The sequence below is a fragment of the Reyranella sp. genome (assembly GCF_052439685.1).
Classification (GTDB): domain Bacteria; phylum Pseudomonadota; class Alphaproteobacteria; order Reyranellales; family Reyranellaceae; genus Reyranella.
The window spans coordinates 109,042-151,980 of record NZ_JBQVQG010000012.1 but is presented as its reverse complement, the minus strand read 5'-3'; the positions used below and the strand labels follow the sequence as shown (position 1 = coordinate 151,980).

39 protein-coding genes (1 of these 39 only partly in view) are annotated in these 42,939 nt (G+C 66.7%); 29 read left to right on the top strand and 10 right to left on the bottom strand.

Annotated features, from left to right (window positions below; all coding sequences use genetic code 11):
* Positions 1-125 precede the first annotated feature (125 nt).
* Together ACT6UX_RS17160 and nikR are read left to right on the top strand one after the other, a co-directional pair.
* On the top strand, positions 126-1,517 hold the full coding sequence (locus tag ACT6UX_RS17160) for a PepSY-associated TM helix domain-containing protein (RefSeq protein WP_444776360.1): 1,392 nt from the start codon (positions 126-128) through the stop codon (positions 1,515-1,517).
* A gap of 45 nt (positions 1,518-1,562) precedes the next feature.
* Positions 1,563-2,039: a nickel-responsive transcriptional regulator NikR gene (gene nikR / locus ACT6UX_RS17155; protein WP_444776359.1), complete on the top strand. Its 477-nt coding sequence runs from the start codon at positions 1,563-1,565 to the stop codon at positions 2,037-2,039.
* Positions 2,040-2,047: 8 nt separating this feature from the next.
* Here nikR and ACT6UX_RS17150 read toward each other — a convergent pair whose 3' ends face one another.
* Positions 2,048-3,463, bottom strand: coding sequence for a short-chain fatty acyl-CoA regulator family protein (locus ACT6UX_RS17150; RefSeq protein WP_444776358.1), 1,416 nt, complete (start codon positions 3,461-3,463; stop codon positions 2,048-2,050).
* Positions 3,464-3,604: 141 nt separating this feature from the next.
* On the opposite strand from ACT6UX_RS17150, the gene ACT6UX_RS17145 reads away from it, so the two are divergent.
* Genes ACT6UX_RS17145 through folB form a run of 6 tightly spaced genes read left to right on the top strand, consistent with a single transcriptional unit; the run spans position 3,605 to position 10,432 of the window.
* A complete protein-coding gene (locus ACT6UX_RS17145; RefSeq protein WP_444776357.1) occupies positions 3,605-4,033 on the top strand; it encodes an acyl-CoA thioesterase in 429 nt (142 codons plus the stop codon).
* Positions 4,030-5,550: an MmgE/PrpD family protein gene (locus ACT6UX_RS17140; RefSeq protein ID WP_444776356.1), complete on the top strand. Its 1,521-nt coding sequence runs from the start codon at positions 4,030-4,032 to the stop codon at positions 5,548-5,550. Before ACT6UX_RS17145 ends, ACT6UX_RS17140 begins: the two co-directional genes overlap by 4 nt.
* Before the next feature lie 11 nt (positions 5,551-5,561).
* Positions 5,562-6,740, top strand: a complete 1,179-nt coding sequence (prpC, locus tag ACT6UX_RS17135) for a bifunctional 2-methylcitrate synthase/citrate synthase (protein WP_444776355.1) — start codon at positions 5,562-5,564, stop codon at positions 6,738-6,740.
* Positions 6,741-6,745: 5 nt separating this feature from the next.
* Positions 6,746-7,684: a methylisocitrate lyase gene (prpB, locus tag ACT6UX_RS17130; protein WP_444776354.1), complete on the top strand. Its 939-nt coding sequence runs from the start codon at positions 6,746-6,748 to the stop codon at positions 7,682-7,684.
* Between the two features lie 34 nt (positions 7,685-7,718).
* Positions 7,719-10,046 carry a 5-methyltetrahydropteroyltriglutamate--homocysteine S-methyltransferase gene (gene metE, locus ACT6UX_RS17125; RefSeq protein ID WP_444776353.1) on the top strand — a complete coding sequence of 776 codons (2,328 nt, stop codon included), beginning with the start codon at positions 7,719-7,721 and terminating at the stop codon, positions 10,044-10,046.
* Positions 10,047-10,051: 5 nt separating this feature from the next.
* Positions 10,052-10,432 (top strand): dihydroneopterin aldolase, encoded by a 381-nt coding sequence (gene folB, locus ACT6UX_RS17120; RefSeq protein ID WP_444776352.1) that lies wholly within the window; start codon positions 10,052-10,054, stop codon positions 10,430-10,432.
* Between the two features lie 107 nt (positions 10,433-10,539).
* On the opposite strand, the gene ACT6UX_RS17115 is transcribed toward folB, so the two are convergent.
* Positions 10,540-12,519, bottom strand: a complete 1,980-nt coding sequence (locus tag ACT6UX_RS17115; protein ID WP_444776351.1) for a methylmalonyl-CoA mutase family protein — start codon at positions 12,517-12,519, stop codon at positions 10,540-10,542.
* 104 nt (positions 12,520-12,623) lie between these two features.
* Between ACT6UX_RS17115 and ACT6UX_RS17110 the strand changes: the two genes are divergently transcribed.
* From ACT6UX_RS17110 to ACT6UX_RS17100, 3 genes are read left to right on the top strand one after another with little or no spacing between them, the layout of a single operon-like run.
* Positions 12,624-13,838 (top strand): YjgN family protein, encoded by a 1,215-nt coding sequence (locus ACT6UX_RS17110; protein ID WP_444776350.1) that lies wholly within the window; start codon positions 12,624-12,626, stop codon positions 13,836-13,838.
* 2 nt (positions 13,839-13,840) lie between these two features.
* Positions 13,841-14,902, top strand: a complete 1,062-nt coding sequence (locus ACT6UX_RS17105) for a M48 family metallopeptidase (RefSeq protein ID WP_444776349.1) — start codon at positions 13,841-13,843, stop codon at positions 14,900-14,902.
* Positions 14,903-14,916: 14 nt separating this feature from the next.
* Complete coding sequence (locus ACT6UX_RS17100) at positions 14,917-15,774, top strand: ATP-grasp domain-containing protein (RefSeq protein WP_444776348.1); 858 nt, start codon at positions 14,917-14,919, stop codon at positions 15,772-15,774.
* A 7-nt stretch (positions 15,775-15,781) separates the two neighbouring features.
* On the opposite strand, the gene ACT6UX_RS17095 is transcribed toward ACT6UX_RS17100, so the two are convergent.
* Positions 15,782-16,468, bottom strand: coding sequence for a vWA domain-containing protein (locus tag ACT6UX_RS17095; protein WP_444776347.1), 687 nt, complete (start codon positions 16,466-16,468; stop codon positions 15,782-15,784).
* Entirely contained in the window at positions 16,465-17,604 is a 1,140-nt protein-coding gene (locus ACT6UX_RS17090) for a hypothetical protein (RefSeq protein ID WP_444776346.1), read from the bottom strand. Before ACT6UX_RS17090 ends, ACT6UX_RS17095 begins: the two co-directional genes overlap by 4 nt.
* A 288-nt stretch (positions 17,605-17,892) precedes the next feature.
* Between ACT6UX_RS17090 and ACT6UX_RS17085 the strand changes: the two genes are divergently transcribed.
* The 3 genes from ACT6UX_RS17085 to ACT6UX_RS17075 all read left to right on the top strand — a co-directional run bounded on the left by ACT6UX_RS17085 (position 17,893) and on the right by ACT6UX_RS17075 (position 20,087).
* Positions 17,893-19,263 (top strand): M23 family metallopeptidase, encoded by a 1,371-nt coding sequence (locus ACT6UX_RS17085; protein WP_444776345.1) that lies wholly within the window; start codon positions 17,893-17,895, stop codon positions 19,261-19,263.
* 9 nt (positions 19,264-19,272) lie between these two features.
* On the top strand, positions 19,273-19,779 hold the full coding sequence (locus ACT6UX_RS17080; RefSeq protein ID WP_444776344.1) for a hypothetical protein: 507 nt from the start codon (positions 19,273-19,275) through the stop codon (positions 19,777-19,779).
* A gap of 158 nt (positions 19,780-19,937) precedes the next feature.
* Positions 19,938-20,087 (top strand): hypothetical protein, encoded by a 150-nt coding sequence (locus tag ACT6UX_RS17075; protein WP_444776343.1) that lies wholly within the window; start codon positions 19,938-19,940, stop codon positions 20,085-20,087.
* 12 nt (positions 20,088-20,099) lie between these two features.
* Here the strand turns inward: ACT6UX_RS17075 and ACT6UX_RS17070 are convergent, their stop codons facing one another.
* The 5 genes from ACT6UX_RS17070 to ACT6UX_RS17050 all read right to left on the bottom strand — a co-directional run bounded on the left by ACT6UX_RS17070 (position 20,100) and on the right by ACT6UX_RS17050 (position 25,241).
* Positions 20,100-21,407 carry a TRAP transporter large permease gene (locus tag ACT6UX_RS17070; RefSeq protein WP_444776342.1) on the bottom strand — a complete coding sequence of 436 codons (1,308 nt, stop codon included), beginning with the start codon at positions 21,405-21,407 and terminating at the stop codon, positions 20,100-20,102.
* Complete coding sequence (locus ACT6UX_RS17065) at positions 21,404-21,979, bottom strand: TRAP transporter small permease (protein ID WP_444776341.1); 576 nt, start codon at positions 21,977-21,979, stop codon at positions 21,404-21,406. Before ACT6UX_RS17065 ends, ACT6UX_RS17070 begins: the two co-directional genes overlap by 4 nt.
* A gap of 59 nt (positions 21,980-22,038) precedes the next feature.
* Complete coding sequence (locus ACT6UX_RS17060) at positions 22,039-23,046, bottom strand: TRAP transporter substrate-binding protein (protein WP_444776340.1); 1,008 nt, start codon at positions 23,044-23,046, stop codon at positions 22,039-22,041.
* 75 nt (positions 23,047-23,121) lie between these two features.
* A complete protein-coding gene (locus ACT6UX_RS17055; RefSeq protein ID WP_444776339.1) occupies positions 23,122-24,714 on the bottom strand; it encodes an ABC-F family ATP-binding cassette domain-containing protein in 1,593 nt (530 codons plus the stop codon).
* Between the two features lie 167 nt (positions 24,715-24,881).
* A complete protein-coding gene (locus ACT6UX_RS17050) occupies positions 24,882-25,241 on the bottom strand; it encodes a hypothetical protein (RefSeq protein ID WP_444776338.1) in 360 nt (119 codons plus the stop codon).
* Between the two features lie 62 nt (positions 25,242-25,303).
* Between ACT6UX_RS17050 and ACT6UX_RS17045 the strand changes: the two genes are divergently transcribed.
* Complete coding sequence (locus tag ACT6UX_RS17045) at positions 25,304-25,504, top strand: hypothetical protein (protein WP_444776337.1); 201 nt, start codon at positions 25,304-25,306, stop codon at positions 25,502-25,504.
* Here the strand turns inward: ACT6UX_RS17045 and ACT6UX_RS17040 are convergent.
* The gene (locus ACT6UX_RS17040; protein WP_444776336.1) at positions 25,494-26,612 is read right to left on the bottom strand and encodes a mandelate racemase/muconate lactonizing enzyme family protein; all 1,119 of its coding nucleotides are present in this window, start codon (positions 26,610-26,612) and stop codon (positions 25,494-25,496) included. The genes ACT6UX_RS17045 and ACT6UX_RS17040 overlap by 11 nt on opposite strands.
* A gap of 147 nt (positions 26,613-26,759) precedes the next feature.
* Here ACT6UX_RS17040 and cimA point away from each other — a divergent pair, with 147 nt between their 5' ends.
* From cimA to ACT6UX_RS16970, 14 genes are all read left to right on the top strand, one after another.
* Entirely contained in the window at positions 26,760-28,367 is a 1,608-nt protein-coding gene (gene cimA, locus ACT6UX_RS17035; protein ID WP_444776335.1) for a citramalate synthase, read from the top strand.
* A gap of 82 nt (positions 28,368-28,449) precedes the next feature.
* On the top strand, positions 28,450-29,595 hold the full coding sequence (locus tag ACT6UX_RS17030; RefSeq protein WP_444776334.1) for an HlyD family secretion protein: 1,146 nt from the start codon (positions 28,450-28,452) through the stop codon (positions 29,593-29,595).
* 3 nt (positions 29,596-29,598) lie between these two features.
* Positions 29,599-31,107 carry a DHA2 family efflux MFS transporter permease subunit gene (locus tag ACT6UX_RS17025; protein ID WP_444776333.1) on the top strand — a complete coding sequence of 503 codons (1,509 nt, stop codon included), beginning with the start codon at positions 29,599-29,601 and terminating at the stop codon, positions 31,105-31,107.
* Positions 31,108-31,124: 17 nt separating this feature from the next.
* Positions 31,125-31,889 carry an RNA methyltransferase gene (locus tag ACT6UX_RS17020; RefSeq protein WP_444776332.1) on the top strand — a complete coding sequence of 255 codons (765 nt, stop codon included), beginning with the start codon at positions 31,125-31,127 and terminating at the stop codon, positions 31,887-31,889.
* Between the two features lie 2 nt (positions 31,890-31,891).
* Positions 31,892-32,314 carry an OsmC family protein gene (locus ACT6UX_RS17015; protein ID WP_444776331.1) on the top strand — a complete coding sequence of 141 codons (423 nt, stop codon included), beginning with the start codon at positions 31,892-31,894 and terminating at the stop codon, positions 32,312-32,314.
* Between the two features lie 211 nt (positions 32,315-32,525).
* The gene (rpsD, locus tag ACT6UX_RS17010; protein ID WP_298317368.1) at positions 32,526-33,140 is read left to right on the top strand and encodes a 30S ribosomal protein S4; all 615 of its coding nucleotides are present in this window, start codon (positions 32,526-32,528) and stop codon (positions 33,138-33,140) included.
* A gap of 147 nt (positions 33,141-33,287) precedes the next feature.
* A complete protein-coding gene (locus ACT6UX_RS17005; protein ID WP_444776330.1) occupies positions 33,288-34,529 on the top strand; it encodes an efflux RND transporter periplasmic adaptor subunit in 1,242 nt (413 codons plus the stop codon).
* 22 nt (positions 34,530-34,551) lie between these two features.
* On the top strand, positions 34,552-37,677 hold the full coding sequence (locus ACT6UX_RS17000; RefSeq protein WP_444776329.1) for an efflux RND transporter permease subunit: 3,126 nt from the start codon (positions 34,552-34,554) through the stop codon (positions 37,675-37,677).
* Positions 37,678-37,701: 24 nt separating this feature from the next.
* Positions 37,702-38,883, top strand: coding sequence for an amidase (locus ACT6UX_RS16995; RefSeq protein WP_444776328.1), 1,182 nt, complete (start codon positions 37,702-37,704; stop codon positions 38,881-38,883).
* Between the two features lie 45 nt (positions 38,884-38,928).
* Positions 38,929-39,453, top strand: a complete 525-nt coding sequence (locus ACT6UX_RS16990; protein ID WP_444776365.1) for a sugar O-acetyltransferase — start codon at positions 38,929-38,931, stop codon at positions 39,451-39,453.
* A gap of 2 nt (positions 39,454-39,455) precedes the next feature.
* Positions 39,456-39,860 carry an AtzH-like domain-containing protein gene (locus ACT6UX_RS16985; RefSeq protein ID WP_444776327.1) on the top strand — a complete coding sequence of 135 codons (405 nt, stop codon included), beginning with the start codon at positions 39,456-39,458 and terminating at the stop codon, positions 39,858-39,860.
* A gap of 23 nt (positions 39,861-39,883) precedes the next feature.
* Positions 39,884-40,924: an amidohydrolase family protein gene (locus ACT6UX_RS16980; RefSeq protein WP_444776326.1), complete on the top strand. Its 1,041-nt coding sequence runs from the start codon at positions 39,884-39,886 to the stop codon at positions 40,922-40,924.
* A 157-nt stretch (positions 40,925-41,081) separates the two neighbouring features.
* Positions 41,082-42,647 carry an ABC transporter substrate-binding protein gene (locus ACT6UX_RS16975; protein ID WP_444776325.1) on the top strand — a complete coding sequence of 522 codons (1,566 nt, stop codon included), beginning with the start codon at positions 41,082-41,084 and terminating at the stop codon, positions 42,645-42,647.
* A gap of 245 nt (positions 42,648-42,892) precedes the next feature.
* On the top strand, positions 42,893-42,939 hold the start of the coding sequence (locus tag ACT6UX_RS16970) for a 2OG-Fe(II) oxygenase (RefSeq protein ID WP_444776324.1). The gene runs 565 nt beyond the window's last position; only the first 47 of its 612 coding nucleotides appear in the window; its start codon is at positions 42,893-42,895; the stop codon falls past the right edge of the window.

Here is a 42,939-nt window from a genome sequence, read left to right as displayed (position 1 = left end):
GTCTCCGAGACCCTGGCCGACGCCTCCAAAGGCGGCCTCTCCAAGATCGCCTTCGTCAGCGAACCGGCGCGCTGAAGTGTCGTCGCGACCGTGTGTTTCATCCCGCATTTCCCGAGTGAGGACTCATGTCTGACTATGTTGCGGGCGGCACGAAGCACGTCGCTTCCGCCGGTCCCTCGGCGGAACAGCCTGCCGGTCGCCTGTACGCGCGGCTCTGGCGCTGGCACCTGCTCGCGGCACTCCTCGTGATCCCGTTCGTGCTCTGGCAAAGCACGACAGGGACCATCTATCTCTGGGCCGAATGGTGGATGGACCAGGCTCATCCCGAACTGCGCTTCGTCCAGCCCGGCCCGACGCCAGTGCCGCCCAGCCTACAGCTCGCCGCAGCCCTCGAGGCCGCGCCCAAGGAATTTTCGGCCAAGGTGAGCGGTGGACATGGCCATGGCGGCGGCAGTGCCGCTCACGACCATGGCGCGATGGCAGAGCAGGGCGGCCCGCCGGTGCAGGAGATCATCCTGTCCGATGATCCGCGCCGCAGCACACAGGTCATGATGCTGAACGAGAGCGGACTGCCCTATCCGATCTTCGTCAACCCCTATAGTGGACGCGTGCTGGGCTCCCTGACCGGAAGCCAGTGGTTGCCCGGCCTGACCCGCGCCCTGCATGGCGGCTGGCCGCTCGGCAAGCCCGGGAGCTGGCTCCTCGAACTGGCCGATGGCTGGGCCATCTTCATGATCCTGTCCGGCCTCTATCTCTGGTGGCCGCGCCAGCGGGGCTTCCGCGCCGCCCTGTGGCCGCGCTTCGACCGGGGTGCGCGCATGGCAGTGCGCGACCTGCACGCCATCGTCGCCGTTCTCTTCTCCGCGGTTTTCCTGTTCTTCCTGATCAGCGCCCTGCCGTGGACCGCCTTCTGGGGCGGAGAAGTCCTGTCGCGAGTGCAGACGGCGCTCAATCAGAAGGGCACCGCGGGCTTCTCGCCGGGTGGCGCCTCGGCGCGGCAGATGGAGGCAGCCCAGAAGCCGATCGACGATCTCGTCGCCGAGGCACGGGCCCGCGGCATCACCCAGGCGCTCAGCGTGCGCCTCGCGCCGTGGCCGGGCGCGCCCCTGTATGTCAGCAACCGCAACGGTCCGCCCTCCGCCGACCGGGTGATTCTCGGCAACCCGAAGACGGGCGAGGTCACTCGCGACGCGCTGCGCACCGACCAGCCGGTGATCCCGCGCATGGTCGGATTCGGCATCCATGTGCACCAGGGTGACTTCGGCCTGTGGAATCTCTGGATGAACACGGCCTTCGCCCTGTCGCTCGTCTGGCTCACCGTCTCCGGCGTCGCCTCGTGGTGGATGCGCCGGCCGCGGGGCAGCCTGGGCGTCCCGCGCAAGATCGAACTGCGCTGGCCGCGGGCGCTGATCGCCACCGCGGTCGCGATGTGCCTCCTGCTGCCGATCTTCGGCGCCTCGGTCCTCCTGCTGCTCGGCCTCGAACGTCTGTTGGTGCATCGCGGGAAGCCCGCCTGATATCATCCCCTCCGGCGCGATCGTCGTGCAGCGGAGGAGTGTGAGATGCAGCGGGTCACCCTGTCGGTCGACGACGATCTCCTGGCGACGCTCGATCGCCATATGAAGAAGCACCGCTATGCCAGCCGCTCCGAGGCATTGCGCGACATCCTGCGCGAGGCGGCGGCGCGCGAGGCGCTCGATGCCGGTCCCGCCGGCAAGGAGGAGGGCTTCTGCATCGCGACGCTCGCTTATGTCTACGACCACGAGACGCGCGATCTGGGGCGGCGCCTGACCCAGGCCCAGCATAAGCATCACGACCTTCAGGTCGCGACGCTGCACGTGCACCTGGATCACGATTCCTGTCTCGAAGTGTCGGTACTGCGCGGCCCGGTCAAGGCGGTGCGGGCGATCGCCGACGAGACGGTGAGCCAGCGCGGCGTGCGCCACGGCCAGCTCCATCTCGTCCCGGCCGAACTCGACAACAAGCGCCACAGCCATGGCGGCCGGGGCGGCGGCGGCCACGACCACATTCACGCGTAGGGTTGGCGTCACGCCGTTGGATAGGGCGCGAAGCGGCTGCGGTTCTCGTCGATCGTCAGTGCCCGGCCGATCGGCGGGAAGGCGCGTTGTGGGCAGGCCGGGCGTTCGCAGACGCGGCAGCCGGCGCCGATCGGCGTCGCGCCGGTGGCATCGGTGAGGTCGAGCCCCTTGGAATAGATCAGCCGCGAGGCGTGACGCAGGTCGCAACCCAGGCCGATGGAGAAGGTCTTGTCGGGTGCGCCGTACTCGCCGTGGCCGCGCTGGACGGTGCGGGCGATCCACAGATAGGTGCGGCCGTCGGGCATCTGTGCGAGCTGCGTCAGGATGCGGCCGGGATGGGCGAAGGCCTCGTGCACGTTCCACAGCGGGCATGAGCCGCCGACGCGCGAGAAATGAAAGTCGGTGGCCGACTGGCGCTTGGAGATGTTTCCCGCCCGGTCGACGCGCACGAAGAAGAACGGCACACCGCGCGCCGAGGGCCGCTGCAACGTGCTGAGCCGGTGACAGATCGTCTCGTAGCCGACGCCGAACCAGCGGCCCAGCCGCTCGATGTCGTAGCGCACGGTCTCCGCCGCCTGCAGGAACGCGCCGTAGGGCAGGAGCAGCGCGCCGGCGAAATAGTTGGCGAGCCCGATGCGGGCGAGGGCGCGCGCTTCACCGCCGTCGAAGCCGGCCTCGTCGACAAGCTGGCGCAGCAGTCCGTCGACCTCGAGGAAAGCGAGTTGCGTTGCCATCTGGAAGGCATGCTGGCCCGGCCGCAGATGCGGCGACAGATGCAGGACGCGCGCCGCCGTGTCGTAGCGGCGCTGTATCCCGGAAGGTTCGTCGCCGGCATCGCGCGCGATCCGCACGCCGTAGCGGCGAGACATGTAGTCGATCAGCCCGGCGTTGAGGTTACCCACGGAAAGGCCGGCCGCTTCATAGAGACGCTCGGCCGCGTCGTCGAGTTCGGCGACGTGATTGTGCCGGGCATAGAAGAAGTCGCGGACCTGTTCGAAGGGCATCGGCGTCAACTGTGAGTCCGGCCGCTCGTCACCGAGGCGCGCGGCCATGGCATCGGCGCGCTCGACTTCTTCGCGATAGCGACGGTGGAGATTGACGAGGGCGCGCCCCACCGCGGGCATGCCGGCGGCCAATTCGCGGATTTCCGCGAGCGGCACGGCCTCGCCCGGTCGCGCCTCCGAGAGCGCATCGCGGAGGTCCGAGATCAATCGCGCCTCGTCATTATCGGAGAAGAGCTGCACGTCGATGCCGAACACGGCGTTGATCTTCAGCAGCACCGGGACGGTCAACGGCCGCTGGTTCTTCTCGAGCTGGCTAAGATAGCTGTTCGACAGGCCGAGCGCGTCAGCGAGCGCAGCCTGCGTCATGCGGCGCTCCTCGCGCAACGCCCGCAGCCGGACCCCCATGAACGTCTTGCGCATCGCAGCCCCGTCTCATTTGCAAGTTTTGCAAAGTGGTCCTCGGGCATCCGCAAAACATCGCAAATTCAGCAGTATCAGCAGGACGCCGGCTTGCAGATATTGCGGATGACAAGCGCGATTACAAGCCCGGAGCACACGCCCATGGAGGGCGCCATTTCGAACCAGCCCCCACCTGAAGAGACCCGCTTCCTGGAAATGGTCTTTCCCGAGCAGTCCAACCACTACGGCACGTTGTTCGGTGGCACGGCGCTCTCGCTCATGGGCAAGGCGGCGTTCGTTGCCGCCAGCCGCCGCGCGCGACGCGCCGTCGTCATGGCCTCGTCGGAGAAGGTCGACTTCCACCTGCCGGTGAAAGTCGGCCAGGTCGTCGAGCTCCACGCGCAGGTCGTCCGCATTGGGCGGACGTCGATGACGGTCATCGTCGAGATGGTCGCCGAGACCCTGCTGAGCGGCCAGCGCGCGCTGGCCATGCGCGGCAGCTTCGAGATGGTCACCGTCGACGCCACCGGACGTCCCGCGGAAATGGCTGCCGTGACCATCTCCCCTTCGACAGAGGAACCCGTTTCGTGAAGCTCCACAGCGTCCGCACCTACAAGTCCGCCGAAACCCTGCCGCGCGAACGGCAGCTCGCCTGGAAGATCGCCGAGGTCGCAGTCGATCCGGTGCCGGTCGTGGATGAGGTGGTCGAGATGATCGGCAGCCGCATCATCGACAATGCCGCGGTCGCCGCGGCCTCGCTCAACCGCACGCCGATCGTGAGCGCACGGGCGCAGGCCAGGGCGCATCCCGGCAAGCCGGGCGCCGCCCTGTTCGGCGTGTCGAGCTTCCCGTCTCGCCGCGTGTCGCCGGAGTGGGCGGCCTGGGCCAACGGTGTCGCGGTGCGTGAACTCGACTATCACGACACGTTCCTGGCCGCGGACTATTCGCACCCCGGTGACAACATCCCGCCAGTGCTCGCCGTAGCCCAGCATTGCGGCCTCGACGGTGCGGCCCTGGTGCGTGGCCTGGCCGCCGCCTACGAGATCCAGGTCGACCTCGTGAAGGGCATCTGCCTGCACGAGCACAAGATCGATCACATCGCCCATCTCGGACCTTCGGCCGCCGCCGGCATCGGCACCGCGCTCGGCTTGCCGGTGGAGATCGTCTACCAGGCGGTGCAGCAGGCGTTGCATGTGACGACGACGACGCGTCAGTCGCGCAAGGGCGAGATTTCGAGCTGGAAGGCCTACGCACCGGCCTTCGCGGGCAAGATGGCAGTCGAAGCCGTGGATCGTGCGATGCGCGGCGAGGGGGCGCCGTCGCCCGCCTACGAGGGCGAGGACGGGTTCATCGCCTGGCTGCTGGGCGGTCCCAAGGCTGAATACCATGTGCCGCTGCCGGAGAAGGGCGAGGCCAAGCGTGCCATCCTCGACACCTACACCAAGGAACATTCCGCCGAGTATCAGAGCCAGGCCCTGATCGATCTGGCGCGGCGCATGGGACCGAAGATCGGCGATCTCTCGAAGATAAAGAGCATCGTCATTCGCACCAGCCATCACACACATTACGTGATCGGTACCGGCGCCAACGATCCGCAGAAGATGGATCCGACGGCCAGCCGCGAAACCCTCGATCACTCGATCATGTACATCTTCGCCGTCGCCTTGCAGGACGGCGGCTGGCACCACGAGCGTTCCTACGCGCCCGAGCGTGCGGCGCGGCCCGACACGGTGGCACTGTGGCGCAAGATCAGCACGATCGAGGGTCCCGAATGGACCGAGCGCTATCACTCGACCGATCCGGCCCGGAAGGCGTTCGGCGGCCATGTGATGGTGACGCTCGACGATGGTCGCGTGATCGCCGACGAGATCGCGGTCGCCGATGCCCATCCGCTGGGCGCCCGTCCGTGGCGGCGACCCGACTATGTCGCGAAGTTCCGCACCTTGGCCGAGGGAATCGTGGCCGAGGCCGAGCAGAAGCGCTTCCTTCAGATGGTCGAGCGGCTGCCCGAACTGAAAGCCGACGAACTCTGCCAGCTCAACTTCGTCGTCAGCCCCGACCATCTCCAGGTCCCGACCGCACGCGGTCTCTTCGAAGCCAGCGAATAAAGGAGGCCACTATGTCCAACCCGACTCCGGCCAAGCCGGCCCCCAAGAAATCCGTCGCCCTGTCCGGCGTCGAGGCCGGTTCGACCGCGCTTTGCACCGTCGGCCGCAGCGGCAACGACCTGCACTATCGCGGCTATGACATTCTCGACATCGCCGAGCGCTGCACCTTCGAGGAGATCGCGCATCTGCTGGTGCATGGCACCCTGCCGACCGAGGTCCAGCTCGCTTCTTACAAGGCCAAGCTGCGGTCGCTGCGTGGCCTGCCGGCAGCGGTGAAGCGCACGCTCGAGGCGATTCCGGCGGCGGCGCATCCGATGGACGTGCTGCGCTCGGGCGTGTCGGCGCTGGGCTGCGTGCTGCCCGAGGCGGCCGACCACAATCATCCCGGAGCCCGCGACATCGCCGACCGCTTGATGGCCTCGCTGGGGTCGATGCTTCTCTACTGGCATCACTACGCCCACAACGGCCGCAGCATAGACGTCGAGACCGACGACGACGGCATTGCCGCGCACTTCCTGCACCTGCTTCATGGTCAGGTCCCGAGTGCGAGCCATGTCCGGGCCATGGACACGTCGCTGATCCTCTACGCCGAGCACGAGTTCAACGCCTCGACCTTCACCGCGCGCTCGATCGCCGGTACCGGCGCCGATGTCTATTCGGCGGTGACGGGCGCGATCGGCGCGCTGCGCGGACCCAAGCATGGCGGCGCCAACGAGGTCGCCTTCGAGATCCAGCAGCGCTACGAGGATCCCGACGCGGCGGAGGCGGATATCCGCGGGCGTGTGGCGGCGAGGGAAGTCGTGATCGGCTTCGGCCACCCCGTCTACACGATCGCCGATCCGCGCAACGAAGTGATCAAGCGAGTCGCCCGCCAGCTCGGCGACGAGGCCGGCACCAGCCGCATGTTCGACATCGCCGACCGCATCGAGGCGGTGATGGGCGAGACCAAGAAGATGTTCGCCAACCTCGACTGGTTCAGCGCCGTCTCCTATCACCTTATGGGCGTGCCGACGGCGATGTTCACGCCGCTGTTCGTGATCGCCCGGACCTCGGGCTGGTGCGCGCATATCATCGAGCAGCGCATCGACAACAAGATCATCCGCCCGGCGGCGCACTATACGGGACCGGAGAACCGCACCTTCGTGCCGCTGGTCCAGCGCGGCAAGCAGACGCCGGCGCGCGCGGCCTGAACGCCATGCCCTATCTCGTCGCCAGGGACCTGCCATCCGAACCCGCCGGCACGCGCTTCCGGACCTTGCTGCAGCGGCCGGAAATCCTGCAGATGCCCGGAGCCCATAACGGCATGGCCGCGCTGCAGGCGAAGGCCGCCGGATTCGAGGCGCTCTATCTCTCGGGGGCGGCCATGACCGCGTCGATGGGCCTGCCGGATCTCGGCATCATCACGGTCGAGGACGTCTGCTTCTTCATCCGCCAGGTCGCGCGGTCGAGCGGGCTGCCGGTGCTGGTCGACGGCGACACGGGTTACGGCGAGGCCCTGAACGTCATGCACATGGTGCGGGCGTTCGAGGAGGCCGGCGCCGCGGCGGTGCATATCGAGGACCAGTTGCTGCCCAAGAAGTGCGGGCACCTGAACGACAAGAAGCTTGCCAGCGCGCACGACATGGCGGCCAAGGTCGCGGCGGCGGCGAAGGCCCGACGGCACCTCCAGGTGATCGCGCGTACCGACGCCTATGCCAGCGAAGGCATGGACGGCGCCGTCGCGCGGGCGAAGCTCTACGTCCAGGCCGGCGCCGACGCGATCTTCCCCGAGGCGCTGACCACGGCGGAGATGTTCCGCGACTTCGCCAGGGCCCTGCCGGGCGTGAAGCTGCTGGCCAACATGACGGAGTTCGGCCGCACGCCGTTCTTCACGGCGAGCGAGTTCGAGGCGATGGGCTACGCCATGGTGATTTGGCCGGTCTCGTCGCTGCGCGTCGCCAACAAGGCGCAGGAGCGGCTGTACACGGCCATCCGGCGCGACGGCGGCACCCAGGCGGCGCTGGCCGACATGCAGACCCGCGCCGAGCTCTACGCCGCCATCGATCTCGCCGGTTACGAGGCGCTCGACGCCTCGATCGTCCAGACCGTCCTTCCTTCCGCGCATGGCCGCAACGCGCTCGATGCGAGCTGCTGAAGCGCGCCTGTCCACCTTCCAAAGGAGTACCCGAATGTCCGTTCTCGTCAGCACGCTTGGATTCCCGCGCATCGGTCCTCGCCGCGAACTGAAGCAGGCGCTGGAAAGCCATTGGTCCGGCAAGACGACAGCGGCGGCGTTGCTGGAGAGCGCCGCTTCGCTGCGGGCCGCTTCCTGGGCGCGGCAGAAGGCGGCCGGCGTCGATCACATCCCGAGCAACGACTTTTCCCTCTACGACCACGTGCTCGACACCAGCGTGATGGTCGGCGCCATTCCCGCAATCTACGGCTGGAAAGGCGGCCCCGTGCCGCTCGAGACCTATTTCGCCATGGCGCGCGGCAGCCGGGGCGAGGTCGATGGCGCCTGTGATGCTCACGGTAATCGATCGGCGCACGGCCTGCCCGCGATGGAAATGACCAAGTGGTTCGACACGAACTACCACTACATGGTGCCCGAATTCGGTCGCGGCCAGACTTTCAGCCTGGGATCGACCAAGCCGGTCGACGAATTCCTCGAGGCGAAGCGGCTCGGTATCCATACGCGTCCGGTGTTGGTCGGTCCCGTTACCTACCTGCTGCTGGGCAAGAGCAAGGACCCGTCCTTTCATCCGCTAGCACTGCTGCGTAACCTTCTGCCGGTCTATGTCGACGTGCTGCGGAGGCTCCAGAGCGCCGGCGCCGACTGGGTGCAGATGGACGAACCCGCGCTCGTGCTCGACATCGACGACGCCACGCGGGGCGCTTTGCAGACGGCCTACGCGACCCTCGCCTCCGAAGTGCCCGGTCTGAAGCTGATGCTCGCGACCTATTTCGGCGCGCTGGGTGACAATCTGGACATCGCGGTGAAGCTGCCGGTCGCGGGTCTGCATATCGACCTCGTGCGCGCTCCCGGCCAGCTTGCCCCCGTGCTCGATGCCGCACCGAAGGACCTCGTCCTGTCGCTCGGGCTGATCGACGGGCGCAACGTGTGGCGCGCCGATCTCGAACCGCTGCTCGCCCGGAGCGAAGCGGCGATCCGGCGGAGAGGCGCCGACGGGATCATCCTCGCGCCGTCCTGCTCGCTGCTGCATGTGCCCGTCGACCTCGCGCAGGAAGAGGGCATGGACGACGATCTCAGGACCTGGCTGGCCTTCGCGGCCCAGAAAGTCGGCGAACTCGCGACCCTCGGCCGCGCGCTCAACGAGGGCCGAGATGCCGTCCAGGACGCGCTGGTCGCGTCGAGCTGGGCCGCCGGGGCGCGCCGCGTTTCCACGAAGATCCACGATCCGGCGGTGCGAATGCGCCTGGCGGCGGTTACGCCGGCCATGGCCTGCCGGCAAGGCTCGTTCGAGGAGCGCCGCGTGCTGCAGCGCCAGCAGCTCGGCCTGCCGGCCTTTCCCACCACCACGATCGGCTCCTTTCCGCAGACCGAGGGGGTGCGCAAGGCGCGCGCGGCTCATGCCAAGGGCGGGCTCAGCGACAGCGAATACAAGGCCTACCTGCAACGAGAGACCGAGACCGCCGTGCGCTGGCAGGAGGAGATCGGTATCGACGTGCTGGTCCATGGCGAATTCGAGCGCAACGACATGGTGCAGTATTTCGGCGAACAGCTCGCCGGCTACGCCTTCACCCGGCACGGCTGGGTGCAGAGCTACGGCTCGCGCTATGTCCGGCCGCCGATCATCTTCGGCGACGTTTCGCGCCCGCGGCCGATGACGGTCGAGTGGTCGAGCTATGCCCAGTCGCTGACGCAGAAGCCGATGAAGGGCATGCTCACCGGGCCGGTGACGATGCTGCAATGGTCGTTCGTGCGCGACGACATCCCACGATCGGAGACCTGCCGGCAGATCGCGCTGGCGTTGCGCGACGAAGTCGTCGATCTCGAAGCCGCTGGCATCGGCGTCATCCAGATCGATGAGCCGGCGATCCGCGAGGGCTTGCCGCTGCGCAAGACCGAGTGGAAAGCCTATCTCGACTGGGCGGTCGAATGCTTCCGCCTCTCCGCGTCGGGGGTCGTCGACCGGACGCAGATCCACACGCACATGTGCTACTCGGAGTTCAACGACATCATCGACTCGATCGGCGCCATGGATGCCGACGTCATCTCGATCGAAACGGCGCGCTCGAAGATGGAACTGCTCGAAGCCTTCACGACCTATCGCTATCCCAACGAGATCGGACCGGGCGTGTACGACATCCATGCGCCGCGCCTGCCGCCGGTCGAGGAGATGGCGGAGCTGCTCGTGAAGGCGAAGGAGCGGCTGTCGCCCGACCAGATCTGGGTCAATCCCGATTGCGGCCTGAAGACCCGCCGCTGGGAAGAAGTGAAGCCAGCGTTGGTCAACATGGTCGAGGCCGCGAAGAAGCTGCGCGCGACGGCCTGAGGCTCATGTCGCTCTCCGGCGACTGCATATTCCTTCGGGGCGTCGAACTCACCGCCTGCCATGGCGTCCTGCCGGAGGAAAGGACGCGGCCGCAGCGTTTCGTGATCGACGCCGAGGTCTGGCCGGAGACCGATGACTACGCCCGTGGCGACGATTACCGGCGGGCCGTCTGCTACGGCGCGATCCTCGACACGATCGTCGAGGTCGCCGGCGGACCGCACAAGAGCTTGATCGAGGCGCTGGCGCTCGTCCTCATCGACGAGCTGCTGCTGCGCTTTCGGCCAATCGACGCGGTCCGGATCACGGTCCACAAGCCCGAAGCGCCGCTGCAAGGAAAGTTCACCGATGTCGGCGTGATCCTGACGCGGCGGCGAGGTCGTGCCTAACTCCCTCACCCAACCTCTCCTCCTAGCGGGGTAGAGAAGTCTGATTTTCATGTTCCTCGCCCCCGCCAGGAGGAGAGGCTAGGAGAGGGCGCGGCGCGGGGCGGGCGCTAAGCCGCTTCCTTCCACGCCTTGTCGACCACGCCCACCACGTCGCGCATGATCTGCGTGAGGTCGAAGTCCTTGGGCGTGTACACGCGCGATACGCCGGCGGCGATCAACGCCTCGGCGTCGGCAGGCGGGATGATGCCGCCGACGACGACCGGGACGTCGCCGATGCCGGCCTCGCGCAGACCCTTCAGCACGTCGCCGACCAGCGAGACGTGGCCGCCCGACAGGATCGACAGGCCGACGACATGCACGCTCTCCTCGAGCGCCGCATTGACGATGCGCTCCGGCGTGAGGCGGATGCCCTCGTAGACGACTTCCATGCCGCAGTCGCGGGCGCGCACGGCGATCTGCTCGGCGCCATTGGAATGACCGTCGAGGCCGGGCTTGCCGACCAGCATCTTGATGCGGCGGCCGAGGCGGTGCGACACCGCATCCACTTCGCGACGCGTCGCTTCGAGACGTCCGTCGGTGACGCCTGCCGCGCGCGCCACGCCGGTGGGGGCGCGATATTCGCCGAACACGCCGCGCAGTGCCTCGGTCCATTCGCCGGTCGTGACGCCGGCCTTGGCGCAGTCGATCGATGCCGGCATGACGTTGCGGTCTTCCCTGGTCGCAGCCACGAGCTCGGCCAGCGCGGCCTTCACCGCCGCACCGTCACGCGTCGCCCGCCAGGCGTTCAGCCGCTCGATCTGTCCGCGCTCGACCGAATCGTCGACCGTCATGATCGATTCCTGGCCGCCGCCGAGCGGCGACGGCGCGCCCTCGGTGTAGGCGTTGACGCCGACCACGGTCTGCTCGCCCGATTCGATGGCGGCGAGCCGCTTCAGGTTGGATTCGACCAGGCGCTGCTTCATGTAGGCAGCCTCGATGGCCGCGACCGCGCCGCCCATGTCGGCGATGCGGCCCATCTCGGCCAAGGCCTCCTGCTTCAGCGCCTCGACCCGGGCCGCGATCTCCTTGCTGCCATCGAAGATGTCGCCGTATTCGAGCAGGTCGGTCTCGAAGGCCACGATCTGCTGCAGGCGCAGCGACCATTGCTGGTCCCACGGCCGCGGCAGGCCGAGCGCCTCGTTCCAGGCGGGGAGCTGCACCGAGCGGGCCCGGGCGTTCTTGCTCATGACCACGGCCAGCATCTCGAGCAGGATGCGATAGACGTTGTTCTCGGGCTGCTGCTCGGTCAGGCCGAGCGAATTCACCTGCACGCCGTAGCGGAACAGGCGCTGCTTGGAATCGGCGATGCCATAGCGGTTGAGCGTGATGTCTTCCCACATCTCCGCGAACGCCCGCATCTTGCACATCTCGGTGATGAAGCGGATGCCGGCATTCACGAAGAACGAGATGCGGCCCACCACCTTGGGGAAGTCGGCATCCGGCACCTGGCCTCGCGCCTTCACCGCGTCGAGCACGGCGATGGCGTTCACCAGCGCGAAGGCGAGTTCCTGGACCGGCGTCGCCCCGGCCTCCTGCAGGTGATAGCTGCAGACGTTCATCGGGTTCCACTTGGGAACCTCGCGATAGGTGAAGCCGATCGTGTCGGCCGTCAGTCTCAGCGACGGCTCGGGCGGGAAGATGTAGGTCCCGCGCGAGAGATATTCCTTGATGATGTCGTTCTGCGTCGTGCCCTGCAGCTTCGACCGCTCCACGCCCTGCGCCTCGGCGGTCGCGATGTAGAGGGAGAGCAGCCAGGCGGCCGGCGCGTTGATCGTCATCGACGTGTTCATCCGGTCGAGCGGGATGCCGTCGAACAGGGTGCGCATGTCACCGAGATGCGAAATCGGCACGCCGACCTTGCCGACCTCGCCCTTGGCCAGCACATGGTCGCTGTCGTAGCCGGTCTGCGTCGGCAGATCGAAGGCGACGCTGAGGCCGGTCTGGCCGCGCGCGAGGTTGGTGCGGTAGAGCTCGTTCGACTTCTCGGCGGTGGAATGACCGGCGTAGGTGCGAATGAGCCAGGGCTTGTCGCGGTTCGGGATTGTCATTTGTGGCGGTTCGCAGTGCTGTTGACGTAAACTTGGGTACACCAGATCATGCTGCGTCGCAGCATCGAAGATTTTGCATCGCGGCGGAAGGGGAAACAGGGGACTTGAGCGACGCGTCTTTCCCCTGGGTTCAGGCGGCCGGTTCAACGCCGGCCGGAACAGCCAGCCAACCCGCTGCCCCCGGCACGCCTTGGAGTCCCGACCTCAGCCCGAGCCAGCCGGTCTATGACGGCACGCTGGGCGAGCTCTACGCCATCTACCTGCGCCATCTCGCGATGATGCTGGTGACCCTGGGCTGGTCGCGCTTCTGGGGCCGCACCCGCATCCGGCGCTATGTCTGGAACCATCTCTCGGTGCTGGGCGACCGGTTCGAGTATCGCGGCCGCGGCCGGGAGCTGCTGATCGGCTTCCTGCTGGCGCTGCTGGTGGTCGCCGCCTGGTCCGGCCTCATGTACCTGGTGTGGCTGTACGTCTTCCACGAGAAACCGTTCGCCACCTTCGGCCTGTTCGACCTGTTCTCGCTGTCGGTCGTGCTGATCGGTTTTCCGCTGGCCTATGTTGGTCACTATGCCGGCCTGCGCTACAAGCTCTCGCGCACCCGCTGGCGCGGCATCCGCTGCGGCATGGCGGGTTCGGCCTGGGCCTACGGCGCCACCGCGACCTTCCTGCAGTTCGCGAACGCCATGACCGGCTATCTGCTGACGCCGGTCGTATCGGTGAACCTCGCACGCCCGCGCATCGTCAATACGCGGGTCGGCACCCAGGGGTTCACCTTCGCGGGCCGCGCGGGCGACATCTATGGCCGCTATCTCGGCTACTACTTCCTGAACATCGTGGCCTGGATCGTCGCGGGTATCGCCACCTTCATGGCCATCGGCGGCACGTTGCAGGGTCTGGGCGTCTCCTCCGAAGACTTCCTGAAACTGTTCGCCCATCCCAGCCTGCACACCGTCGTCGTGCTGCTCCTCGTCGCCTTCGCCGCCTATATCCTGTTCGGCCTGCTCATCCTGCCGCTGCGCTGCTGGTGGCAGGCCTATCTGCTGCGCTACCTCGTGACCCACAGCCGAGCCGACAACGTGCTGTTCGCCACCGCCATCTCGACCTGGCAGATGTGGGGGTTCCTGGTGCTGAACTACCTGATCGTGCTGCTGACCCTGGGCCTCGGCTGGCCGTGGGTGATGCATCGCACGATGAAGCTGATTGCGGGCCAGCTCTGGATCTATGGCGCGCCCCAGGGCAGCGCGATCCGGCAGCCGGCCGATCGCGGCCCGGGCTACGGCGAGGGCCTGCTCGACATGTTCGACGTGAGCGGGGTCTGACGATGGCCGCGCGCTATTACGACGGCGTCACCGCCGACGTGCAGGAAGTGACCCTGAAGGTCACCAGCCACGAGCTGCTCATCAACCGGTCGGAGGACTCCGGCGTCGTGGCGCGCTGGCCGGTCGCCGACCTGGTGGTGCTGGGCGATTCGCACCACGAGGCCGTGCCGCCGCTGGCGCTGCGCGGCAGCGAGGCGCGGCTGGTCGTCGAGGACCCGGCGTGGCGGGCGCAGCTCGTGTCGCTGGTGCCGGCACTCAAGCCGCTCGCACTCGAACCGGTGAAGGTCGCGCCGCGTCTCGGCGCCTATTCTCTGGCGATCGTCGCGCTGGTCGGTCTGTTCTGGAGCGCGGTCGAGTACGGCACCGAGTACGCCGTGCCGCTGCTGCCCTACACCTTGCAGGCCAAACTGGGCGAGACAGTGCTCGACGAGCTGCTGACCGACAAGGAGACCTGCCAGGGCCGAACTGGGCTGGCGGCGATCAACCGGTTGGCCAACGATCTCGCCCGCGAGGCCGGCTACAGGCACGAGGTCACGGTGCACATCGTCGAGGGCGGGCCGGTCAATGCCTTCACCTTGCCGGGCTCGATCCTCGTCTTCTATTCGGACCTGATCGACCAAGCGAAAGACAGTTCACAGGTCGCCGGCGTGCTGGCGCATGAGATCGGCCATGTGGTGCACGATCATCCGATCAAGGGCGTGGTGCGCGCCTATGGCATCGACCTCCTTTTCAAGGTCCTGACCGGCGGCTACTCCGACATATTGAGCACATTCGGGACCGGCGGCGGCGCGCTGCTGGCGATGCGCAACGGCCGGGCCTTCGAGCGCGAGGCCGACGCCACCGGCGTGCGCCTGCTCGAGCAGCGCGGCCTGCGGGCCGACGGTGTCTCGTCCTTCTTCGAACAGCTGCTGGAGAAGGAGCCTTCGGATGCAGCCAGCGCCGCCGGCATCTGGTCCAGCCACCCGCCCACGCGCGAACGCATCGAGGCAACCAAGCGCCCGGCCACCGGCCGCCCGGCCTTCAGCCCCGCCGAGTGGCAGGCGCTGCGGAACGTCTGCAAGTAAAGGTCGATCTGCGCATGACGCTCCATATCGTCCTCGCCACATCCGCCGAAGATCCCGCGATCACCGCGTCGGACCGGCTCTACGCCGAGGCGCTGGAGCGGCGCGGATGCTGCGTTACGGGTGCGCCGTGGGACGGGCCGCGCGAGGCGTTCGCCGGCGCCGATGCCGTCGTGCTGCGCTCGACCTGGGGCTACTTTCGCGCGCTCGACGCCTTCAAGGCATGGACGGAGGCGATGGCCGCCTCGACGCGGCTGTTCAATTCCCTCGATCTGGTGCGCTGGAACCTGCGCAAGGATTACGTGGAAAAGCTCGCTGCGGCGGGCGTGCGCGTGCCGAAAAGCTTCGTCGTCCCCTGCGAGGGGCCGGCCATCGGCCGGGTCTTCGACGAGACCGGCTGGGCGCAAGCCGTCGTGAAGCCGGCCAGCGGCGCATCGGGTCATTCGGTCGAGCTCCTGCAGCGTGCGACGCTTTACGGACAGGTCGCGGGCCTCGCCGACGAGGCGCGCCAGGCGGGCGTCGTGGTGCAGGAGTTCCTGCCGGAGATCGCCGAGGGCGAGCTGTCACTGGTCTATTTCGACGGCGCCTTCAGCCACGCCATCCGCAAGCGGCCGCCGCCCGGCGAGTTCCGCACCAACTCGCGCTACAAGCCGACCCGCACCGCCGAAGCGCTGCCGCGAGACGTCGCGCAGCAGGGCGCCGACTGTCTCGCGACACTGCCCGAGAGGCCGCTCTACGCCCGGGTCGACGGTGTCGTGCGCGATGGCACGCTGATCGTGATCGAGGTCGAGGTGCTGGAGCCGGCGCTCGCCATGGATTTCGACCCGCCGTCGGCCGAACGCTTCGCCGAGGCGACGATGAAGCGCCTCGCCTGAACGGCCCCTAACTGTCCCTGAAGAGCGACGTCACCTCGGCGGCATCCGGCGCGACCTTCCAGCGCGCGCCGGCGGCTTCCACCAGCTGGCGCCATCCCTCCAGCCGACGGGCGTAGCGCGCGGGCTCGCGATTGTCCTCGGGGAGGCGGGTCACGTTGGTCGCGATCACTTCCATGCCGCGCAGGGTTGCGGGCAGTGCAGGGTCGCGACGGCAGTTGGCCGGCAGATCTTCTTCGAGGTCTGAGAACAGCACGATGGTGCGCGTGGCCGCCTGTCGCGCCGCGAGATGCTGCGCCGCCTGCAGCAGCGCGCCTCTTATGTCGGTGTGTCCCGCCGGCTTCGCGCGGCCGCCATAGTCGGCGAGCTTCTGCCCATAGGCCGCGACGAGACGCTGGCGCTCGGTCGGCCGGTCGGGCGCGGTGAAGCTCAGCAGGACGGCGTCGTCGGTGAAGCTGCAGGCGCCGATCTCGGCCACCGCGAAACTGTCGTGCGCCCGCATGAAGCCCATCGTGACGCGCAGGGTTCGCAACGCCTTGTCGACTTCGCGGAAGTAGCTCTTCGACACGTCGAGCAGCCCGTAGACGGCGGAGGCGGTGGCGCTACGCTCCTCGCACGCGCCGAGCGCCACAGCGGGCCCGGCCGTAGCCGTTGCCAGAAGGCCGGTATTGAAGAAGCGGCGGCCGAATTCGGTCACGAGGAACGCACCGCGCGGGACGAGAGCAGGGCCCGCACCAGACGCTCGATGACCAGTGGCAGGAAGATGACGAGATCGTAGGCTGCCAGCGCCACCGCGAGCAGCCCCTCGACGAGAAAGCGCAGCAGCCGAACCGCGAAGGAAAGCGATTCGAGGACGAACCCCAGGAGAAGCTGCAGGACGACGCGGCCGTTGCGGATCAGCGCTTCGATGGCGAACCCAAGGAAGGCGAGGGCGAAGGGAATGATCATGCCGAATGCCGCCTGCGCATAGCGCGCCATGGCGCCGGCGGCCTCACCCGCTTCAGATGGCGCCGTGCCCGCCAAGGTCCCCAGCAATTCGCGTTCGAGCCGGGAGATCTCGTCGCGCGTGAGGGCGAGCGCCGCCTCGATGAGCGCCAGCACCACCAGCGCCGTCGTCATGACGATGATGATGGCGAGCCGCTGGCCCTTCTTCTGCTCCAGCCGCTCGAATTGCGGAAACATGGTCGTGACGCCCAGCGCCTCCAGCAGCACGATGCCGACCGCGACCTCGAGCACGATGATGGCGAGCGCGGCCAGCCGGTAGATCGGCACGCCCATGATGCGATAGGAATCGCCCACCACCTCGGCCATCGGCCGTTCGAGCAGAGCGAAGTTGAGCCAGCCGGCGACGCCGACGGCGAGGATGAGCACGATGGCGAAGGCGAGACCGATCCCGGTCGAGTGGCCGAGCTTCACGTCGCGGGGCGGTGCCGACGATGCCTGCATGGCCTCGAGCTGCAGGCCGTAGGACTGGATCACCTGCCGATGTTCGGCGACATGCGCCCCGAGACGTTCGAGCGCGGCCTGTGGCTTCGGATCGTCCGGGCCATGGCGGTCGACGAGCCGTTGGACGTCCCGCATTTCGTCCGGAAGCCGCGGCTGCAGTTCGGCCTCTTTCATGCCCGCGGTCAATCTCTCGTATCGCGCATTCGCGGCGACGGCGCCGAAGCCGATCCATCGCTCGACGAGCCGAAGCGTGTGCGAGGCCAGCAGGAATGCTGCACGCAGCAGGCGGTGTGCCGCTTCGCGCGCGAGATAGAGCAGAACGATGACTCCCGCCAGGAAGGCTAGGTGCTGCCCGTCGGAAAGCCACGCCTGCAACGCGTCCATCATGGGGCGACAAATGAGGTGTGATATCGCCAAAACAATGGCGCGCCGTCGTGCAGCTCTTTGTGTCAGGTGTCGAACGCGGCCGCGTCGCGACGACGCGGAACCATATTGCTGCCAACTTTTCGTCCAATTCTCCGAACGCGCTGACGCAGGCTCGGCGTCGCGCTCTCCCCAACCCCTGTCCTCGAGGACTCCCCAGGAATGCCCCATCCCCAGGCTTTCATGGCACAGCCCCCCTTTGAACAGATTCGCTCCGCTGCTTCGGCGGGCCGCCACTGGAAAAACGTCGGAATGTGCTTCGGCAGTCTGGTGGTCCTGGCGATGGTCAGCCTGATGGCGCTGCCGGCGAAAAAGGCACCCGAAACCGTGGCCCGCGAACTCGACCTCGTTCCCGAATCGGGAACGGCGGTGACTCTGATGGCGATGCCGCAAGCGGAGGAAACGCCGCCGGAAATGCCGGCGACCGACATCGCGATGGTGCTTCCCGATCCGGACAGGACGGATCCCTCGCCGCCGGACTTCGGCCCTGCGCATGTCGAGGCGGCGATCGAATTGCAGAAGGGCGATACGGTCGCACGCGTCCTCGGCCGACTCGGCATCGAAGCCGCCGACGTTGCCGAGATCGTCGCGGTTCTTGCCGATCGCGTCCGTCTCGATCGCCTGCCGATCGGCCAGGCCCTGATCGTGAAGCTCCGGCAGTTGCATGAGGAGGCGAAGCCCACGGTGCTGGTCGGCCTGTCGATCCGGCCCGAGCCGCAGCGTGCCTTCAACGTCGAGCGCGACGATGACGGCAGCTACAGCATGGAGGAGGAGGTCTTCGAGGTGGCGCCCCGGTTGATGCGTGCCTCCGGCGAGGTCGACGGATCGGTGATCGCCAGCGCCGAGGCGGCCGGCGTGCCGCACGGTCCGCTGGCGGAGATGCTGCGGGCCTTTTCCTGGGACGTGAATTTCCAGCACGACATCAAGCCCGGGGACCGTTTCGACGTGCTGGTCGAACGCTCATGGACCAGCGATGGAAAGCCGGCCGATGACGGTCGCGTGCTGTGGGCCGAGATCACCACGGGCGGCGGCGCCGAGACCTACAGAATCTATCGCTTCAAGCCGCGCGACGGGGAGGAGTTCTTCTACAGCCCGGAGGGCGAGAGCGTGGTCAAGGCGCTGCTGCGCACGCCGCTGAACATGAGCCGGATCTCCTCGCGCTTTGGCCTTCGCCACCATCCGGTCCTCAAGTTCACGCGCCTGCATTCCGGCGTCGACTTCGCGGCACCGCCGGGCACGCCGATCCTCGCCGCGGGCGCTGGCCACGTGATCGAGGCCGGCCGGTTCGGCGGCTACGGCAACTGGGTCAAGATCGCCCACGATGGAAATCTCGCCACCGGCTACGCGCACCTGTCGCGCATCGCGCCGGGCGTGAAGCGCAGCGCGCGCGTACGGCAGGGCCAGGTGATCGGCTATGTCGGCAGCACCGGCCTCTCGACCGGCCCGCATTTGCATTTCGAATTGCATCGCGGGGGGCGGCCGATCGATCCGCTTACGATGGCGCGCACGGCGCAGCGCACACGTCTCGCCGGCAAGGATCTCGAGCGCTTCAAGGCACAGGTTGCCGAAACGGATCGTGTCCGCGCGACGGCGGCCACCCTTCGCGGCGAAGAGATCAACTGAAGACGGCCCGTGGCCAGAACCGCCGCCCTAACCGCCGCCCTCTGCCTTCTGCTGCTCGCCGCGTCGGCGGCGATTCAGGAGGGCGGGGCGGCGCGGGCATCGGATTGCGAGACCGGCGTCCTCGACGGCGGCGACGGCGGCATGAACGTCCTGGTGTATCAACTCTGCGCCGACCGGCTGACCGTGGGGTTTCGCGATAGCGAGGTGATCGAGGAGATCACCTGCGGACCGGCCGGGAGCGTGCATCTCTGGATGTCGACCGATCATGAGATCTGCGGCGCGCCACCCGCTCCCGACGCACCCAGGGTCTACGATCTTCTGGAGCCGCTGCGCGGTGTCGGCGGGACCGTGTCGGCGCCGGTCGCGAAGCGTGTGACCTGCGGCGGCACCTCGGGTCGCGCCACCGCGGTCGTGCCGGACGCCCGGGCCGCGCTGCTGGCAACGCGAACCGGCGACACGATCTACGAGCAGGTGAGCCGGCGGTTCATCCGGCAGTGCCTGGGACCGTCGGCCTGAGCATCCGGTTCCGGGAGAGAATCTGATGTACTTCGACACCTGCTTGTTGGAGCACGTCTGGTTCGGCCAGACCTGCATGTGGATGGCCCTCGTGATGGGCGCCTGCATGGCCGTGATCGTGCTGCTCTCGTTGACGTGCTCACATCCGCGATCCGCGCGTGCTCAAGCTGGCGGACGGGATCATCGACGCGCAGCTTCGCGAGATCGGGGAAATGGAGCCCCTCATCGCTGATCTGCACAGAACCCGATCCCTGGGCACCGCTCCTGAGCTGCCGGGTCCGACGGCGCAGCGGCCGGACCCGGACTGACGAGAGGCTGCTCTATCCGTGCGTCATCTGGCGCGGCAGCACCGTGACGATGTCGGGGAAGAGGGTGATGAGGACGATTCCCACACAGAGAAGGAGGAAGAACGGGGCCGTGGCCTTCGTCACCGTCCAGATGTCGCGGCCGGTGAGACTCTGAAGCACATAGAGATTGAAGCCGACCGGCGGCGTGATCTGCGCCATTTCGACGACCAGCACGATGTAGATGCCGAACCACAGCGGATCGATCTGCTGGGCGGTGACCATCGGCAGCACCACGGGCGCTGTCAGGACGATCATGGAAACGCCGTCGAGGAAGCAGCCCAGCACGATATAGAGCAGGGTGAGCAGCAGGATCAGCCCGTAGGGAGAGAGGCCAAGCCCGTTGACCCAGTTCGCCATCGTGGCCGGCAGGCCCGTGAAGGCCATCGCCATGGTGACGAAGGCGGCGCCGACCAGGATCAGACCGATCATGCAACTGGTCCGGACCGCGCCCAACAGGCTGTCCTTGAACGTCTCCCAGGAGAGGGAGCCGGTGACCGCCGCGAGCACGAGCGCGCCGAGCACGCCCATGACGGCCGCCTCGGTGGGCGTGGCGACGCCGCCATAGATCGAGCCAAGAACGGTGACGATCAGCAGGATGACCGGGATCAGGCGGCGCGCGTTCCAGATCTTCTCGCCGAAGGTCATCCGCGGGTCCGCGGGCGGCACCTTGGTCGGGTTGAGAAGCGCCCAGCCCGCCGTGTAGGCCATGAACAGGCCGATCATCATGAAGCCGGGCAGGAAGCCCGCGATGAACAGCCTGCCGATCGAGACCTGAGCGGTGATTCCGTAGACGATCATCATGATCGAGGGTGGGATCAGGAGTCCGAGCGTGCCGGACCCGGCCAGCGTCCCGATCGCCATGCCTTCATGGTAACCGCGCTTGCGCAGCTCCGGCATGCTCATGCGGCCGATCGTGGCGCAGGTCACGGATGACGAGCCCGAGACCGCGGCCATGACGCCGCAACCCAGGATGTTCACGTGCAGCAGCCGGCCCGGGAGCCAGCCGAGCCAGGGCGCCAATCCCTTGAACATGTCCTCGGACAGTCGCGACCGGAACAGGATCTCTCCCATCCAGATGAAGAGGGGCAGGGCAGTGAGCGCCCATCCCCAGCTCGAGTCCCAGATCGTGCTGGCGAGGAGGGATCCCGTGGGAGCCGGCGTGAAGAAGAACAGCGACACGAAGCCGACGACGACGAGCGTCACGCCGACCCAGACCCCGCTTGCGAGCAACAGGAAGAGAGTGCCGAGAACCGTCGTCGCGAGGATCACTTCTGCGCTCATCGTGCGGCCGCCTTTCCCGTGCCGACGGCCTCGCCGGGCATGCTCAGGGAAGCCGCTTCGAGTTCTTCGTCGATGGCCTGTGCCTCCGCATCGGCGAAGTCGGGAACCTTGCCACCGATGGTTTGAACGAGTTCGTCGGCGAACCCGATCGTCATGATCGAAGCACCGAGCGCCATGCCGATTTGCGGAATCCAGAATGGGACCGCCATGAGGCCGGGGCTGGTGTCGCCGAAGAGGAAGGAATCGTAGGCCATCAGCCAGGCATTCGCCGACACATAGGCGAAGGCGGCCGCCCCCAGGCCACAGCACCAGATCTCGACGCGACGCCTGTTCTCGGCCGAGAATTTGCCGACCATCAGGGTCACCCGGATGTGGGCATTGGCGCGCAACGTGTAGGCGAGTCCGAGAAACGTCGACGCCGCCATGCAGAAGCCCGAGACTTCCGTGGCGTCGAAGGCGAAATTGAGGAACCGGCCAGCGATCTGCAGCAGGATCGTCACGCCGATCATCACGAGAAAGAAGGCGGAGAGAAGGCCGCTGGCGTTGTAGAGGGTGTCGAGGGCTCGCCGCATCACATCACCATCAGCAAAACGGTCGCCGGGCTCCCCGTGGGAGCCCGGCGACCTCGACCTCAGTTCGTCTTCTGACCGGACATGTAGGCGGTGAGAACCGCGACGGCGGCGGGGCTCGCGGTCGCCTTCCACTCGTCGGCCATCTGGACGCCGACCTTCTTCATGGCGGCGAGCACGGCCGGCGGACCGCCAGTGACGGTCATGCCGTTCTTCTTGAGGACGGCCGCCTTCTCGTCACCGGCCGCCTTGCTCATCTCCCAGGATCGCTTCGTGTAGGCCGCCGCGGCGTCCAAGACCACCTTCTGGTCGGCGGGCGGCAAGGCGGCGAAAGCCCGCTTGCTGAAGATCAGGGCGTTCTTCGACAGGATCGCACCGACGTCGGTGAAGTACTTGGTATTGTCCCAGGCCTGGATGTCGACCCCGGTCTGGGCGCTGGTGAACAGGGCCTCGATCAGGCCGGTGGAGAAGGCCTGCGGGATTTCGGCGAAGGGCAGGATCGTCGCGTTGAAACCCAGCAGGGTCGCCATCTTCTGGGTCGCCGTCGAATAGATGCGGATCTTCTTGCCCTTGAAGTCCTCGACCGAGTTGACCGGCGTCTTGGTGTAGAAGCCCTGGCTCGGCCACACCTGGTAGCCTGCGATCACCATACCGGCCTTATCAAACAGGCCCTTGAAGTACGGGTTCTGCAGCTCCATCAGCTTCCACGCTTCCTCGTAGGTCGAGGCGACGAAGGGCACACCGTCGAGGATGAACATCGGGTCCTCGTTGCCATAGACGCCGAGCCGGATTTCGCCGCCCTGCACCTGGCCGCGCTGGACCGCCGACTTGATGCTGTCGAGCTTGATCAGGCTGTCGTTCGTGTGAAGCGTGATCTTGAGCTTGCCGCCGGTGCCTTTCTCCACATCCTCGACCCATTTGCGCAGGTTCTGGGTGAGGAAGTTGTTCTCGGGATAGCCGCTGGCCATGATCCATTGCGTCTGCGCGCTGGCGGTTCCCGCCAGCGCGAGGCTCGCCCCCACGGCGGCCGCGGCCAGCTTCAATGCCGAAATCCTCGATATCAAGCTCATCCCTGTCCCCTGTTCCCGGGTGATAACTGCCGCATCGGCTGCAACATCCATGCCATCGCCATGAGGGGTCTCTCGTCAGGTGTCACCCCTAGCCGGTATTTCGAGGCGACGCGTGGTCCCGATAGCGGCGAGGAAGGGCTCGTCATGACTCACCACCAGCAACGCGCCGTCATAGGCGCGCAGGCCGGCCTCGACCGCTTCGATCGCATCGATGTCGAGATGGTTGGTCGGCTCGTCGAGGATCAGGAGCGATGGCGGTCGGGCGCCGCCCAGCACGCAGGCGAGGCCGGCCCGCAGCGTCTGTCCGCCGCTCAAGGTCGACACGATCTGCAACGCCGCATCGGCGCGGAACATGAAGCGGGCGAGGGCGGTGCGGCAGGCGTTCTCAGCGGCGCCAGGATTGAGCCGCAGGAAGTTGTCGCGGATCGACAGCGACGGGTCGAGCAGACTCACCTGCTGGTCGAGCATCGCGATCGTGGTGTGCCGTCGCACGCTGCCTGACCATGGGACGAGCTTGCCGGTGACGAGCGCAAGCAGCGTCGACTTGCCCGACCCGTTCGGGCCGGTGATCGCTACACGCTCCGGGCCGGTGAGGGTGAAGGAGAGTCCGTCGATGATCGCAGGGTCCGTTCCGTAGCCCGCACTTACCGAATCGAGACGCAGTACGGTCCGGCCAGCCGGCAGGCCCGTCGAAGGCAAGGCCATCGACAGCGGCTGCAGGATCTCGATCCGCTGCCGTGCGGCGTCGGCGTCTTCGACTGCCTGCGTCCGTCGGCGCTCGGCGACACGGACATTGTCGCCCGACGTGCCTTCGGCGCGGTTCTGTCGCGCACCGGCCAGGATGCGGGGCATGTCGCCCTTGGCTCGTTTGCGCTGGCCGGCGCCGTCCTTGCGCGCCTTGCGTTCGGCGGTCGCCTGCACCGAGCGCGTCACTTCGGACACCCGGCGTTCCGCGTCGTCGAGGTCGTGGCGTGCGGCGGCGAGTTCCAGTGCCTTGCGCTCGCGGTAGTGACTCCAGTTGCCGCCATAGCGTGTGATGCCCAGCGACGTCATTTCGACGATGGCGTCCATCGTCTCCAGCAGGTCGCGGTCGTGGCTGACGACGATCGCGCTCGCCCGCCATGTCGACAGCAGTCTGATCACGGACGCGCGCCCCTCGCGATCGAGATTGTTGGTGGGCTCGTCCAGCAGGATGAAATCCGGTTGGGCCAGGACCAGCGCGCACAAAGCGGCGCGCGTGCGCTGCCCGCCGGAAAGCGCCGACAGCAATGTCGAGGGATCGGCGTCGAGCCCCACGCGAGCGAGTGCCGAGGCGATGCGCGCTTCGATCGTCCAGTCGGTCGAGGCCAGCTCGTCGGCAGTCGCTCGGCCTTCCTCGGCACGGCGCTGCACGTCGAGCGTGCCGGCGACTCCCATCAGGCCGGCCAGCGTCTCGTCGGGGGCGACCTGCACGGTCTGCCTCAGGACGCCCAGCGTGCCGGTCGTCGACACCTTACCCGCTTGCGGCGACTGCGTGCCGGCAATGATCGCGAGCAGCGTCGTCTTGCCGACGCCGTTGCGGCCGACGAGGCCGGTTCGGCCGCCGTCGAAACTCAGATCCAGATTTGAGAAGAGGGTACGGCCGTCAGGCGTGGTCGCGGTGAGGCCGGAAAGCGTGATGGAAGGCATGGAAGCGGAGTCCCCTGATGGCAAGGCAAGCGGGCATTGCGGTCAGGTGGAAATCCATTGCAGGCGCATCCGGTTCAATTGTCGGGGCACTCAAATAGGCGCCGTGCCTGTCCCGATCAAGACCGGGGACGCGCTTCGGCGCGGGCTCCGTTTTGCTTCTGCGGACCCTACTTCGTGGTGGCGTCCCAGCGGCAGCCGCGATTCTTTTCGGTGACGACCAGCGTCTTCGGCGATTTGGAGGCGTCGGCAACGACGTCGAGGCGCACGCCCGAGAGGGTGAAGGCGCTCATGTAGACGCCCGGGCTCGTCTGCTTCAGCGTCTCGCTGATGCCGCCTGCCGCCTTGAGCAGGGCCTTGTCGCCCTGGAGCGTGACCGAGTGGACGCGCGAAAGCTGGGCGTCGAGACCGCGGCAGCCCGCCAGATTCGCATCGGAGGCGGCCATGCGAAATTCGATGGGTGCATTCTGGGCGTCAGCGGCCGACCCGGTCATGCCGATGAGGAACGCCGCAATGACAAATGATTTCATGGTGACTCCGGGCTGACGAGACAGAAACGTCCCGTGGGATAGCAGTGATCAGGCATTAGTCGATGCGCAACAACGGTTCGGACGATACGTCATCTGCATGGATGTCGACCGGCTTTCCGCCGGACGCCATCACGCTTTTCCGCTACCTCATTTCCGCCGGCGTTGCCGCAAGCGCGAGAGCCCCCGTCGCCTGCAGCACGCTTCTTCATCGGCGAATCGGCAAGCGTGTCCGTGCCTGCCGCCGCGCCCGGATCATCCCGTGAGGCGTTGCCCGCCGATGCGATGATCCTTCAGGATCTCGGGCCGGAATACGACGCCGTGGCCGGGGCGCTCCGGCGGCGACATGGTGCCGTCCTGGGCGGGGAGGACCGGCTCGATCCAGAGATCGTCGTTCCAGTCCATGTATTCAAGGTAGCTGGCATTGGGGATCGAGGCCAGCACATGGACCATCTGCTCGTGGAACAGGTGCGGCGCCAGGCGGATGCCGTAGGGCTCCGCCATCGACGCGATCTTGCGCAACTCCGAATAGCCGCCGCGCATCGGGTCGGGCTGCAGGATCGGCGTACCCGGATGCTCGAAGAAGGGACGGAGATCGTTCCTCATGAAGTGGCTTTCGCCGCCGACCACCCGCGTCTTCAGCGCCGCGGCGATGCGGCGGTAGCCCGCGAAGTCTTCGGCGACCACCGGCTCCTCGAGCCAGTAGGGATCGAACTCGTCGATGTGGTGGCCGGCCTGGATGGCGGTGTCGGCGTCCCATCCCATGTTGACGTCGATCATGATCTCGACGCCGTCGCCCATCGCCTCACGCATGGCCTTCACGTTGGCCACGTCCTCACGCCACGGCCGGATGTGCGCCACCTGCATCTTGATGGCCTTGAGCCCCTGGCTGGTGAACTCCTGGGCGCGCGCGATCATGCCGTCGCGGCCGAGGCCGCGGAAACAGCCCGAGCCGTAGGCCGGGATCTTCGTGCGCGCGGCGCCCCACAGGCGGAACAAGGGCAGGCTGGCACGCTTGCCCACGATGTCCCACAGCGCCATGTCGACGGCGCTCTGGGCGGCCAGGGTGATGCCCATGCGGCCCAGCCAGAAATTGTTCTTGTAAAGGGTCTGCCAGATGCCCTCGATTTCGGTGGCGTCGCGGCCGATCACATAGGGCGCGACCAGCTCTTTCATGCAGGCGTCCAGCGTGTGCAGCCCGCCGTGCAGCGGCATCAGGTAGCTCATCCCGATCAGCCCGCCCTGCGTCTCGATCTCCAGCACGAAGATCTCGCGCGGCCCCGGCGCCAGGATCCCGGCCGCCGGCGGCGAGGACCGCCACGGCACCTGCAGGAGCGTCGTGCGCAGTTCGGTGATGGTGGTGGCGGTGGTCATAAGGCTTTTCCTTCCAGCTTCGATCGTCTTGTGACCGCATCGATCATTGCGGCATACGTCGATTTCCAGGAATTTACCCCGTCCTTTGACAGGTGTCGCGGCGGTCTGGTTAGGCGTATGGTCCCGGCCCTTCGAAAAGGCCGAGCCATGACGTCATCCAACCGAGTCTATCTCTTCGATACCACCCTGCGAGACGGGGCCCAGACCCAGGGGGTCGATTTCACCGTGGCCGACAAGGCCGCGATCGCGCGCGAGCTCGACCGGTTGGGCATCGACTATATTGAAGGCGGGTGGCCGGGCGCCAATCCGACCGACGACCGGTTTTTCGCCGATCCGCCGGAGTTCCAGAACGCCAAGTTCGTGGCCTTCGGCATGACGCGTCGCGCCGGCCGAAGTGCTGCCAACGATCCCGGCCTCGCGGCGATCCTGCAGACCAAGGCGCGCAACGTCTGCATGGTCGGCAAGACCTGGGATTTCCATGTCGACGTGGCCCTCGAGGTCGACCGGACCGAATATCTCGAGATGATCTCGGACTCGCTCGCCTATGCGAAGACCCGCATGGAGGAGACGATGTTCGACGCCGAGCATTTCTTCGACGGCTACAAGGCCAATCCCGACTATGCGATGGCCTGCCTCGCCGCCGCCGAGAAGGCGGGCGCGCGCTGGATGGTGCTCTGCGACACCAACGGCGGAACCCTGCCGCACGAGATCGAGCGCATCGTGGGCGAGGTGGTGAAGAAGATCCCGGGCGACCGGCTCGGCATCCATACGCACAACGACACCGAGAATGCCGTGGCCAACTCGCTGGCCGCGGTACGCGCCGGCGTGCGTCAGGTCCAGGGCACGATCAATGGGCTCGGCGAACGCTGCGGCAATGCCAACATGATCGCGCTGATCCCCAACCTCGTGCTGAAGATGGGCTTCGACACCGGGCTGAAGGACGGCGCGATGCAGCGGCTCACGCACCTGTCGCGCCTGCTCGACGACCGGCTGAACATGCCGACCAACCGCAGCGCGGCCTATGTCGGCACGCGCGCCTTCGCCCACAAAGGCGGCCTGCACGTATCGGCGGTCGAGAAGGACCCCCGGACCTACGAGCATGTCGACCCGGAGGTCGTCGGCAACCAGCGCCTCATCGTCGTCAGCGACCAGGCCGGCCGGTCCAACATCATGGCCCGCTTCCGCCAGATCGGCCTCGAGGTCGATCCCAAGCATCCCGGCGTCGCGCGCCTGCTCGAGATCGTGAAGGACCGCGAGTCCGAGGGCTACGCCTATGACGGCGCGGATGCGAGCTTCGAGCTGCTGGCGCGGCACGAGTTGCACACGCTGCCCGACTATTTCGCGCTGCACAGCTTCCGTGTCCTGGTCGAGCGTCGCGTCAATGCGCGCGGCCAGACCGTGGCCATGTCGGAAGCGACGGTTAAGCTCGACGTCGCCAGCCGCCGCGCGATGGAGGTGGGCGAGGGCAATGGCCCCGTGAACGCGCTCGATGCCGCGCTGCGAAAGGCGCTCGTGCCGGTCTATCCGGAGCTCGAGGACATGCGGCTGGTCGACTTCAAGGTCCGCATCCTCGATTCGGCAGGCGGTACGGCGGCGACGACACGCGTCATGATCGAGAGTGCGGATGCGAAGGGGCGGCGTTGGAGCACGATCGGCGTATCGCCCAATATCGTCGATGCCTCCTACAACGCGCTCTACGACGCCATCACCTACAAGCTGTTCCGTGATGGTGCCCGCCCGGCTCAGCCTGCCTAGCAGCACTACCGGCGCAGCCGGCGTAGCAGCCATGCCGCACCTGCCGGTTGACCTCGGGTAGAGTGGGGCAGACGATATAATCGTGCGAGACGGAGAGCATCTGGATACCCAGACACCGCCCATCGCGGCGGCTTCCCTGCGCCGTCCGCGGCTGGGCGCCCGTGTGCTCGCGCGCGCCTTCATGTGGGCGCTGCCGGCGATCGTGCTGGTCGCCACGCTGTTCGTCTGGCTGTCGTCGGGCGGCACCGTCACCACCGACAATGCTTATGTGAAGGGCGACCGCGCCCAGATCGCGACCCAGCTTTCCGGACTGATCGTCGACGTGCCGGTGCACGAGAACGAGAAGGTCTCGCGCGGCCAGCTCCTGTTCCGGCTCGACGACCAGTCCTATCGCCACGCGCTCACCCGCATCGAGGCCGAGACCGAGACGGTGCGCGCCGAGATCCGCGGCCTGCGCGCCCAGTGGCGGACCAAACGCGAGGAGATCAAGGCGGCGCTCAGCCAGCAGACCTTCGCCCAGGCCGAATTCGACCGGCAGGCGGAGCTGGCCGAGAAGAAGGTCGCTTCCACGGCCAAACTCGAGGAGGCCCGCATGGGCCTCGAAGTCGCGCGCCAGCGCATCTCGGCGGCGCAGGAGGATCTGCAGCGCATCGAGGCGGCGCTGGCGGGCGATCCCAAGATCCGCGCCGACGACCATCCGCGAGTGCGCCAGATGATGGCGATGCGCGAGGAGGCGCTGCTGCAACTGCGCCGGGCCACGATCGAGTCGCCGATCGACGGTATCGTCAGCAAGCGGCCGGTGCCGGGCAGCTATGCCACCGCCGGCGTGCCGGTGATGGTGGTGGTGGCCGACGGTGATCTGTGGATCGAGGCCAACTTCAAGGAGACCGAACTCACGCGTGTGCGCGCGGGCCAGAAGGTCCAGATTCATGTCGACACCTATCCGGAGTCCGAATGCTGGGGCACGGTGGCGAGCATCTCCCAGTCGACCGGCGCGGAGTTCGCCGTGCTGCCGCCGCAGAACGCCACCGGCAACTGGGTCAAGGTGGTCCAGCGCATTCCCGTCCGCCTCTCGGTCGCCTGCCGCGAAGGTGATCCGCCGCTCCGGGTTGGCATGAGCACGACCGTTTCGGTCGAGACCGGTCATACGCGCTCGCTCGCCAGCCTGTGGGCGGGGTGGGCCAAGTCGCTCGGTCTCTCGAGCGCGTCCGCTTCTCCTAAGCCCTGACCGATGGCGCCGGCCGTCGACCCGGCGGTCCTGCGCCGCCGCCGCCTGATCACCTTCACGGTGATGGCCGCCACCATCATGCACGCGCTCGACGGCACCATCGCCAACGTGGCGCTGCCGTCGATCCAGGGCTCGCTGTCGGCGACGCAGGAGCAGGTCTCCTGGGTCGTCACCTCCTACATCGTGGCCTCCGCCATCCTGACGCCGCTCGCCGGGTTCTGCGCCATGCGCTTCGGCCTGCGCCGGACCCTGGCGACCTGCGTGATCGGCTTCACCATCGTGTCGATGATGTGCGGCGCGGCGCAGACGCTCGACCAGCTCGTCCTGTTCCGTGCCCTGCAGGGTGGCTTTGGCGCGGCGCTGGTGCCGGTATCGCAGGCCATCATGATGGACACCTATCCGCGCGAGGAGCAGGGCAAGGCGATGGCCATGTGGGGGGTCGGTACGATGCTCGGCCCCATCGCCGGGCCTTCGCTGGGCGGCTGGCTGACCGACGAATTCTCTTGGCGCTGGGTTTTCTACGTCAACCTGCCGGTCGGCATCCTGTGCGCGGTCGGCATCCTGGCCTTGGTGCGCGACAACGTGCACGGCGCGCCGCGGCGCTTCGACCTGATGGGCTTCACCCTGCTGGCGGTCGCCATCGGCTCGTTCCAGCTCATGCTCGACCGCGGCCACATGCTCGACTGGTTCGACTCGGTCGAGATCATCGGCGAGACGCTGGTCGCGGCTGTCGCCTTCGCCATGTTCGTGATCCACATGATGACCGACCGGCAGCCGTTCCTGTCGCGTGAGCTGTTCCGCGATCGCAATCTCACGGTCGGGCTGTGCTTCACGGCACTTGCCGGCCTCGTGCTGATCGTGACGGCCACCCTGATGCCGCCGTTCCTGCAGCAGCTCATGGGCTATCCGGTGTTCACCACCGGCGTGGTGCTGGCGCCGCGCGGCGCCGGGATGATGGTTTCGATGATGATGGTGTCGCGCCTGATCGGCCGCATGGATGCGCGCCTGCTGATCGGCGCTGGCTTCGCGCTGGCGGCGGTGTCGCTCTACGACATGACGCTGTTCAACCTCAACGTCAGCGAGGGCCGCATCATCTGGAACGGCATCCTGCTGGGCTTCGGGCTGGGCCTCGTCTTCCCGCCGCTCACCGTGCTGACCTTCGCCACCCTGCCGCAGCGCCTGCGCACCGAGGGAGCCGCGGTGAACGCGCTGCTGCGCAATCTGGGCGCCAGCATCGGCATCGCCGTGCTGGTCTCGATGCTGGCCAGCAACACCCAGCAGAACCGCGCCGACATGGTTGAGAAGTTCACGCCCTATCATCCGGGCTGGCCGATGAATCCCACCGGGGTGAGCCTCGACCCGACGCAGCTCGCGATCTGGGACGGCGAAATCACCCGCCAGGCCGCGCTGATCGGCTACCTCAACGACTTCCGCATCATGATGATCTGCTCGCTGGTGCTGATCCCGCTGCTTTTCCTGATGCGACGCCCGGCCCTTATCGGCGGCCGCTAACCACGTTATACGGCGGCATGGGACGCGCATCGAAGGGCCGCGACGTCGCCGCCGTCACGCCGGCGGTCATCCTCGTACGCCCGCAACTTGGAGAGAATATCGGCATGGCCGCGCGCGCCATGCTGAATTGCGGCCTGTCGACGCTCAGGCTGGTCGCGCCGCGCGACGGCTGGCCCAACGAGCGGGCGCAACGCGCCGCCTCGGGGGCCGACATCGTGCTGGAGAAGGCCGAGGTCTTCGAGAGCGTGGGCGAGGCGGTCGCCGACCTCGAGCATGTGGTCGCCACCACGGCGCGCAACCGCGAGCTGGTGCAGCGCATCGTGACGCCGCGCCAGGCCGCGTCCGAGATGCGCGGCTGGATCGGACGGGCCGAAGGCGTCGGCATCCTGTTCGGGCCCGAGCGGACCGGTCTCGAGAACGACGACATGGTGCATGCCGACACCGCGCTCTCGATCCCGCTCAATCCGCAATTCTCCTCGCTGAACATGGCCCAGGCGGTACTTCTGGTGGCCTATGAATGGACTGCCGCCGCGGATACGACGCCGCCCGTGCGCGTGGCCGACCATGCGACACGGCCCGCGACCAAGGAGGAGCTGCAGAGCCTGTTCGACCATCTTGAGCGTGCGCTCGACCGGTCGGGCTTCCTGCGGAACAAGGAGATGCGGCCGTCCATGGTGCTCAATCTCAGGGCGTTGCTGCAGCGCGCCGAGATGACGGAGCAGGAGGCCCGCACCTTCCACGGCGTCATCAAGTTCCTGTCCAAGAAACAGCACGAGGAATAGCCATGTCCACCACCGCCAGGATCACCTGGGTCGACGGAGCGCTCCTGGTCGCCGAGGGCGGCAGCGGCCACACGATCACCATGGACGGCGCTGCCGAGATCGGCGGCCACAATCTCGCCTCCCGGCCGATGGAGGTCCTGTTGATGGGAATGGGCGGCTGCACCGCCATCGACGTCGTCTCGATGCTGAAGAAGCAGCGCCAGGACATCGAAGGGGTCGAGGTCTCGCTGGTCGCCGAGCGGGCCGAGGACCATCCCAAGGTCTACACTTCGGTGAAGCTGGTCTACACGGTGCGCGGCCGGAAGCTGAACAAGGCGCTGGTCGAGCGAGCGGTCAGCCTGTCGGACGAAAAGTACTGTTCGGCGACCGCGATGGTGAAGAAATCGGCCGCCGTGACCCACGAAGTGGTGCTGGTCGAGATCTAAGTCATTGATCCGACAGCATTAACGCCCGCTTGACTGGCCGGAAACGGCCGGTATGTTCCGCGCTTCCTCCGGAGAACGTGGTTGAGGGCCGTTCGGGCTCTCCTCCCGCCCCGACTGAAGCGCCTGCAAACAGGCGCGATGTGTCGGACCAAGGCCTATCCGGACAACACGGCGTACCCGCGAAGCGGGGCGCACAATGACGGAGTGCAGCGTGAGCAAGCGCGCAAATTCGAAGTACAAGATCGACCGCCGCCTCAGGGTGAACCTGTGGGGCCGTCCCAAGAGCCCGCTCAACAAGCGTGAATATGGTCCCGGCCAGCACGGCCAAGGTCGCACCAAGCCGACCGACTATCGCCTCCAGCTCATGGCGAAGCAGCGCCTCAAGGGCTACTACGGCTCGGTCAGCGAGCGTCAGCTGCGCCGCTATTACGCCGAAGCCGTCCGCCGCAAGGGCGACACCGGCGAGAACCTGGTCGAGCTGCTCGAGCGCCGGCTTGACGCGGTGATCTACCGCATGAAGTTCGCCATCACCGTCTTCGCCTCGCGCCAGCTGGTCAGCCACGGCCATGTGAAGGTCAACGGCCGCCGCGTGAACATCGCGTCGTACCAGGTGAAGGACAACGACGTCATCGAGCTGACCTCCAAGGCCAGCCAGATGGAGCGGGTCCTCGAGGCGACGCAGACCGCCGAGCGCGACGTGCCGGAATACGTGACGGCCGACCACAAGGACATGAAGGGCACCTATGTGCGCGGGCCGAAGCTCGCGGACGTGCCGTATCCGGTCCAGATGGAGCCCTCGCTGGTGGTCGAATACTACAGCCGTTAATCGGCCGACCCTGGAATTGACGAAAAACCCGCCCGATCGTGGCGGGTTTTTTGCATGTGGATTCCGGCCGGAGCAGGTGTTTCCGGCTATCGCCGGGCGGTGGGGGGGCTATAATCCTGCCGGGGCTTGGGGACTGGAGTCTTGGGAATGGGATTCGTCCGTGCGGCGGTCTTCGCTTCGATCGTTGCGATCGGCGGAGCAGTCTATATCTATCGCGATGATGTGATCCGGCAGGTCGGGCCTCATATCGGCATGGGAACGGCTGCCAAGACGGCCGAGGCCCAGGCGAGCCCTGCTTCAGGCGCGCAGCCGCAGGGCCGTCGCGGCCGCCTCAATCCGGGTGGGGCGGTGCCGGTCGTGGTCATGCCGGTGATGCGCGACGCCATGCCCGTCATGGTGGATGCCGTCGGCACGGTGCAGTCGATTGCCTCCGTCCAGATCAAGCCGCGGATGGACAGCCAGATCATGAAGGTGAACGTCGAGGAGGGCGCTCTCGTGAAGGAGGGCGATATCCTCTTCGAACTCGATGCGCGCACCCTGAAGGCACAGCTCGGGCAGATCGAGGCGCAGATCCGCAAGGACCAGGCGCAGGTCGTGCAGGCCCGGCGTGACCTGCAGCGCAACGAGGAGCTCCTGTCGAAGAACGCCGGCACCGTGGTGCAGCGCGACAATGCCGGTACCGCCCTGAAGGCCGCCGAAGCGCAGCTCGAGGCCGACGAGGCCGCCAAGGCCAGCGTCCAGACCCAGCTCACCTTCACCGAGATTCGGGCCCCGGTCTCCGGGCGCATCGGCTCGATCGCGAACAAGGCGGGGGCGGTGGTGCGCACCGGCGACAATTCGGCCACCAGCACGCTGGCCACGATCAATCAGATCGACCCGATCTACGTCAGTTTCGCCATTCCGCAGATCATCCTGCCGGACCTGCGCGCCGCGATGACCAAGGGTCCGGTCGCGGTGACGGCCGTCATCGACGACACGAAGAAGCAGTCGGGCGAGATGGCCTTCATCGAGAATACCGTCGATCCGAATACCGGCACGGTGACGGCCAAGGCGCGTATCGGGAATGCCAACGAGCTCTTGTGGCCCGGCCAGTTCGTCAAGGTCGAGATCGTCCTGGGCATCGAGTCCAATGCGATCTCGGTTCCCGCGAGCGCGGTCCAGCTCGGATCGCAAGGCCCCTTCGTGTTCGTCATCAAGGACGGCGTGGCCGAGCTCAGGCAGGTCGTCGTCAAGCGAACCCAGGACGGCCGAGCCGTGATCGGCAAGGGTGTCGAAAGCGGCGAGCAGGTGGTGGTCGACGGTCAGCTCCGGCTGGTCCAAGGGGCATCGGTGACGATCCGGCCGCCGACGGTGGATCCGAACCGGCCCGCATCGCCACCGCGCGGATAGCCGATCGTAGCGGAGGCGGGACGTGAACATCTCTGAACTTTGTATCCGCCGTCCGGTGATGACCATCCTGTTGATGGCATCGTTCGTCCTCGGTGGAATATTCGCCTACAAGCAGCTCCCGGTCGCCGCCGTCCCGAGGGTCGAGTTCCCGACCATCCAGATCACGGCGCAGCTGCCCGGCGCCAGCCCCGAAACGATGGCTGCCTCCGTCGCCTCGATCCTGGAGCGCCAATTCTCGACGATCGCCGGCGTGACCACGATGACCTCGACATCGTCGCTCGGGAACACATCGATCGTGCTCCAGTTCGACCTGAACCGGAACATCGACGGCGCCGCGCTCGACGTTCAGTCGGCGATCTCCTCGGCTATGCGTCGGCTGCCGCCGGAGATGACGACCCCGCCCAGTTTCCGAAAGGTCAATCCGGCGGACTGGGCGGTGATGTTCCTCGCGCTCAAGTCGAACCAGGCCCGGCTCTCGGACGTCGATGCTTTCGTCAACCGGGCGATCATGCCGCGTGTGTCGACCCTGCCGGGCGTGGCGCAGGTCCTGATCTTCGGCTCTCAGAAATTCGCCGTCCGCGTCCGCGCCGACCTGGACCAGCTCGCTGTTCGCGGGCTGACCCTGCAGGAGCTGCAGAACGCCGTCGTCAACGCCAATTCGAGCAAGCCGGTCGGTTCCATCGCGGACCAGAAGCAGAACGCGATTCTCGAAGCCACGGGGCCGATCAGCAAGGCCGCGGACTACATGCCGGTGATCGTCACCTGGCAGAACGGCGCGCCGGTCCGCATCTCCGACGTGGCGACTGCGATCGACAGCGTCGAGAACGACAAGGTCGCGAGCTGGCTCGACGGCACGCGCGCCATCGTGATGGGCGTCTATCGCCAGCCCGACGCCAACACGGTCGAGGTGGTCGATCGGGTGAAGGCGATCATCCCGCAGATTCAGGCCGAGCTGCCGGCAGGGGTCGAGATCCACCTGCTCGCCGACCGATCGAAGCCGATCCGCGAGGCCATCGACGACGTCGAGTTCACCCTGGCGCTGGCCGCGCTCCTGGTGATCATCGCGATCTATTTCTTCCTGCGCAGTTTCCGCGCGACCATGATTCCGGCGATCGCGCTGCCGATTTCGGTCATCGGTACCTTCGCCGGCATGTATCTCTGCGGCCACTCGATCGACAACATATCCCTGTTGGCGCTGACCCTGGCCGTCGGCTTCGTGGTCGACGACGCCATCGTCATGCTGGAGAACATCGTCCGTCACATCGAGGCGGGCGAAAAGCCGATGGAGGCGGCGCTCAAGGGCTCCAAGGAGGTCGGCTTCACGATCGTCTCAATGACGTTGTCGCTGGTCGCCGTGTTCATCCCCGTGCTGTTCATGGGCGGCGTCGTCGGGCGCATGTTCAACGAGTTCGGCCTCGTCATCGCCTTCGCGATCCTGATCTCGGGCATCGTGTCGCTGACCCTGACGCCGATGCTCTGCTCACGCTGGCTGAAGCCGATCGACCATCACGAGAAGCACAACGTGCTCCTGCGCAGTTTCGAGTGGGGCTTCACGAAACTCACCAATGGCTACGGCTGGGCGCTGCGTCGCACGGTCGGCTATCCCCGGCTGGTGCTCGCGATCACGCTCGGCACCTTCGTCGTCACGGCGATGCTCTTCCAGGCGATCCCCAAGGGCTTCTTCCCGTCGGAGGATATCGGCCAGATCCAGGGCTCCACGATCGGGCCGGACGATGCGTCCTTCGACGCGATGGTGGCCCGCCAGTCGGCGTTGGCCGAGGTCATCCGCCGGGATCCCGACGTGGCCTCGGTCATGTCGACCGTCGGCGGGGGCAATGCTGCAGCCACGGTGAATTCCGGACGCATCTTCATCATGCTGCGTGACAAGCCGGAGCGCACGGACAGCGCACAGCAGGTCATCGCCCGACTGCGCCGGGCGACGGCCGCCGTGCCGGGCATCAACGTGTATTTCCAGGCTGCCCAGTCGATCAACATTTCCACGACGCAGAGCCGTGCCCAATACCAGTTCGGCATGCGTTCGAGCGATCTCAACCTGCTGCGCGAATACGGCCCCCTGATGGAAGCGAGGATGCGCCGCATACCCTCGATCCTCGACGTGAACTCGGACCTGCAGGTTCGGGCCCGCTCGGCAATGATCGATATCGACCGCGACATTGCCTCGCGGCTCGGCGTGTCGGTCGACCAGATTCGCCTTCTCCTCTACTCGGCCTTCGGCACGCGGCAGGTTTCGACCATCTACGCATCGGACGACACCTACCAGGTGATCCTCGAGGCGGATCCGAAGTACGGCGATGCCGGCGACATCCTGCGGAAACTGCAGGTCCGAACGCCCAATGGCGGACTCGTGCCGCTGGACACGCTGGCCAAGCGCATCGACAAGCCGACGTCGCTGACCGTCAACCACATTGCCCAGCTTCCCTCGGTCATGATCTCCTTCAACCTGGCGCCGGGCGTGGCGCTCGGCGAGGCGGTGCGCGACATCCAGGCGGCGGCGACGGAGGTCGGCCTGCCGGCCACCATCACCACCAGCTTCGAGGGCAGCGCCCAGGTCTTCCAGCAGGCGGTCGCCAACCAAGGCCTGCTGCTGCTGGCGGCGGTGCTGGTGATCTACATCATCCTGGGAATTCTCTACGAGAGCTTCATCCATCCGCTCACCATCCTGTCGGGTCTGCCGTCGGCTGGCATCGGCGCGCTCGCGACCCTGATGTTGTTCGGCATGGACCTGTCGGTCATCGCCATGATCGGCGTCGTGATGCTGATCGGCATCGTGAAGAAGAATGCCATCATGATGGTCGACTTCGCGATCGAGCGACGGGGTCAGGGGGCCGATGCCGAAACCGCGATCGTCGAAGCGGCGCTCCTGCGCTTCCGGCCGATCATGATGACGACCGTCTGCGCTCTCCTGGGGGCCCTGCCGATCGCCGTGGGTCACGGCGCCGGCGCAGAACTCCGCCAGCCGCTCGGCATCACCGTCGTCGGCGGCCTGATGGTGTCGCAGCTCCTGACTTTGTTCATCACCCCCGTCGTCTACATGTGGTTCGACAAGCTCACCGGCATGAAGTTCAGCCCCGGCTGGGCGAGGCGTTGGCGCACCAAGGGCCGCATGCCGGCGGCGCCGGCCGAGTAGGCTTCCAATAGCGAGTAGCGTTCCATGAATGACGAGATCGGTGCCTTCGTTCCCGGCCCCCGTGCGCGCATCGAGGGCAGGGCGGGCGGTCCGCTGTCGGGCCTCACCTTCGCCGCGAAGGACCTCTTCGACGTGGCAGGCGTGCCGACCGGCGGCGGCAACCACGACTGGCCCACCGGGCGTCCCATCCCCGACAGGCACGCCTGGGCGGTGCAGACCCTGCTCGATGCCGGCGCGACGCTGATCGGCAAGACCATTACCGACGAGGTCTCGCTCGGCATCCTGGGCGAGAACGCCTTCGACGGCACGCCGAAGAACGTCCGCGCCCCCGGGCGCGTGCCGGGCGGCTCGTCCTCGGGCTCTGCCGCCGCCGTGGCCGCGGGGATCTGCGATACCGCGCTCGGCACCGACACCGGTGGCTCGGTGCGCGTGCCCTCCAGCTTCTGCGGCCTGTACGGAATCCGCCCGACCCATGGCCGCATCGACGTGACGGGCATGCTGCCCCAGGCGCCGACCTCCGATACGACCGGATGGTTCGCCCGCGACGCCGAGACCTTTGCGAAGGTCTGCTCTGTGATGCTGGGCGAGGAGATTCCGACGGCGTTGCCCTCAAAGGTCGTCGTCGCGGTCGACGCCTTCGGCTTCGCCGATGCCGACACGTCCGAGGCGCTGCAGCCGTTGGTGAAGAAGCTTGCCGCCCTTATCGGTTCGAGCCGCGAGGAGATCATGGCGCCGCAGGGCCTCTCGGTATGGGCGCGCGCCCAGCGCAGCCTGCAGCCCGCCGAGGCCTACGCGACGTTCAAGCCGTGGCTCGACGAGCGCAACCCGCGCTTCGCCTTCTCGGTCGCCAAGGCGCTGGTCACTGGCTCGATGATTCCCGAGGGCGACAAGGTCTGGGCCAACCTGATGCGCCAGGAAGCGCGCGGCCGCATGAAGTACTTGCTGCCGCCGGGTACGATCCTTTGCCTGCCGACGACGCCGTTTCCGGCGCCGAAGGTCGGCCTGCCGCTGTCGGTTCTCGATCCGCTGCGCGACCGCATCACCTGCCTCTGTGCGCAGGGTGGGCTGGCGGGCTTTCCGCAGGTCAATCTGCCCGGCGCCACGACGGTTGACGGTCTGCCCGTCGGCCTGTCCATCATCGGTCCGCGCGGCAGCGATGCGACCCTGGTCGCCGTGGCCCGCGCGATGGAGAAGGCGGCAGGCTGATCGCGCCTTCGAGAAGGAGGCGTCTTGGCGAGCGAAAAGCAGAAGATGCTAGCGGGCGAACTCTACGTGGCGACCGGCGAGGAACTGGCCGCCGACGCGCGCCGCGTCGCCGATTGGATGGATCGCTACAATGCCTCGATCGTGGCTACGCAGAAGAACTATCCGGCGCTGCTGCGCGAGATGCTGGCCGAGGTGGGGGAGGGCGCCTACATCCGGCCGCCCTTCCATTGCGACTACGGCTACAACATCAGCCTCGGTAAAGGCGTGTTCCTCAACTTCAACTGCATCATCCTCGACGTGGTGCAGGTCACGATCGGTGACCGCACGCAGATCGGGCCCGGCGTGCAGATCCTGACTGCGGACCATCCGCGTAGTCCCGCGCAGCGTCGCGCCGGCCTGGAATTCGGAAGGCCGGTGAAGATCGGCGCCGATGTCTGGATCGGCGGCGGCGCCATCGTGCTGCCGGGCGTGACCATCGGCGACGAGGCGATCGTGGGCGCTGGCGCCGTCGTCACTCGCGATGTCCCGGCGGGTGCTACAGTCGTGGGAAATCCAGCAAGAGTGAGGTGAGCGTGACGGATCTGACGCCGAACATTCCCGAAGTCGTGGACGAGGTACGTGAGCTGTTCGAACGCTACGAGCAGGCGTTGATCGACAAGAACGTCGAGGTGCTCGACGCCACCTTCTGGAACAGCCCGCACACGATCCGTCTCGCCAACAACGAACACGGCTACGGCTTCGACCGCATCCATGCCTTTCGCGTCGCCCGTCCGCCGGGGCCCGGCTCCAAGGAGAAGCGGCTGCGGCTCGACATCGTCACCTTGGGCCGCGACATCGCGACGGTCTCCCTGGTCTACAAGGTGCGGGGCAGGGAGATGACAGGCCGGCAGACGCAGACCTGGGTGCGCCTGCCCGACGTCGGATTTAAGGTCGTGCATGCCCACGTCTCAATGATCGCCGAAGAGCCGATCCACTAAGAAACGCCGCGACGGAGGAAACGATGGTCCAACCCACCGAAAGCCTGGGCAATGTCATGAATCCCGATCCGGCCTGGGTCGCTAAGGTGAGCGAGCCGGCGCTCGAGCCCGACCTGCCGATCGTCGATCCGCATCACCATCTCTGGCAGCGCACCGGCAACGATTATCTGTTCCACGACCTGCTGGCCGACACGCGGACTGGGCATAACATCGTGGGTACGGTGTACGTCGACTGTCATTCGATGTACCGCAAGGACGGGCCTGCCGAACTGCGCTGCATCGGCGAGACCGAGTTCGCCAACGGCGTCGCGGCGATGAGCGCGTCGGGCCTCTATGGAAACTTGCGCGCCTGCGCCGGTATCGTCGGCCGTGTCGACTTGCGCCTGGGGGAGAAGGCGGGCGATGTGTTCGACGCCCAGATCGCCGCCGGCAACGGACGCTTCAAGGGCATTCGTCACCAGACCGGCTGGGACGCCGATCCGGGAATCCGCAACTCGCGCAACGACCCGCCGCCCGAGCAGACCCGCGACCAGACCTGGCGCGAGGGTTTCAGGGAACTGGCGAAGCGCGACCTGACGTTCGACGCCTGGCTCTACCATCCGCAGATCCTCGAGATCGCCGAACTGGCCGACGCCTTCCCCGGCACGACGATCGTGCTCGATCATGTCGGCGGGCCGCTCGGCTATGCTGGTTATGCCGGCCGCCATGACGAGGTGCGTACCGCCTGGAAGAAGTCGATGGCCGAACTGGCGAAGCGCTCCAACATCGTGGTGAAGGTCGGCGGGCTTGGCATGGCGATGGGCTTCTTCGACTTCTACCGCCGTCCGACCCCGCCGGGCTCGCAGGAACTGGCCGACGCGTTCAGGCCCTGGGTCGAGACCACGGTCGGCCTGTTCGGTGTCGACCGCTGCATGTACGAGAGCAATTTCCCGGTCGACAAGATCACCTCGGGCTACGGCGTCCTGTGGAACGCCTTCAAGCGGATCTCGTCCGGTGCGTCGGCCTCGGAGAAGAAGGCCTTGTTCTCGGGGACGGCGGCGCGGGTCTACAGGCTCGCTCTCTGACTTCGGGGCGATCCGGCTTGCAAGAACCGTGTCAGGAATCGCGCGACGCGTTTCGCCGGAGGAACTTTCTTTTTCGTCCAACCGGCGCTGCCGCGCTGACACAGGCAGTGAACCCGCTCTAGACTTTTGGTCCTCGCGTTGTTTATGGGGCCCATTGATGCGTCGTTTCCTACTATCCGCTGTGGCCGCCTTCGCCACCATTTCCGCCGTGCCGATCGCCTCGGCGCAGACCCTTAAAGTGGTGATGCACTCCGATGTGAAGGTGCTCGATCCGATCTGGAGCGGCGCCTACATCACGCGCAATCACGGCTACATGCTCTACGACGTGCTCTTCGCCATGGACGAGAAGTTCCAGGTGAAGCCGCAGATGGTCGACACGTGGACGACCAGCGACGACGGGCTCGTCTGGACCTTCAAGCTGCGCGACGGGCTGGAATGGCACGACGGCCAGCCGGTGACGGCCGAGGATTGCATCGCCTCGCTGAAGCGCTGGTCGGCCCGCGATGCGATGGGCCAGAAGATGGCGCAGGCCCTGAAGGAATATAAGGTCGTCGATCCCAGGACCTTCCAGATCGTGCTGAAGCAGAAGTTCGGCGCGGTGATCGAGTCGCTGGGCAAGCCGTCGGTGGTCGTACCCTTCATGATGCCCAAGCGCATCGCCGAGACCGATCCGTTCAAACAGATCGAGGACTACATTGGCTCCGGCCCCTTCGTGTTCAAGAAGGATGAGTGGAAGCCCGGCGAGAAGCTCGTCTACACGAAGTTCGCCAAGTACAAGCCGCGCGCCGAGCCGATGTCGGGCCTGTCCGGCGGCAAGGTCGTGAAGGTCGACCGGGTCGAGTGGGTCTCGATCTCCGACGCCGAGACCCAGGTCAATGCGCTGCTGAACGGCGAGATCGACTATCTCGAAGGCGTTTCGTCCGACCATCTGCCGCTGATCGAGAAGGACAAGGGCGTCCGCGTCATCAAGGGACGCGTCTCCAACCAGTACGCTTTCCGGCCGAACTGGCTCTTGCCGCCCTTCAACAACGAGAAGGTCCGTCAGGCCGCCGCGCTGGCCCTCAACCAGGAGGACTTCCTGCAGGCCAATATCGGCGACAAGCGATTCTGGCAGACCTGCAAGGCGATGTTCACCTGCGGCTCGCCGCTGGCGACCGATGCCGGCATGGCCGGACTGGTCGAGGGCAATGCCGCCAAGGCAAAGGCGCTGCTGGCCGAGGCCGGTTACGACGGCACGCCCGTGACCCTGCTGGCACCGACCGACCTCGGCTCCATCAAGCAACTCGGCCCGGTGGCCAAGGCGCTGCTCGAGCGGGCGGGCTTCAAGGTCGACATGATTTCGATGGACTGGCAGAGCGTGATCGTGCGGCTGGCCAAGAAGGTGCCGGTGTCGGAGGGCGGCTGGAATGCCTTCTCCACGAGCTGGTCGCAGGTCGATATCCTGGATCCGCTGATGACACCCTTCCTGATCGCGAGCTGCGACAAGGCCCGCGCCGGCTGGCCGTGCGACGAGGAACTCGAGAAGCTGCGCGACAAGTACGTGCAGGCGAGCACGGAAGCCGAGAAGAAGGCCGCCGCCACCGCCGTCCAGGAGCGCGCCATCAAGGTGGTGACACACGTGCCGCTCGGCGAGTGGTTCGGTGTCAGTGCCGTGCGCTCGAATATCGGCACGCTGACCCCGCCGCCGCCGGTGACGGTGTTCTGGGGCGTGACCAAGAAGTAAGGACACATCGTCGGCTGAACGGCATCTAATGGGCTTCCGTTGATGTTTTGGGTGAACTCCGGGCCGATCCATCAGCTCAGAGTTCACCTTAACTACCGGAGCTAGAGGCTCAGGCTGTTCGCTGAAGTTAAGACCGCTTCCTGATGTTTCGCGTCAGCGTCTACGGGAGGCATCTCATGGGCGGCTAGATTAACCATCCAAAACAATGTCTTGCCAGCATCGGTTAACACGCCGAAAGCTGGCGGATGTCGGAGCCGTCTTTCCTTGGCGGGCGGTTTCCGCCCCACCGGAT

Excerpts from the sequence above, each read along its gene's own strand:
- ACT6UX_RS17160 (WP_444776360.1), top strand. The coding sequence starts at position 126 with ATGTCTGACTATGTTGCGGGCGGCACGAAGCACGTCGCTTCCGCCGGT.
- nikR (WP_444776359.1), top strand. The coding sequence starts at position 1,563 with ATGCAGCGGGTCACCCTGTCGGTCGACGACGATCTCCTGGCGACGCTC.
- ACT6UX_RS17150 (WP_444776358.1), bottom strand. The coding sequence starts at position 3,463 with ATGCGCAAGACGTTCATGGGGGTCCGGCTGCGGGCGTTGCGCGAGGAG.
- ACT6UX_RS17145 (WP_444776357.1), top strand. The coding sequence starts at position 3,605 with ATGGAGGGCGCCATTTCGAACCAGCCCCCACCTGAAGAGACCCGCTTC.
- prpC (WP_444776355.1), top strand. The coding sequence starts at position 5,562 with ATGTCCAACCCGACTCCGGCCAAGCCGGCCCCCAAGAAATCCGTCGCC.
- prpB (WP_444776354.1), top strand. The coding sequence starts at position 6,746 with ATGCCCTATCTCGTCGCCAGGGACCTGCCATCCGAACCCGCCGGCACG.
- metE (WP_444776353.1), top strand. The coding sequence starts at position 7,719 with ATGTCCGTTCTCGTCAGCACGCTTGGATTCCCGCGCATCGGTCCTCGC.
- folB (WP_444776352.1), top strand. The coding sequence starts at position 10,052 with ATGTCGCTCTCCGGCGACTGCATATTCCTTCGGGGCGTCGAACTCACC.
- ACT6UX_RS17115 (WP_444776351.1), bottom strand. The coding sequence starts at position 12,519 with ATGACAATCCCGAACCGCGACAAGCCCTGGCTCATTCGCACCTACGCC.
- ACT6UX_RS17105 (WP_444776349.1), top strand. The coding sequence starts at position 13,841 with ATGGCCGCGCGCTATTACGACGGCGTCACCGCCGACGTGCAGGAAGTG.
- ACT6UX_RS17100 (WP_444776348.1), top strand. The coding sequence starts at position 14,917 with ATGACGCTCCATATCGTCCTCGCCACATCCGCCGAAGATCCCGCGATC.
- ACT6UX_RS17090 (WP_444776346.1), bottom strand. The coding sequence starts at position 17,604 with ATGATGGACGCGTTGCAGGCGTGGCTTTCCGACGGGCAGCACCTAGCC.
- ACT6UX_RS17085 (WP_444776345.1), top strand. The coding sequence starts at position 17,893 with ATGTGCTTCGGCAGTCTGGTGGTCCTGGCGATGGTCAGCCTGATGGCG.
- ACT6UX_RS17070 (WP_444776342.1), bottom strand. The coding sequence starts at position 21,407 with ATGAGCGCAGAAGTGATCCTCGCGACGACGGTTCTCGGCACTCTCTTC.
- ACT6UX_RS17065 (WP_444776341.1), bottom strand. The coding sequence starts at position 21,979 with ATGCGGCGAGCCCTCGACACCCTCTACAACGCCAGCGGCCTTCTCTCC.
- ACT6UX_RS17060 (WP_444776340.1), bottom strand. The coding sequence starts at position 23,046 with ATGAGCTTGATATCGAGGATTTCGGCATTGAAGCTGGCCGCGGCCGCC.
- ACT6UX_RS17055 (WP_444776339.1), bottom strand. The coding sequence starts at position 24,714 with ATGCCTTCCATCACGCTTTCCGGCCTCACCGCGACCACGCCTGACGGC.
- ACT6UX_RS17050 (WP_444776338.1), bottom strand. The coding sequence starts at position 25,241 with ATGAAATCATTTGTCATTGCGGCGTTCCTCATCGGCATGACCGGGTCG.
- ACT6UX_RS17045 (WP_444776337.1), top strand. The coding sequence starts at position 25,304 with ATGCGCAACAACGGTTCGGACGATACGTCATCTGCATGGATGTCGACC.
- ACT6UX_RS17040 (WP_444776336.1), bottom strand. The coding sequence starts at position 26,612 with ATGACCACCGCCACCACCATCACCGAACTGCGCACGACGCTCCTGCAG.
- cimA (WP_444776335.1), top strand. The coding sequence starts at position 26,760 with ATGACGTCATCCAACCGAGTCTATCTCTTCGATACCACCCTGCGAGAC.
- ACT6UX_RS17025 (WP_444776333.1), top strand. The coding sequence starts at position 29,599 with ATGGCGCCGGCCGTCGACCCGGCGGTCCTGCGCCGCCGCCGCCTGATC.
- ACT6UX_RS17020 (WP_444776332.1), top strand. The coding sequence starts at position 31,125 with ATGGGACGCGCATCGAAGGGCCGCGACGTCGCCGCCGTCACGCCGGCG.
- ACT6UX_RS17015 (WP_444776331.1), top strand. The coding sequence starts at position 31,892 with ATGTCCACCACCGCCAGGATCACCTGGGTCGACGGAGCGCTCCTGGTC.
- ACT6UX_RS17005 (WP_444776330.1), top strand. The coding sequence starts at position 33,288 with ATGGGATTCGTCCGTGCGGCGGTCTTCGCTTCGATCGTTGCGATCGGC.
- ACT6UX_RS16995 (WP_444776328.1), top strand. The coding sequence starts at position 37,702 with ATGAATGACGAGATCGGTGCCTTCGTTCCCGGCCCCCGTGCGCGCATC.
- ACT6UX_RS16990 (WP_444776365.1), top strand. The coding sequence starts at position 38,929 with ATGCTAGCGGGCGAACTCTACGTGGCGACCGGCGAGGAACTGGCCGCC.
- ACT6UX_RS16980 (WP_444776326.1), top strand. The coding sequence starts at position 39,884 with ATGGTCCAACCCACCGAAAGCCTGGGCAATGTCATGAATCCCGATCCG.
- ACT6UX_RS16975 (WP_444776325.1), top strand. The coding sequence starts at position 41,082 with ATGCGTCGTTTCCTACTATCCGCTGTGGCCGCCTTCGCCACCATTTCC.